This is a genomic window from Roseateles sp. (genome assembly GCF_052436255.1).
GTDB lineage: Bacteria > Pseudomonadota > Gammaproteobacteria > Burkholderiales > Burkholderiaceae_C > Pelomonas.
Window position 1 is genome coordinate 1 of sequence record NZ_JBQVNP010000024.1, and the last position, 48164, is coordinate 48164.

Annotated in this window: 51 protein-coding genes and 1 pseudogene; 12 read left to right on the forward strand and 40 right to left on the reverse strand. The window is 68.7% G+C overall.

The genetic code is table 11. From position 1 onward, the window contains the following. The 4 genes from ACT6S0_RS08075 to ACT6S0_RS08090 all read left to right on the forward strand — a co-directional run. The coding region (locus ACT6S0_RS08075; protein WP_444763382.1) for a DNA-3-methyladenine glycosylase family protein at positions 1-492 on the forward strand (492 nt) is incomplete at its 5' end. Further along, on the forward strand, positions 489-980 hold the full coding sequence (locus tag ACT6S0_RS08080) for a methylated-DNA--[protein]-cysteine S-methyltransferase (protein ID WP_444763383.1): 492 nt from the start codon (positions 489-491) through the stop codon (positions 978-980). The genes ACT6S0_RS08075 and ACT6S0_RS08080, both read left to right, overlap by 4 nt. Beyond that, positions 977-1858 carry a DMT family transporter gene (locus tag ACT6S0_RS08085; RefSeq protein WP_444763384.1) on the forward strand — a complete coding sequence of 294 codons (882 nt, stop codon included), beginning with the start codon at positions 977-979 and terminating at the stop codon, positions 1856-1858. Before ACT6S0_RS08080 ends, ACT6S0_RS08085 begins: the two co-directional genes overlap by 4 nt. Before the next feature lie 106 nt (positions 1859-1964). Then, positions 1965-3809, forward strand: coding sequence for a right-handed parallel beta-helix repeat-containing protein (locus ACT6S0_RS08090; RefSeq protein WP_444763385.1), 1845 nt, complete (start codon positions 1965-1967; stop codon positions 3807-3809). Here the strand turns inward: ACT6S0_RS08090 and phnE are convergent. From phnE to senA, 4 genes are read right to left on the reverse strand one after another with little or no spacing between them, the layout of a single operon-like run. Then, positions 3806-4594: a phosphonate ABC transporter, permease protein PhnE gene (phnE, locus tag ACT6S0_RS08095; RefSeq protein ID WP_444763386.1), complete on the reverse strand. Its 789-nt coding sequence runs from the start codon at positions 4592-4594 to the stop codon at positions 3806-3808. The genes ACT6S0_RS08090 and phnE overlap by 4 nt on opposite strands. Next, positions 4591-5433, reverse strand: coding sequence for a PhnE/PtxC family ABC transporter permease (locus ACT6S0_RS08100; protein ID WP_444763387.1), 843 nt, complete (start codon positions 5431-5433; stop codon positions 4591-4593). Before ACT6S0_RS08100 ends, phnE begins: the two co-directional genes overlap by 4 nt. Continuing rightward, on the reverse strand, positions 5424-6257 hold the full coding sequence (locus ACT6S0_RS08105; RefSeq protein WP_444763388.1) for a phosphonate ABC transporter ATP-binding protein: 834 nt from the start codon (positions 6255-6257) through the stop codon (positions 5424-5426). Before ACT6S0_RS08105 ends, ACT6S0_RS08100 begins: the two co-directional genes overlap by 10 nt. 10 nt (positions 6258-6267) lie before the next feature. Then, complete coding sequence (senA, locus tag ACT6S0_RS08110; RefSeq protein ID WP_444763389.1) at positions 6268-7437, reverse strand: selenoneine synthase SenA; 1170 nt, start codon at positions 7435-7437, stop codon at positions 6268-6270. Between senA and senB the strand changes: the two genes are divergently transcribed. Beyond that, positions 7432-8406, forward strand: coding sequence for a selenoneine biosynthesis selenosugar synthase SenB (senB, locus tag ACT6S0_RS08115; protein ID WP_444763390.1), 975 nt, complete (start codon positions 7432-7434; stop codon positions 8404-8406). The genes senA and senB overlap by 6 nt on opposite strands. Continuing rightward, positions 8403-9476 (forward strand): selenide, water dikinase SelD, encoded by a 1074-nt coding sequence (gene selD, locus ACT6S0_RS08120; protein ID WP_444763391.1) that lies wholly within the window; start codon positions 8403-8405, stop codon positions 9474-9476. Before senB ends, selD begins: the two co-directional genes overlap by 4 nt. A gap of 11 nt (positions 9477-9487) precedes the next feature. Here selD and ACT6S0_RS08125 read toward each other — a convergent pair whose 3' ends face one another. The 5 genes from ACT6S0_RS08125 to ACT6S0_RS08145 all read right to left on the reverse strand — a co-directional run bounded on the left by ACT6S0_RS08125 (position 9488) and on the right by ACT6S0_RS08145 (position 13452). After that, positions 9488-9988: a MarR family winged helix-turn-helix transcriptional regulator gene (locus ACT6S0_RS08125; RefSeq protein WP_444763392.1), complete on the reverse strand. Its 501-nt coding sequence runs from the start codon at positions 9986-9988 to the stop codon at positions 9488-9490. 7 nt (positions 9989-9995) lie between these two features. Then, complete coding sequence (locus tag ACT6S0_RS08130) at positions 9996-11135, reverse strand: YbdK family carboxylate-amine ligase (RefSeq protein ID WP_444763393.1); 1140 nt, start codon at positions 11133-11135, stop codon at positions 9996-9998. Next, positions 11135-12322, reverse strand: coding sequence for a cation:proton antiporter (locus ACT6S0_RS08135; RefSeq protein WP_444763394.1), 1188 nt, complete (start codon positions 12320-12322; stop codon positions 11135-11137). The genes ACT6S0_RS08130 and ACT6S0_RS08135 overlap by 1 nt, the downstream gene beginning before the upstream one ends. A gap of 62 nt (positions 12323-12384) precedes the next feature. After that, positions 12385-12720 (reverse strand): hypothetical protein, encoded by a 336-nt coding sequence (locus tag ACT6S0_RS08140; protein ID WP_444763395.1) that lies wholly within the window; start codon positions 12718-12720, stop codon positions 12385-12387. A gap of 99 nt (positions 12721-12819) precedes the next feature. Continuing rightward, positions 12820-13452 carry a DUF3014 domain-containing protein gene (locus ACT6S0_RS08145; RefSeq protein WP_444763396.1) on the reverse strand — a complete coding sequence of 211 codons (633 nt, stop codon included), beginning with the start codon at positions 13450-13452 and terminating at the stop codon, positions 12820-12822. 282 nt (positions 13453-13734) lie between these two features. Here ACT6S0_RS08145 and ACT6S0_RS08150 point away from each other — a divergent pair. After that, a pseudogene (locus ACT6S0_RS08150) lies at positions 13735-14184 on the forward strand (AIR synthase-related protein); the annotation flags it as partial. 4 nt (positions 14185-14188) lie between these two features. On the opposite strand, the gene ACT6S0_RS08155 reads toward ACT6S0_RS08150, so the two are convergent. The 16 genes from ACT6S0_RS08155 to ACT6S0_RS08230 form a co-directional block, all read right to left on the reverse strand. Next, a complete protein-coding gene (locus tag ACT6S0_RS08155) occupies positions 14189-15106 on the reverse strand; it encodes an alpha/beta hydrolase family protein (RefSeq protein ID WP_444763397.1) in 918 nt (305 codons plus the stop codon). A 216-nt stretch (positions 15107-15322) separates the two neighbouring features. Next, positions 15323-16804: a SulP family inorganic anion transporter gene (locus tag ACT6S0_RS08160; RefSeq protein WP_444763398.1), complete on the reverse strand. Its 1482-nt coding sequence runs from the start codon at positions 16802-16804 to the stop codon at positions 15323-15325. Positions 16805-17017: 213 nt separating this feature from the next. After that, positions 17018-18772 (reverse strand): secretin N-terminal domain-containing protein, encoded by a 1755-nt coding sequence (locus ACT6S0_RS08165; RefSeq protein WP_444763399.1) that lies wholly within the window; start codon positions 18770-18772, stop codon positions 17018-17020. Next, the gene (locus ACT6S0_RS08170) at positions 18769-19176 is read right to left on the reverse strand and encodes a hypothetical protein (protein ID WP_444763400.1); all 408 of its coding nucleotides are present in this window, start codon (positions 19174-19176) and stop codon (positions 18769-18771) included. The genes ACT6S0_RS08165 and ACT6S0_RS08170 overlap by 4 nt, the downstream gene beginning before the upstream one ends. Next, positions 19173-19895: a hypothetical protein gene (locus ACT6S0_RS08175; RefSeq protein WP_444763401.1), complete on the reverse strand. Its 723-nt coding sequence runs from the start codon at positions 19893-19895 to the stop codon at positions 19173-19175. The genes ACT6S0_RS08170 and ACT6S0_RS08175 overlap by 4 nt, the downstream gene beginning before the upstream one ends. Then, positions 19892-20569, reverse strand: coding sequence for a hypothetical protein (locus ACT6S0_RS08180; RefSeq protein ID WP_444763402.1), 678 nt, complete (start codon positions 20567-20569; stop codon positions 19892-19894). The genes ACT6S0_RS08175 and ACT6S0_RS08180 overlap by 4 nt, the downstream gene beginning before the upstream one ends. A gap of 3 nt (positions 20570-20572) precedes the next feature. Continuing rightward, a complete protein-coding gene (locus ACT6S0_RS08185; protein ID WP_444763403.1) occupies positions 20573-21562 on the reverse strand; it encodes a hypothetical protein in 990 nt (329 codons plus the stop codon). Continuing rightward, positions 21562-25185, reverse strand: coding sequence for a DUF6701 domain-containing protein (locus tag ACT6S0_RS08190; protein ID WP_444763404.1), 3624 nt, complete (start codon positions 25183-25185; stop codon positions 21562-21564). Before ACT6S0_RS08190 ends, ACT6S0_RS08185 begins: the two co-directional genes overlap by 1 nt. Next, entirely contained in the window at positions 25158-25643 is a 486-nt protein-coding gene (locus tag ACT6S0_RS08195; RefSeq protein ID WP_444763405.1) for an agglutinin biogenesis protein MshP, read from the reverse strand. The genes ACT6S0_RS08190 and ACT6S0_RS08195 overlap by 28 nt, the downstream gene beginning before the upstream one ends. After that, positions 25640-26431, reverse strand: coding sequence for a type II secretion system protein (locus ACT6S0_RS08200; RefSeq protein ID WP_444763406.1), 792 nt, complete (start codon positions 26429-26431; stop codon positions 25640-25642). Before ACT6S0_RS08200 ends, ACT6S0_RS08195 begins: the two co-directional genes overlap by 4 nt. 1 nt (position 26432) lies before the next feature. Then, entirely contained in the window at positions 26433-26993 is a 561-nt protein-coding gene (locus ACT6S0_RS08205) for a type IV pilus modification PilV family protein (protein ID WP_444763407.1), read from the reverse strand. Positions 26994-27030: 37 nt separating this feature from the next. Beyond that, positions 27031-27486, reverse strand: coding sequence for a pilus assembly FimT family protein (locus ACT6S0_RS08210; RefSeq protein ID WP_444763408.1), 456 nt, complete (start codon positions 27484-27486; stop codon positions 27031-27033). After that, positions 27486-27884, reverse strand: a complete 399-nt coding sequence (locus tag ACT6S0_RS08215) for a type II secretion system protein (RefSeq protein WP_444763409.1) — start codon at positions 27882-27884, stop codon at positions 27486-27488. Before ACT6S0_RS08215 ends, ACT6S0_RS08210 begins: the two co-directional genes overlap by 1 nt. A 149-nt stretch (positions 27885-28033) precedes the next feature. Then, positions 28034-29263 (reverse strand): type II secretion system F family protein, encoded by a 1230-nt coding sequence (locus ACT6S0_RS08220; RefSeq protein ID WP_444763410.1) that lies wholly within the window; start codon positions 29261-29263, stop codon positions 28034-28036. A 141-nt stretch (positions 29264-29404) separates the two neighbouring features. After that, the gene (locus tag ACT6S0_RS08225; RefSeq protein ID WP_444763411.1) at positions 29405-31132 is read right to left on the reverse strand and encodes a GspE/PulE family protein; all 1728 of its coding nucleotides are present in this window, start codon (positions 31130-31132) and stop codon (positions 29405-29407) included. Further along, a complete protein-coding gene (locus ACT6S0_RS08230) occupies positions 31129-33663 on the reverse strand; it encodes an ATPase, T2SS/T4P/T4SS family (RefSeq protein WP_444763412.1) in 2535 nt (844 codons plus the stop codon). The genes ACT6S0_RS08225 and ACT6S0_RS08230 overlap by 4 nt, the downstream gene beginning before the upstream one ends. Positions 33664-33800: 137 nt before the next feature. Between ACT6S0_RS08230 and pcp the strand changes: the two genes are divergently transcribed. Beyond that, on the forward strand, positions 33801-34454 hold the full coding sequence (gene pcp, locus ACT6S0_RS08235; protein WP_444763413.1) for a pyroglutamyl-peptidase I: 654 nt from the start codon (positions 33801-33803) through the stop codon (positions 34452-34454). Here the strand turns inward: pcp and ACT6S0_RS08240 are convergent, their stop codons facing one another. Next, entirely contained in the window at positions 34455-34649 is a 195-nt protein-coding gene (locus tag ACT6S0_RS08240) for a zf-HC2 domain-containing protein (protein WP_444763414.1), read from the reverse strand. Next, positions 34646-35227, reverse strand: a complete 582-nt coding sequence (locus ACT6S0_RS08245) for a sigma-70 family RNA polymerase sigma factor (protein WP_444763415.1) — start codon at positions 35225-35227, stop codon at positions 34646-34648. Before ACT6S0_RS08245 ends, ACT6S0_RS08240 begins: the two co-directional genes overlap by 4 nt. A gap of 99 nt (positions 35228-35326) precedes the next feature. On the opposite strand from ACT6S0_RS08245, the gene ACT6S0_RS08250 reads away from it, so the two are divergent. Genes ACT6S0_RS08250 through ACT6S0_RS08265 form a run of 4 tightly spaced genes read left to right on the forward strand, consistent with a single transcriptional unit; the run spans position 35327 to position 37658 of the window. Continuing rightward, positions 35327-35611, forward strand: a complete 285-nt coding sequence (locus ACT6S0_RS08250) for a BufA1 family periplasmic bufferin-type metallophore (protein WP_444763416.1) — start codon at positions 35327-35329, stop codon at positions 35609-35611. Between the two features lie 42 nt (positions 35612-35653). Further along, entirely contained in the window at positions 35654-36487 is an 834-nt protein-coding gene (bufB, locus tag ACT6S0_RS08255; protein WP_444763417.1) for an MNIO family bufferin maturase, read from the forward strand. Further along, positions 36484-37179 (forward strand): HvfC/BufC family peptide modification chaperone, encoded by a 696-nt coding sequence (locus ACT6S0_RS08260; protein ID WP_444763418.1) that lies wholly within the window; start codon positions 36484-36486, stop codon positions 37177-37179. Before bufB ends, ACT6S0_RS08260 begins: the two co-directional genes overlap by 4 nt. After that, entirely contained in the window at positions 37176-37658 is a 483-nt protein-coding gene (locus tag ACT6S0_RS08265; RefSeq protein ID WP_444763419.1) for a DoxX family protein, read from the forward strand. Before ACT6S0_RS08260 ends, ACT6S0_RS08265 begins: the two co-directional genes overlap by 4 nt. Here the strand turns inward: ACT6S0_RS08265 and tolA are convergent. The 13 genes from tolA to ACT6S0_RS08330 form a co-directional block, all read right to left on the reverse strand. Then, positions 37642-38469: a cell envelope integrity protein TolA gene (gene tolA / locus ACT6S0_RS08270; RefSeq protein WP_444763420.1), complete on the reverse strand. Its 828-nt coding sequence runs from the start codon at positions 38467-38469 to the stop codon at positions 37642-37644. The genes ACT6S0_RS08265 and tolA overlap by 17 nt on opposite strands. Continuing rightward, the gene (gene tolR / locus ACT6S0_RS08275; protein ID WP_444763421.1) at positions 38469-38903 is read right to left on the reverse strand and encodes a protein TolR; all 435 of its coding nucleotides are present in this window, start codon (positions 38901-38903) and stop codon (positions 38469-38471) included. The genes tolA and tolR overlap by 1 nt, the downstream gene beginning before the upstream one ends. Beyond that, positions 38903-39577, reverse strand: coding sequence for a protein TolQ (tolQ, locus tag ACT6S0_RS08280; RefSeq protein WP_444763422.1), 675 nt, complete (start codon positions 39575-39577; stop codon positions 38903-38905). The genes tolR and tolQ overlap by 1 nt, the downstream gene beginning before the upstream one ends. After that, positions 39574-39969, reverse strand: coding sequence for a tol-pal system-associated acyl-CoA thioesterase (gene ybgC / locus ACT6S0_RS08285; protein ID WP_444763423.1), 396 nt, complete (start codon positions 39967-39969; stop codon positions 39574-39576). Before ybgC ends, tolQ begins: the two co-directional genes overlap by 4 nt. Further along, positions 39966-41144: a pyridoxal phosphate-dependent aminotransferase gene (locus ACT6S0_RS08290; RefSeq protein ID WP_444763424.1), complete on the reverse strand. Its 1179-nt coding sequence runs from the start codon at positions 41142-41144 to the stop codon at positions 39966-39968. Before ACT6S0_RS08290 ends, ybgC begins: the two co-directional genes overlap by 4 nt. Positions 41145-41154: 10 nt before the next feature. Next, the gene (gene nusB / locus ACT6S0_RS08295) at positions 41155-41661 is read right to left on the reverse strand and encodes a transcription antitermination factor NusB (RefSeq protein WP_444763425.1); all 507 of its coding nucleotides are present in this window, start codon (positions 41659-41661) and stop codon (positions 41155-41157) included. Continuing rightward, positions 41658-42131 (reverse strand): 6,7-dimethyl-8-ribityllumazine synthase, encoded by a 474-nt coding sequence (gene ribH, locus ACT6S0_RS08300; RefSeq protein ID WP_444763426.1) that lies wholly within the window; start codon positions 42129-42131, stop codon positions 41658-41660. The genes nusB and ribH overlap by 4 nt, the downstream gene beginning before the upstream one ends. 17 nt (positions 42132-42148) lie before the next feature. Then, complete coding sequence (gene ribBA / locus ACT6S0_RS08305) at positions 42149-43246, reverse strand: bifunctional 3,4-dihydroxy-2-butanone-4-phosphate synthase/GTP cyclohydrolase II (protein ID WP_444763427.1); 1098 nt, start codon at positions 43244-43246, stop codon at positions 42149-42151. Between the two features lie 24 nt (positions 43247-43270). After that, positions 43271-44302, reverse strand: a complete 1032-nt coding sequence (gene ribD / locus ACT6S0_RS08310) for a bifunctional diaminohydroxyphosphoribosylaminopyrimidine deaminase/5-amino-6-(5-phosphoribosylamino)uracil reductase RibD (RefSeq protein WP_444763428.1) — start codon at positions 44300-44302, stop codon at positions 43271-43273. Positions 44303-44322: 20 nt separating this feature from the next. Next, positions 44323-45639, reverse strand: a complete 1317-nt coding sequence (locus ACT6S0_RS08315; protein ID WP_444763429.1) for a type IV pilus modification PilV family protein — start codon at positions 45637-45639, stop codon at positions 44323-44325. Positions 45640-45655: 16 nt separating this feature from the next. Beyond that, positions 45656-46954 (reverse strand): PilX N-terminal domain-containing pilus assembly protein, encoded by a 1299-nt coding sequence (locus ACT6S0_RS08320; RefSeq protein ID WP_444763430.1) that lies wholly within the window; start codon positions 46952-46954, stop codon positions 45656-45658. Continuing rightward, entirely contained in the window at positions 46951-47691 is a 741-nt protein-coding gene (locus ACT6S0_RS08325) for a PilW family protein (protein WP_444763431.1), read from the reverse strand. The genes ACT6S0_RS08320 and ACT6S0_RS08325 overlap by 4 nt, the downstream gene beginning before the upstream one ends. Then, positions 47685-48164, reverse strand: a 480-nt coding sequence (locus ACT6S0_RS08330) for a pilus assembly FimT family protein (RefSeq protein ID WP_444763432.1), incomplete at its 5' end; no start/stop codon positions are given. The genes ACT6S0_RS08330 and ACT6S0_RS08325, both read right to left, overlap by 7 nt.

A 48164-nucleotide genomic window follows, 5' to 3' on the forward strand; every position in this document is an offset into this window, starting at 1 on the left:
GTGCTGGGCCAGCAGATCACGGTCGCCGCCGCGCGCACGCTGGCGCGGCGCTTCGTCGAGCGCTTCGGCGAGGCGCTGCCCGAACGCGATCACCCCCCACCCGGTTGCGGCCGGCTCTTCCCGACGCACGAGCGCATTGCCACCGCGACGCGCGATGACGTCGCCGCGCTCGGCATCATCGGCCGCCGCGCCGACAGCCTCATCGCGCTGGCCCGCGCCTGGCCGACGCTGGCCTTCGCCCGCCGCGAGGGCAGCGCAGAAGCCGCGGCCGAGGCGCTGACCGCCATCCCCGGCATCGGCCCCTGGACGGCAGGCTACATGCTGATGCGGGGCTGGAGCTGGCCCGACGCCTTCCCACCCGGCGACACCGTGCTGCGCAAGGCCTTGAGCGCCGGCGCACCGCCGCTGTCGCCCAAGGCCTATCTCGAAGCCGCGGAGCGCTACCGGCCCTACCGCAGCTACGCCGTCCTGCATCTCTGGAGACATTCATGAACCACCACCACATCCGGCAGCGCCGCATCGCCACGCCCCTCGGCCCGCTGACCGCGGCACGCAGCGCCAGCGGTCTGTCCGGCCTCTGGTTCGACGGCCAGAAACACCATCCGGGTGAGCTGGGCGTGCCGCAGGACGATGGCAGCGACGCGTTGCTGGCGGCCACCGAAGCGGCGCTGACGGCCTATTTCAGCGGCAAGTCCTTTGAGCTGCCGCCGCTCGACCCGGCCGGCACGGCCTTCCAGCGCGAGGTCTGGCAGGCGCTGCTGGCCATCGCACCCGGGCAACCGGCCACCTACGGCGCGCTGGCCGGGCGGCTGGGTCGCGCCAGTGCCGCGCGGGCGCTGGGTGCGGCCGTCGGGCGCAACCCGATCTCGGTGCTGGTGCCCTGCCACCGCGTCGTCGGTGCCAATGGCTCGCTGACCGGCTATGCCGGCGGGCTGGATCGCAAGCAGGCCTTGCTCAAGCTGGAAAGCGCCAGCGCATGAAGCCCTTCGACATCGGCGAGCTGGTCCTGCTGGCCGCGCTCTGGGGCGCGTCCTTTCTGTTCATGCGCGTGAGCGTGCCGGAATTCGGGCCGGTCGTGCTGGCCGCCGTGCGCGTCGGCCTGGCCAGCCTGCTGCTGATCCCGTTGCTGGCCTCGCGCGGCCAGCTCGCCAGCCTGCGCCAGCACTGGAAGGCCATGCTGCTCGTCGGCGCATTGAACAGCGCCATCCCGTTCGTGCTGTTCTCGTTCGCGGCGCTGTCCATCACGGCCGGGCTGTCGAGCATCGTCAATGCGACCACGCCGTTGTGGACGGCACTGGTCGCCTTCGTCTGGCTGCGCCAGGGCTTGACGCGCTGGCGCGTGCTCGGCCTGGTCATCGGCTTTGCCGGCGTTGCCTTTCTGGCCTGGGACAAGGCCAGCTTCAAGCCCGGCGCGGAACACAGTGGCTTCTGGGCCATGCTGGCCTGCCTGGCGGCCACGCTGTGCTATGGGCTGGCGGCCAATGCCACCAGGCGCTATCTGACCGGCGTCGCGCCACTGGCCGTCGCCACCGGCAGCCAGGCGGCCGCGGCATTGCTGCTGGCGCTGCCGGCCGCGTGGCTTTGGCCCGTGCTGCCGCCGGGCCGGCTCGCGTGGGGCAGCGCGCTCGGGCTGGCCGTGCTGTGCACGGCGCTGGCCTACCTGATGTATTTCCGGCTCATGAGCCGCGTCGGGCCGACGAATGCCGTGTCGGTCACCTTCCTGATTCCGGTGTTTGCCATCCTGTGGGGCGCGCTCTTCCTGCAGGAGGTGATCACGGCGCAGATGGTCGTCGGCGGTGCCATCGTGTTGGTCGGCATCGCACTGGCGTTGGGCCTGGTGGGAGCGAAACCACGCTGACATCAGCGCGCTTTCAGCTGCTACGGTCGCGACCGTGATAGCGTTCGTCTCCGAGCGACTGGTAGCGCTATCTAAGCGCCCGGCGCAACAAGAGCCAGGAGACCTCATGAGCCATTCCTTTTCCCAAACTCGCACCCCGCTGCGCCGGTGGGCCGGCACCCTCGGCCTGCTGGCCGCGCAGTGGCTTGCTGCTGGCGCCATCGCCCAGCCCTCGGGCGGCCCCTACGGCCCCGTCCCGCAGCGCTATGCCGTGCCCAAGGCGGCGCAGGTCTACTTCGTCGCGCCCGACGGCAAGGCCGAAGCCCGAGGCGCATCCGCCAACCAGCCCACCACCATCGAGGCGGCCATGGCCCGCGTCGTCACCGGCGACGCCATCGTCATGCGCGGCGGCACCTACCGCACGGGCGGCCTGCAGCTCAACCAGGGCATCACCATCCAGCCCTATCTGGACGAAGTGCCGGTACTCAAGGGCACTCGCGTGGCCACCGAGTGGCAGGCCCTGCCCAACAATGTCTGGCGCACCCGGTGGTCGACGCTCTTCCCGGCGCAGCCGATGGGCTGGTGGCAGCCCGACCGTGAAGGCGCCTTGACGCCGCTGCACCGCTTCAACAACGACATGGTCTTCATTGACGGGCAGCCCCTGCAGTCCGCCGGCTGGGTGGGGGAGATGGGCAGCAAGGGCTTCTACATCGACTACGCCAAGGGCCATGTCTACATCGGCGTGAACCCGGCCGGCAAGCAAGTCGAGATCACCGCCCACGACATTGCACTGCACCGTCCCTCACGGCCGGTGCACGGCAAGGCCTCGGATCGCAAGGGCCCGACCATCCGCGGCATCACCTTCACGCAGTACGCCTACCGCGCCATCGACATCGAGGGCAAGAAGCCATCGACGCTGGTGTCAGAGGAACCGACGGACGATCCGGTCGGCCCGTCGCCCGAATCGGAACACGGCAAGGAGGTCGTCGGTACGTTGCTGGAGCACGTGACCATCAGCCATTGCTCGCGCGTGGCGGGCTATTTCCGTGGCGACAGGCTCGTCATCCGCAACTCGCTGATCAGCGACACCAGCACCGAGGGCATCTACGTCATCGGCTCGTCCGATGTACTGCTGGAGCGCAACCTCATCAAGCGCAACAACGTCGAGCGCCTGACGGGCTACTACCCGGCCGCAGTGAAGATCTTCAACCAGTCGCACCGCGTCGTCGTGCGCGACAACCTCGTCGTCGAGCAGCCTTACTCCAACGGTGTCTGGTGGGACGTCGGCAACCACGATGGCGTCTTCATCAACAACCATGTCGAAGGCACGATGGCCGGCCTGTTCTTCGAGATCTCCAAGGGCGTGACCGTCGCCGGCAACGTCTTCGTCAACAACCAGCAAGGCATCCGCGTCCTCAACAGCGCCGGCGCCAAGATCCACCACAACACCTTCGTCAATTCACCGGTGCTGATCGACCGCAACGAGCGCAGCGCCCAGGGCGACCATTTCGGCTGGCATCCGCAGACCGGGCCGGACGTCCACGAGCGCGTCGGCCATGTCTTCGAGAGCAACCTGCTGGTGGCCGATGCCGGCGTCAAGGGCCCGTTGCTGCGCTTCGAGCAGCCGCCGGTCGTTTGCGGCAAGGTCACGGCGCCGATGGCGACGCGCGTCGACGGCAATGTCTACATCCGTTCGGATAGCGGCCAGCCGCTGATCAGCTGGGCGCCGATGCCAGTTGCGGCCTGCCAGACCAGTTTCGCCAACCTCGACGAGTTCCGCCAGGCGGTGCCGGGCGTGGAGGCCAAGGGCAGGGCGCTGCTGGGTCACGAAGGCGCCGTATTCCGCAGCCCGGAGCTGCGCCGCTTCGAGCTGGCGCGAGCGCCCGAGGGCGTGCAGCCGCTGCCGGTGCCGGCCGAGGTTCGCAAGCTGCTGGGTTGGACCGGTAGCGCGCACCTGCCTGGCGCCTACTAGCGCATCAACCAGCGGCGCAGCGCAAAGCTCGCCGCATCCACCAGCGCGACCAGCACCAGCATGGCCAGCAGCACCGTGGCCGTCTTGTCCATCTGAAACAGGCCCATGTGGAAGCTGAGCAGCTGGCCCAGGCCGCCAGCGCCGACAACGCCCAGCACGGCGGCGGCGCGGATGTTGTTCTCCCAGCGGTAGAGCGCGTAGCTCATCAGCTGCGGCACCACCTGGGGCAGCGTCGCGTACAGGAACACCTGCACGCTGCCCGCACCCTGGGCCCGCAGCGCCGCCGCCGGGCCCGGCGGGGCGTTCTCCAGCGCCTCGGCGAACAACCGGCCCAGCACGCCGCTGGTGTGGATGGCCAGGGCCAGCGTGCCGGCGAAGGGCCCGAGGCCGGCGCTGATCAGCAGCAGGGCGGCCCACACCAGCTCGGGCACCGAGCGCAGCGCGTTCAGCAGCAGCCGCGTGAGGCCGCGCCCGGTGCCCTGCAGCCGGCTGGCGGGCAGCGCCATCGCGAGCGCGGCGAGCGCCGCCAGCAGTGTGCCCAGGGCCGACATGGCCAGCGTCTCCCAGGCGCCTGCAGTGACCCGGGCGACAAACGCAGGACTGAGGTCCGGCGGGATGAACTCACGCGCGAAGCGCCCCATGCTGGCCAGCGACTCGCCCGAGAAGAAGGCCCCCAGGTGCAGGTCCAGCGATGCAAAGCTGGCCACCACCAGCGCCAGCACGCTGGCCAGCAGCCAGAAGGCGCGGCGGCGCGCATCGAGAAGGGGCGGGGGCAGGCGCTTCATCCGAGGGCCCGCCGCAGCGCGGCGCTCAAGCGGTCGGCCAGGGCCACCAGCACGACGAACACCAGCAACATCGTCATCACCTCGCCGCCGGCGAACATCTTCATCGAGCTGTCCATCTGCTGGCCCAGCCCGCCCGCGCCGACAAAGCCCAGCACGACCGAGCTGCGAATGGCGCATTCCCAGCGGTAGACGGTGTAACTCGTCAGCTCCGCGGCGTTCTGCGGCAGCAGGCCGTAGGCAAAGGCCTGCAGGCGCGTCGAGCCGTTGCGCAGCAGGGCCTGCGTGACCTGGGCGTCGCCGCTCTCCAGGATCTCGGCGTAGACCTTGCCGAGCATGCCGCCGTAGGTCAGTGCAATCGCCAGCACGCCGGCCGCCGGGCCCAGGCCGACGACGCGCACGAAGACCAGCGCCCAGACCAGCTCTGGCATGCTGCGCAGCCCGATGAGCAGGGCGCGCACGACCTGGCGCACGGCATGCGGCAGCGGCGCCATGCGCCCGGTCAGCGCCGAAGCCGAGAGCGCGCGCGTCGCCAGGAACGTCAGCGGCAGGGCCAGAAGCAGGGCCAGCGTGACGCCAGCGGTAGCGATGGCGAGGGTGCGCCAGGTCTCGCGCGCCAGCAGCAGCAGGAAGTCCGCGCCCAGCGCCGGCGGAAAGAAGCTGTCGACGAAGCGGCCGGTGACGCGCAGTGCGTCCGGGTCGAGCAGCAGCCAGGGCTTGAACTCGGTGGCCACGAGCAGTGGCCACAGCAGCACGATGCCCGCGAGGCCGAGGCCGAGCCGGCCCACCCAGGCCGGGTCCCGGCGTGCAGCGCTGGCCGAGCCGGGCGCGCTCAGCGGCATTGCATGACCGCGGGCACCGCAGGCGCGGGCGGCGCGTCGATGGCGGCGGGCGACTGGCCATGCAGCTCATGCTCGTGCTGGGCATAGAGCCGGGCCAGCAGTTCGGGCGTCACGTCGGCGGCGGGCAGATCGAACGCCAGCTGACCCGCGCGCAGGCCGACGATGCGCGGGAAGTGGGCCAGCGCCGTTTCCACCTGGTGCAGCGAGGCCACCAGCGTGACGCCACGCTCGCCGGCCTCGCGCACCAGGGCGGCAACGGCGCGCTGAGCCCGGGCGGGGTCCAGCGCCGACAGGGGCTCATCCACCAGCCACAGCTCGGCCGGCGCCACCAGCGCCCGCGCCAGGCCGACGCGCTGGCGCTCGCCGCCCGACAGGCGGTCCACGCGTTCGAACAGCTTGTCGCCGAGCTCGAACACCGCGAGCGCCGCCTCGGCCGCGGGGATGTCGACCGGGTAGAACAGCGAGCGCAGCGCCGTCCAAAGGCTCCAGCCCGGCAGTCGCCCAGCCAGCACGGCCGTGACGACACGCTGGCGCGGCGGCAGCGGCGGCACCTGGGGCATCAGGATGAGGCGGCCACGCAGCCGTTGCAGGGCACTGCGCGGCAGGCCCCAGGGGTTGGCGCCGTCGACCGTCAGCCGCCCTTGTGTCGGCACGCGCGCGCAGGCCAGCACTTCCAGCAAGGTGGTCTTGCCGGCGCCCGAGGGGCCGATGACGGCGAGCTGTTCGCCTTCGGCGATCTCCAGGCTGAGGCCGGCGAGGGCATCGGCTACGTCGCGCCGGGCCGTCGCGTGGCGCGCCGACAGGTCGTGCAGGGAAAGTTTCACGGGCCGGACTCTAGCCGGCCGCACAGCTGCGAAATCCGGCGGGGATATCGCTGCGCCCGGCCGGGAAGAAGTTGCGGTAGCGCGGGTGGTGCATGCGCGGCTGCGTGAGGTGCGAGGCGCCGCGCAGCACCGGGCGGCCGTCGAACCAGGGCGCCGAATAGTCGCGGTAGGGATGGGGCGTGAAACCGGGAAAGGGCGCGAAGGCGCTGGCCGTCCACTCCCAGACCTCGCCCCAGCGGAAGGCCTCGGGCCGCGTGCCGGCGGCGCATTCCCACTCGGCCTCGGTGGGCAGGCGGCGGCCGGCCCAGCGGCACCAGGCCAGGGCTTCGGCCTGCGTCAGATGGCAGGCGGCCAGGCTGAGGTCCAGCGGCTGCCAGGCGCCGTGGCGCCACTCGAGCCAGCCGCCGCCGCCGCTGCGCAGATAGCGCGGCACCGGGGCGAGGCCGGCGTCGACCACGGGCAGGTACTCGGCCCAGCGCAGCGGCTGGGCGTCGATGCAGAAGGGCAGCAGATCGACGTCGACGCCCGGCAGCTCGTTGTCGAAGGCAAAGCCCTCGCCGTCGGCGCTGCCCAGGCGCCAGCGGCCGGCGCCGCACTGCAACGGCTCTGCCGGCGCCGGCAGCGGGCGCGGCTGCCAGCGCGCATCGTCGATGCGCACGCCCAGGCCGCGCGCCATATAGAGCGCGGCCTCGTGGTGCATGTCCTCGTGCAGCAGCGCGAGGCGGTAGAAGTAGAGCGCGTCGTCATCGTGGCCGCCCCCATGGCCGAGGTCGCGCAACAAGCCCAGCGTCTCGTCGAGCTGGCGTGCCAGGTCTTGCCGGGTCGCGGTCGCATCGGGCAGCGGCAGCCGCCAGCGGCTGTCGTGCGGCACCTGGCTGGAGTCGTAGAGGGCATCGCCCGCCGAATGCGGCCGTGGGGCCTGCGGGTCGGCGCGCTGGCCGCGAGCGCGCTCGGGGTTGCGCGCGATCCAGAATGCCTGGAACCAGCCGACATGACCCAACTCCCACAGCGGCGGGTTGATGTCGGCCCGCAGCGGCACGGCCAGGCCGGGCAGGGCGCGCTCGTAGGCGGCGAAGGTGGCCAGCGTGTCGGCCCGGCTGGCGGCCAGGGCCAGGGCCAGCGCCGCGGGGCTGCCCTGACGGGCGTCCAGCGCCGCGCGGGTTAGGCTTGCATCGTGCATCGTCTTGAATCCCTGGTCATCGTGACGCCGGCCCTGGCCCAGGCCAACAACGGCAATTGGCAGACGGCGCATCGCTGGGCGCAGCTGCTGCGGCCAGCTTATCGCGTCGCCCTGGCCCAGCACTGGCAGGGTGGCGACGAGGCGCTGTTGATTGCCCTGCATGCGCGGCGGTCGGCCGCCGCCATCGCCGCCTTTCGCGCGGCGCATCCGGCGCGGCCCATCCTGCTGGTGCTGACTGGCACCGACCTCTACCGCGACATCCAAACCGATGCCGCCGCGCAGCGCTCGCTGCAGATGGCCGACGCCCTCGTCGTGCTCAACGAGCTGGGCCTGCGCCAGTTGCCCGCGGCGCTGCGGGCCAAGGCCCATGTCGTGCTGCAGTCCTGCACCGCCCGCGCGCCGCTGCTGCGCAGCAGCCGGCAGTTGCGCGCCTTGATGGTGGGTCACCTGCGCGACGAGAAGGACCCGCAGACCTATTGGCGCGCCGCGCGCCGCCTGGCCGGGCGGCCCGACATCCGGCTCGACCACCTCGGGGCCGCGCTGGACCCGGCCCTGGGGGGTGAGGCCGAAGCGCTGGCCGCAGCCCTGCCGGCCTTCCGCTGGCTCGGTGGCCTGCCGCATGCAGCCGCGCGGCGTCGCATCCAGGCCGCACATGTGCTGGTGCATCCCAGCCGCATGGAGGGTGGCGCCCATGTCGTCATCGAGGCCATTCGCAGCGGCACGCCGGTGCTGGCCTCGCGCATCGACGGCAACCTCGGGCTGCTGGGCGCGGGCTATGAAGGCGTGTTCGAGCCTGGCGACGACGCGGCCCTGGCGGCCCTGCTGGCGCGCGCTCGGGACGATGCCGATATGCTTGCGCGCCTCAGCGCCCAGCTCAGCCCGCGCGCAGCGCTTTTCGCGCCCGAGGCCGAGCAGGCCACCCTGCGCGGCCTTGTCGCCGCGCTGCTTGCGAGACCGACGCCGCCATGACCGCCACTGCCTGCCCCGCTCCCCCCGCCGAACCCCGCCTCACGTCGCTGTCCCATGGCGGCGGCTGCGGCTGCAAGATTGCGCCCGGCGTCCTGTCCGAGATTCTCAAGGGCACGACGGCGATGCCCATCCCCGAGGAGCTGCTTGTCGGCATCGAGACCGCAGACGACGCGGCCGTCTACCAGCTCAACGACGAGCAAGCGCTGATCGCCACGACGGACTTCTTCATGCCCATCGTGGACGACCCGTTCGACTTCGGGCGCATCGCGGCGACCAACGCCATCAGCGATGTCTATGCGATGGGCGGCCGGCCCATCATGGCGCTGGCCCTCGTCGGTATGCCGATCAATGTGCTGTCCACGCAGACGATTGCGCGCGTGCTGGAAGGCGGCGCCTCGGTCTGTCGGGCGGCCGGCATTCCTATCGCGGGCGGCCACACCATCGATTCGGTCGAGGCGATCTATGGCCTGGTGGCCCTCGGCCTCATCCACCCGAAACGCGTCAAGCGCAATGCCGATGCGCGCGTGGACGATGTGCTGGTGCTGGGCAAGCCGCTCGGTGTGGGCGTCATGAGCGCGGCGCTGAAAAAGGAGCAGCTGGGCGCCGAGGGCTACGCCCGCATGATCGACACGACGACCAGGCTGAACACGCCGGGGCCGGACCTGGCCGCGCTGCCGGGCGTGCATGCCTTGACCGATGTGACCGGCTTCGGCCTGGCCGGACATGCGCTGGAGCTGGCTCGCGGTGCCAACTGCTCGGTGGAGCTGGACTGGCGCGCCGTGCCGCTGCTGGACGGCGTGCGGGAGCTGGCGCAGCGGGGTTTCGTCACCGGTGCGTCGGGGCGCAACTGGGCGGGCTACGGGCAGGACGTTGAGCTGCCGGCCGCCTTTGCCGCCGAGGACCGTGCGTTGCTGACCGACCCGCAGACCAGTGGCGGCTTGCTGGTGTCCTGCGAGGCGAGCGCGGCGGATGCCGTATTGGCCATTTTTGCATCCCATGGCTTTGCCGATGCCGCCGTGGTGGGCCGCGTGACGGCGGCTGGCAAGGCCGCACTGCAAGTGCGTGACTGAGTCAGGCCAACTCACATCTCGCCGAGCGGAATGCCGGCCCACTTCTCGTCGGCGTGCAGCACCAGGATCAGCTTGGCCAGGTCTTTGCGCAGGCGCCGCAGCGTGGGGGCGTCCAGCTCGCGCAGGGCGCCGGGCAGCACGCCCTCGAACGGCCCCGGCGTCTTGCGCAGCGCCCGAGCGCCCGCGGGCAGCAGGTGCAGCTGCACGGAGCGCCGGTCCGCGCCCTCCTTGCGTGCTTCCACCAGAGACCTTTCGACCAGCGCCTTGACGAGGTTGCTCGCCGTGGACTGGTGGATGTCCATCGCCCGCGCCAGCCCGCTGACGCCCACGCCTGGCTGTTGCTTCACGACGCTCAGTGCCCAGGCCTGGGCGCCGCCCAGGCCGGCCTTCTTCTCGACCTGCTGAAAATGCGTTTTGACGGTGTTCAGCACCTGCCGGAACTGCCGCAGCACAAGCATCGCTTCGTCGTCGTCACGGCCGGTCGGCGGGGGAGGGGAAGCGCGTGGAGGCATGCGCAAATCATAAGGACGGCAGCGGCGCCTCGTCGCGCCTGAAGCGCAGCAGCGCCGCGTCGACCATGCCCTCGGGGCTGCCGCGCTCGGCATGTTGCTGGCGCAGGTAGTTGGCGTCGCTGCCCTCATGCGTGGCGCGGTAGAGGTGATCGAGCGCCGCGCGGCTGCCCAGGCGGTCGGCATGCGGCTCAAGATGGCGCAGCGTGGCCAGGATGTCCTCGCGCAGCGACAGCGTCTGGTAGCCCTTGGGATGCACGAGGGTGCCGTCCAGGCCGAAACGGCAGGCCTGGAAGCGGTTGTAGTTGTAGACCAGGTAGTCGTCCTCGACCGGCGGCGGCTCGCTGCGTTCCAGCAGGTGGGCGCACAGGGCCTGCAGATAGCAGGCCAGCGCGGCGGCGCGCTCGACGGTCAGCGGCGTGTCGCAGACGCGCAGCTCGATGGTGCCGAACTCGGGCTTGGGGCGGATGTCCCAGTAAAAGTCCTTCATGCTCTTGACGATGCCGGTGCGCTCCATGTGGGCGAAGTAGCCCTGCTCGAAGCCCTGCCAGTCCAGCACGAAAGGCGCGCGGCCGCTCAAAGGAAAAGCAAACACTGAATTCAGCCGCGCGGAGTTGAACAGCGTGTCCTTGCCCTGCACGAAGGGCGACGACGCCGACAGCGCGATGAAATGCGGCACATAGCGGTTCAGCGAATGCAGCAGGAACATCGCGTCGTCGCCGCTGGCGCAGCCCACGTGCACGTGCTGGCCGAAGATGGTGAACTGCTTGGCCAGGTAGCCGTACAGCGCCGAGACCTCCTTGAAACGCGGCTTGGAGTAGATCTTGCGCTGGCTCCATTGCTGGAAGGGGTGGGTGCCGCCGCCGGCCACGCCGACGTTGAGCGTGTCGCCGGCGCGCACCAGCGCATCACGGATGTCCTTGAGCTGCGCGAGCAGGCCGGTGTGATCGGTCTGGATGTCGGTCGAGATCTCGATCATGCTTTCGGTGATCTCGGGCACCACGTTGCCGGGGAAGGGTGTGCGGCCCAGCAGCTCCAGCATGTCGGGGCTGGCGTCGATGAGGTCGAAGTCGCTCAGGGAGACGAGCTGCAGCTCCAGCTCGACGCCCAGCGTCAGCGCGGCGGATTTGGTGAATGCTTCGAGGGCCATCAGTGCTCCGCGGGCTCATGGGTTTCGCGCGCCCACATGAGCGCGCGCTGCGTGACGACCGGGCCGGCCAGCTCCAGCAGCAGCGTGGTGGCGGCGAGCGCGGCGAGCTGGTCGACCAGGTCGACGCCCAGATACCGCGCCTGCTCCAGCAGCAGGATGACAAAGACCGAAATCGGCGTCATGGCCAGGCCGGTCAGCATGCCCTTGCGCGGCGTGACGCCGCTGAGCCGGGCGAACGCCGTCACACCGGCCACCTTGGCCGCGGCGCGCACGGCGATGAGCGCCAGCGCCAGGCCCATGCCCTGCCACACGCGTTGCCACTCCAGCGTGCTGGCGACGAACATGAAAAGCACGACCGTCAACACATCGCCGAGGGTGCCGAAGTTGCGCTGCGTGGCGCTGAAGGCGATGCGGCGGTGGCGCGCCATCAGGCCGAAGGTCAGCGCGGCCAGTACGGGTGACAGCTTGAAGGCGTGCGCGACCGCCACCACGAGCATGACGGCGATGGCGAACGCCACCGTCGCGTCGCGGCTGACATTGCCGGTGCGCCGCAACAGCGCCGGCACGCCGATGCCGAACAGCGCGCCGAGTGCCGCGGACGCGGCCAGCAGCACACCGCTGTTCAACGAGGCCTGCAGCAGGCTGCCCGAGCTTTGGAAGGTCCACACACCCACGATCACCTTGAAGGTGAACACCGCCAGCACGCAGTTCAGGCCGGTCAGGTGCACCAGACGCTCGGTGACCTGGCCGGAGCTGCGCTGCTCGTTGATGACCCGCATGATCGAGGCCGGCGAGGTGGACATTGCCAGCGAGGCCAGCAGCAGGCCGGTCAGGGTCGGCAGCCCCCAGACGTAGGCCAGCAGCAGCACGCAGGCGAACGTCAGCCCCGATTCCAGCAGGCCACTGGCTGCCAGCCAGGGGTTGTTGCGCAGCCAGTTGAGGTTGATGCGGTATCCGAACTCGAACAGGATCAGCCCGAACGCCACGTTGGCCAGCAGCATGACCGTGCCGCCGGTATCCGCAGGCAGCAGCCCGGCCTGAGCCGGGCCGAGTGCGAAACCGACCATGCCGTACAGGCAGATGCGCGGCAGCCCCGTCCAGCGGTGCCCCAGCTCACCGACCACCCAGGCCAGCACGACGGCGATGGGCCAGCCGAGCTCCTGCAGCGCCTTCACGCCGTCAAGCATTGGGCCCCGCCCAGACGGCGATCGTCGCGGGTGAACGCCGGATCAGCTTCAGCTTGTCCATGTCAGTTGTCCTTTCGCCATTTGAAGGCTTCCGAAAATCGCATAGCGCTTTTCTGCGTCGAGTTGTGAATGAGGTGGGTCACGCCGACCAGGTTGTCGCGGTAGGCCTTGTCGAGACTGTCCAGCGCGCGGGCCAGTGGCTCGCTCGGGGCGTACCAGTAGCAGGCCTCGTCGCATGCCAGGATGCCGGCGCCGCAGAGCGCCCGCAACAGGTCCGCGACCGCGGCTTCTGGAAGGTAGAGCGCGCGCGCCACCTCCGCGGCCGTGCGCCGCAATGCGGGCTCGCGATGGAACAGCAGCATGGCCTCGAGGTGGGGCACCGAGGACACGCTGGTCAAGACAAAGCGAGTGACGTCGTCGGGAATGCTTCGTGGGGGTCTCACGCAAAGGTTGTTCGATGCAAAGGCGGGGTGGGCGGCCTGCGCCGCCGCCCCGCATCATTGAGCCGGTGTCGCCTGGACGACGAGTTCGCGCTTGAACTGCTGCAGCCTGAGCTTCACGCGGCGCTCGTTGACCGGCCCGAGGCGCAGCAGCCACTTCTGGCCCGCCGATAGCGATTCAAGCGCCGGATCGGCGAATTGATAGAGCACCCAGGGCCGAGGCGGCGCCACCGAGGGGTCGATGGGCGGCAGGCGCACTTCGAGCGGACCGTCCGGCACGGGCGTTGCCAGCAGGTGGTCAATGACCGCCAGCAGCCGGTCATTGAAGCGGCCCTTCGGATAGCCCAGTTCGACATAGGCGGCCTGCAGCAGCGGGTACATGCGTCGATACAGCTCGGCGACCTGGGCCGGGTCGACCGTCTCGGCCAGCAGCAGCAGCGGCGCATAGCGCAGCCCGTTGTCCGCATCGATATAGGTGCGCCCGTCCTGCTCGCGAACACTGAACTTACCGGTGCTCGGGTAGACCGGCCACAGGCGCGAGGACAGCTGCTTGCGGTCCATGTTGTCGACGGTCGCGACGACGCGGTTCGCGAAGCCGTCGACGCGCAGATGGTTCATCACCGCCTTGCGCCCGAGCAGCTCGACCAGGGCATTCTCCAGGCCGCTTGCCTCCAGGGGTTCGGCGGGCATCGGCTCGGGCACCGAGGCCGCCAGCGCGGGTGCGCTTGCGGCGGATGCTGCGGCAGATGCGGCGGTCGGCCCTGCCGCAGCGGAGGCCGCAGTCGGGGGTGCGGCGACGAGCCTTGAGCGCAGGCTCTCGCGTTCCTCCCGCACATACCATGCGCCAGCCAGGACCGCTGCGGCGAGCACTGCAAGTGGAACGACTCTGGACAACGGCGGCATAGGGCAGGATGGCTGTAACTACATTGGCACAAATGTACCATCGCAGCTTTTCGACAAGTCAGCGGCGCCGTGATCGACACGACGACCAGGCTGAATACGCCGGGGCCGGACCTGGCCGGGCTGCCGGGCGTGCATGCCTTGACCGATGTGACCGGCTTCGGCCTGGCCGGACATGCGCTGGAACTGGCGCGCGGCGCCGGCTGCACGGTGACGCTGGACTGGCGCACCGTGCCGCTGCTGGTGGGTGTGCGGGAACTGGCGCAGCGGGGCCTCGTCACCGGCGCGTCGGGGCGCAACTGGGCGGGCTACGGGCAGGACGTTGAGCTGCCGGCCGCCTTTGCCGCCGCAGACCGTGCGTTGCTGACCGACCCGCAGACCAGTGGCGGCTTGCTGGTGTCCTGCGACGCGAGCGCGGTGGATGCCGTGCTCGCCCTGTTCGCCGCGCACGGCTTCGACGCGGCCGGCGTGGTCGGGCGCGTCGTGGCGCGCGGCGACCGCTCCCTTCGCGTGGCGGCCTGAGCCTTCAGCGTCTCTTGAACCACGGCAGCAACGGCTCGACATAGCCGGCCGGCAGCAGGTGCCCGCCGGCAAAGCGCAGATGACGCTTGTCTGGGCCGGGCAGGGCGCCGAACAACGCCTCGTTTTGCGCAACGCTGGCATGCTCATCGGCCTCGGCGCTGACCAGCCAGACCGTCTTGCCGGCCAGGCCGGGCAGCGCGTTGCGTGGCGCCGCCATCGCGACCTTGTCGTCCAGGTGCGGCGGCACGATGGCCAGCACCGCCGCGATGCGCGCGTCCATGCCGCCCAGCAGCAGCGCCATCTGCGCGCCCATGCTGTAGCCGGCGGCGCGCACCGCGCCCAGGTCGAGTTGCGGTTGCGTGGCCACCCAGTCCAGCAGCAGGCGGTAGTCGCGCACGGTGTCCACCACCATGCGCTCGTAGGGGTCGCGGCGGCCCCACAGGTGCATGTCGACCATCAGCTTGCGCAGGCCCTGCGCGGCGATCTTGCGGTCACCGTGCAGGCGTGCATCGAGCGCCAGCACCGCATAGCCCTGTTGCAGCGCCATCTCGGTGATCAGGTGGGTGTGCTCCAGTGTCGGCTTGTCCTTGTGGACGGCCTCCCACCAGCGCGCGTGGCTGCGCCCCATGGCGTGCAGGCCAAGCAGCAGTGGATAGGGCGCGCGGGCCTGCGCCGGGTCAGCCGGGTAGAGCAGCCGCCCCGTCACCTCGCTGCCGTCGAAGCTGCGAAACCGCAATGCCAGCCCGTGCCGCCGGCCGTCGGACCAGGGCTGCACGTCGGCTTGCACTGTCACGCCGGGCGGCAGCGCATAGCGCGCCTGCATGTGCGCGGCCGTGACCGCATAGGGCCTGAGCCCGAACAGCAGCCACCACAGCGCCCCGACGACGACCGTCAGCCCGACGGCGCCGACCAATAGCCTCACCCACATCCTCTTGCTGCCCCATCTCATTCGGTCCTCGCTCATCCAAGCGGCGGCGACATGCCGCGCCTGCACGCAGCCTGCAAGACGGCTGTGAAGCCAATGTGAGTGAGTAGCGCTCGCTAGCTAGCGCAATACCAGCACGGGTACCGGGCTGAGGCGCAGGAATTGCTCTTGCCGTCGATGCAGGCGCGAACGATGGGCATGGTTGATCTCCTCTCAGTGCATCAGCTTTTCAACCGCGCCGGGCTTGTCGTGGACGGCGAAGCGGCCGACCAGCGTGGCGCTGGCCTCGTTCATGCCGCTCACCGTCACCTCGGCGCCTTCGCGGCGGAACTTCAGGACCACCTTGTCGAGCGCACTGACCGCCGTGATGTCCCAAAAGTGCGCCGTGCTCACGTCGATGTGGACACGCTCGACCGCTTCCTTGAAGTCGAAGGCGGCCATGAAGCGCTCGGCCGAGGCGAAGAACACCTGGCCGAAGACCTGGTAGCGGCGCTCGCGTCCGGCTGCATCGACGCTGCGATCAATGCGCAGCACATGGCTGACCTTGTGCGCAAAGAAGATGCCCGACAGCAGCACGCCGACGAAGACGCCCTGGGCCAGGTCATGCGTGCCGACGGTGACCGCGACGGTTGCCATCATCACGACGGAGCTGCTCGGTGGGTGCTGGCGCAACTTGAGCACCGAATGCCAGTTGAAGGTGCCGATGGACACCATGATCATCACGGCCACCAAGGCCGCCATCGGGATCATGCTCACCCAGGGCCCGAGGAAGACGACCATGACGAGCAGCAACACGCCGGCCGCGAAAGCCGACAGCCTGCCCCGTCCGCCAGACTTCACGTTGATGACCGACTGGCCGATCATGGCGCAGCCCGCCATGCCGCCCAGGAAACCGGTGGCGATGTTGGCGGCCCCCTGGCCGACGCACTCGCGGTTCTTGTTGCTGCCGGTGTCGGTCAGGTCGTCGACGATCTGGGCCGTCATCATCGATTCCAGCAAGCCAACCACGGCCAGCGTGAGCGAGTACGGCAGGATGATCTGCAGCGTCTGCAGGGTCAGCGGGATATCCGGGAACAGGAACACCGGCAGGCTGTCGGGCAACTGGCCCATGTCGCCAACGGTCCGGATGTCCAGCCCCAGCGCCAGGCTGATGCCGGTGAGCGCGACGATGGTCACCAGCGGTGATGGCACGGCCTTGGTCACACGGGGAAAGAGGTAGATGATGGCCAGGCCCAGCGCGGTCATTGCGTAGACCTGCCAGCCGACGTTGGTCAGCTCCGGCAGCTGGGCCATGAAGATCAGGATGGCCAGCGCATTGACAAAGCCCGTGATCACCGAGCGCGAGACGAAGCGCATCAGCGAGCCGAGCTTGAAGACGCCGGCGACGATCTGCAGCACGCCGGTGAGCAGCGTTGCGGCCAGCAGGTACTGCAGGCCATGGTCCTTGACCAGCGTGACCATCACCAGGGCCATGGCGCCGGTGGCAGCGGAAATCATCCCAGGGCGGCCACCGGCCACGGCGGTCACGACGGCCATGCTGAAGGAGGCGTAGAGGCCGATCTTCGGGTCGACGCCCGCAATGATGGAAAAGGCAATGGCCTCGGGAATGAGGGCCAGCGCAACGACCAGGCCGGCGAGCAGATCGCCACGGACGTTGCCCAGCCACTCGCGCTTGAGAGTGGAGAGCGAAAGCATAGGTCAAGGCAGCTCAGGGCTGCAGGGATTCAAGGCAGTGGAACAGCACGACCGCGAACGGGCCGGCTGGGGGGCGTATGGGAACGCCTGGCAGGCGCGAGGCGCCTTATGGCGGAGTGACTGAGCGGAAGCAGCCCAGCGGCAGCAGTCGCCGCAAGCACCGGTTCAAGCGCTGTGCATCGAGGCTGACCATGCGGCCGATTCTAGGTGGCCTCAGTCGGGGCGCGTCTCGCCGTCCAGGCGGATGACGCGTCTCGAACGCGTCTCGGTGTCGCTCAGAGACTCGCTGACCAGGCGGTTGTGCTGCTGCCAGTCTTCCGCGCTGCGGATGATGCTGGGCTTGATCAGCACGACCAGCTCGCGCTTGCGGCCGTTGTTGGCGCGGTTGCCGAACAGCATGGATGTCAGCGGGTTGCTGTCCGCACCGGGCAGGCCGGAGCCGCGTCGCGAGGCTTCCATCTGCATCAGGCCGCCGATGGCGACGATGTGGCCATCGGGGATGCGCACGACGGTGTCGCTTTCGTTGATGTTGGCGCTGGCCAGCGGCAGGCGGAAGTTGCCCACCGAACCCAGGTCGACCTGCTTGACCTTCTCGGTCACGCTGGACACCGACGGATGGACATGCAGCGTGATCATGTCGGCGGCGTCGATCTGCGGCGTCACGTCCAGCGCAATGCCGCTGAAGAAGGGTGTCAGCGTCAGCGTCGGGATCTGGTTGGTGGTGCCGTTCGTGCCGGTGTTGCTGGCATTGCTGCCGCTGTTGCTGCCACTGATGCCGGTGATGAAGTAGTCGTCGGTGCCGACCTTGAGCACGGCCTTCTGGTTGTTCAGCGTCGCGATGCGCGGGCTGGACAGGATCTGCGTGTCGCCATGGCTCTCGATGAAGCTCAGCAGCGCCTGGAAGCCGCCGCGTGCCAGCGCCAGGCCGAAGGTGCCCCCACCGGACGAGGGCAGGGGAATGAGGTCCGGCCAGGCGGGCTGCTGTGTGCCGGTGGACAGCACCGGCAGGCCGCGCGAATTGCTGACCAGCGGGTTGATGATGCTGCCGACGCCGCTCGGGATCGACGGGTTGACGCTGGTCTGGCCGATGGCGCCGCGGTCGCCGATGCGCGACCAGTCGATGCCGCTCTGGTAGCCCTCGCGCAGCTCGACCTCGACGATCTTGGCCTCCAGCATGACCTGGCGCTCCACGGCGATGCGCGTGGCCTTCAGCCAGGCTTCGACATGGCGCAGCTCGTCGGGCATGGCCCGCACCGCGACCGTGCCGGACTGCGGGCTGGTGATGACGGTGCGCCCCTCACCGCTGCCGACCAGCGCCTTCAGCGCGATGTTGGTCTCGCTCCAGAAGTCGTTGGAGACCTTGGTGCTCAGCTGGCTGCTCTCCTGCTGCTGCACGGTGGTCGTGCTGCCGCCGGTGGCTGTGCCGGTGGCGCCGTTCTGGCTGCCGGCTGGTGCGGCGCCCGAGCTGACGCGCACTTCGCTGCGGCCGCTGCGCTGGTGGGCCAGCGCGTTGATCGTGAAGACGCGCGTCTGCAGCGTCGGCGGGAAGACGGTGACGCGGCGGCCCTCGATGGCGTAGTCGAAGCCGTAGACATCGCGGATGGCGTCCAGCGATTCGCGCAGCGTGACGCCCTTGAGCGTGACGGACAGCTGGCCCGACACGCTGGGGTGCACCAGCATGCTGTAGCGGGTGTCGCTGACCAGGGACAGGAAGACATCGCGCGCCGGCGCGCCGTTGACGATGAGGTCAAAGCGCGGCTCGGGCTGCAGGGTGGGTGCCGGCATGGGCTGGGTCTGGGCTGCGGGTGCTGCGGCCGAGGCTGCCGGAGCGGCCGGCAGGGCCCGCTGGGCCTGCAGCTCTTCGCGCAGCGCCTGGCTGGGCTGGGCGACGCGCAGCGGCTTGTCGGCACAGCCGGCTAGCAGCACCGCGGCGCTGAGCAGCAAAAGACGGGGAACGGCGGCCTTCATGGCTTCTCCTTGGATTTCCTGGCGTCGGAGGCCGCCCGGGCCGGCGGCTCGGGGCGTTTCTCGACGTCGCCGTACAGCGGCTCGCGCCTGACCTGACCGGCCTGGCGCAGCCACACGGCTTGTTCGGTGATGCGCTCGATCCGTGCGCCGTCGAGCTGCTGGCCGACGGCGTAGCGCCGGCCGCGCTGCACGACATAGGCCCGGCCATCGGCAAAGACGACCTGCCGGACGGCCCGGTCGGCCGGCTCGGCGCCGGATGCCGCCGAAGCGGGCGAGGCAGCGGCCATCGCGCTGCGCAAGGCCGGCGGCCAGGCCGTCGGGTCGCGCGCGCCGTGACCGGCGATGTCGTCGGCGGCGTGGGCGAACGGCGCCGCCAGCAGCAGGGCGATCAGCGTCGTTCTCATGGCTGCACCTTCAGCAGATGGATGCGGGCCAGCAGCCGCGGCGTCTCGCCCGGGCCGCCGCTGCTCAGGCGCATCTCGCCCCAGCGCAACGCCGGCAGCTCGGCTTCGAGTGCCTGCACATAGCGCTGGATGTCGCGGTAGCTGCCCTGAACGTGCAGTTCCACCCCCTGCCAGCTCATGCCCGGCATGCGGGGTGGCGCGGCGCGGGATGAGCCTGGCGCCGAGGCCGCTGCCGAGGGCAGGGCGACGGGGGCGTCGTCCAGCAGCGTCAGGCGCTCCAGCACCAGGCCGGGCTGCCGCGCCAGCAGGCGCTGCAGTACGACGGACAGGCCCTCGGCCGGGTTGACGGTGCTGGCCTGGCGCAGGGCAGCGTCGAGTCGCAGGCGCTCCGCCTTGGCGGCGTCGAGCTGGGCCTGCAATTGCGCCGCCGGCGTGCTGGCGCTGATGCGGCTGGCCGCCACGAATTGCTCGCGCAACTGGCCCACCTCGGCCACCTCCTTGGCCTGCGCCTGGCTGCGCAGCTTGGCACGCGCGGCCTGGGGCGACAGCACCAGCGTGTCGAACAACAGCGCCAGCACGGCGACGAGGCTGAGGAAGAGGAAGGCGCGCTCGCGCAGGCTGAGCGCGTCGATGCGCTTGGCCTGGCGGTCCCAGCGCGCCCGCAGCGGGGCCAGTCGGCGGCGCAGCAGCGCCAGGTCGATGGTGGTCTGTGCCTTCATGGCGCGCCTTCCGTGGCGGCGCTGGCCGCCTGGGCCGGCGCGCTGACGACGCGGAAGGCCCACACCGGCAGGCGGCTGTTGGCCAGGGAGCTGTCGCTCGCCAGCAGCGGGTTGCTGCCCGCCTCGGTGCCGGGCGCGCCGAGGCGTTCGACGCGCAGTGCCGCCAGTTGCTGGCCGGCCAGCAGCGGGTGGGCGGCCAGCCGGCCCAGCCAGGGTCGCAGCACCGTGGTGTCGAGCGTGCCGCCCAGCAGCTCGACGCGCCCGGGCGCATAGCGCAGCTCGCTGAGCCAAGCGGCCTCGGGCAGGCTGCGCGCCACCAGGCTCAGCAGGTCGGAATGGCGCTGGCCCGCGGCGTCGGCACCCAGGGCCTGCAGCAGCAAGAGGCGCTCGGCATTGCCGGTCTCCAGCGGCAGCAGCTGCCGTTGCACGGTGGCGGCATCCACCGGCGCCGGCAGTGACGCGCTGGCCACCAGCAGGGACTGTCGCTCGACCGCGAGCTGGGCGAGCAGCGCCTGATGCCGGCCCTCGGCACTGCGGTCGCGTTGCTGCAGCCACAGCGCCGCCGCCAGGCCGGCCAGCAGCAGCAGGCCCGTCGCCTGCAGCAAGGTCAGCGCCGAGAAGTAGCGCTTGGGTGCCAGCAGGATGGGCGTGAGCAGGTTGATTTGCTGGGGCATTGATCAGAGCTTCTTCCGGACGTCGGTGCGCAGTGCGGCGCCCAGCAGCGGCAGGCAGGCGGCGAGCGCTTCGCCCGCCGGGCCCTCGGGCGGCGGCGCCTCGGCGGCAAAGGCGGCCAGCGCATCCAGCGCGACGGTGCGCTGGCCCAGCTCGCGCTGGATCAGCGTGGCGACCTCGGGGCCGTGCTCGGCGGTGATGACATAGAGCCGCGCCAGCGGCAGCTCGGGCCAGCTGCGCTCCCACACATCGATGGAGCGCTGCAGCTCGACGACCAGCGGCGACTCCTGCGTGCCGGGTGCATCGAAGGCGCCACCGGGCTGGTACTCGAAGCCCAGCGGCATCTCGGCGGAGGCCGCCTCGCTTTGCTCGCCGCGGGCACGGGCGAGCAGGCCGGCGTCGCCCTCGAGGCGACGCGTGTAGAACAGTTCGTCACCGGCACAGACGATCAGCAGGCAGTGGCGCGCGTCAATGAATACGGCCGCGCAGGCGCGCGCGGCCAGGTCGTCGGCGCGGGCCTGCCGGGCCAGCAGATTGCGCAGCGCCGTCTCCCAGACGTCGACGACGCTGATCTGGTCGCTGATGCCGACCGCACCCGTCGTCAGCGCCTTGATCGCGCTGTTGCGCGCGGCGATGACGAAGAGCTGGCGCTGGGCGCGCTCGACGTCGCCGCCGACATGCATCACGTCCAGCGTCAGCTCGGCCACATCGACATCCACCATCTCCTTGATCTGCCAGCGGGCGGCGGCCTTGAGTTCCTCTTGCGGCACATTGGGTGTGTCGACCTTGAGGATCTGGTAGTCGGCCGGGTCGAGCAGGGCGATGGCGTCGCCCGCGGGGACAGGTCTTGCCTCGGCGAGCAGGCCCCAGCGCAGCAGCCGCACGGGCTCGTCATCGTCAGGTGGGCCGTCGGTCAGCACGAAGGCATGCTGGCTGCCGACGCGGCGCAGCAGCAGGCGCTGGCCGCTGCGGCGGGGGGACCAGGGAAAACGCATCAGTAGTTCTCTCGCTGGAAGACGATGCCGTCGCTGCCGCGATAGAGGCCCCAGGTGGCGCGCGCGCCAGGGTCGCTGGTGGCGGCGTTGCCGCACCAGGCACCGCGCAGGGCGGCCAGGTTGGCGCCGGTCGTGGCCGGTGTTGCCGCCGTCCAGTTGCTGGCAGTCTTGAGGCAGGACTGGTCGGTCGGGCTGGCGCCAGTGCCCAAGGCGATGGCGATATCCATGCTTCCCACACGGTTGCCGCCCGGTGCCGACAGCGTGATGAAGCTGCTGCCCGCGGGGTTGACGGTGACTGTGTTGGGATTCATGACCGCGTCGGCGGCGGTGAGCGTCTTGCGGAAGTTGCCGAAGCTCAGGTTGGCTGAGGTCACGCGGGTACAGGCATCCAGGTCGTTGATCTTGAAGGTGGTGCTGCCGCTGTCCCAGTACTGGGCCATCAGCGGCAGGATCAGCCGCCGGTTGGCGGCGCTCATGCCATTCTGTAGGCGCAGCCGACCATAGCGCAGGGGGATTTGCCCGAGCAGGGCGCGGTCGGCAACGTTGGCGGGGGCATCGGTGTCGAGGTTCAAGGCCAGCATGGTGACGTTGTCACCGTCCACCGGTGCGATGCCGAACCGGGCGTTGTCGAAGGGGCCCACAGGCGCGTTGCCGCGCAGCATGTTGAGCGTGAAGCTGACATTGGCCACGCCCGCACTCCAGGTGCCGGCGCCATTGCCGACGGTGTACTGCGCCGGCTTGAACATCGTGGTGCCCGAGATGCCCGCCAGGTTGAGATTGGCCGGTGTCGAGGCGACGAGCTTGGCGAAGCTGCCGCTGTAGTTCTGCGTCGTTGCGCCGGCCGCGTTCTGGGCCGTCAGCGTAAAGGCGATGCCAATGTCTTCGCCGAGGTAGCTGTAGGTCGAGGCCGGCGTGCAGGCCAGCGCGCTGCGGTGGGTGGCCGCAAAGGCGCTGGCGACGAAGCCGGCGGGGATGAAACGCCCGATGCGGCTTTGCTGCGCGCCGCTGGCATTGAAGACGACCGCGTCCAGCGCCAGGCCGCTGGACAGGAAGTTGCCGACGACCGCCGTGGTGTTGAGCTGGAAGCTGCCGACCTCGCTGTAGGCCAGGTTGTTGACGGTGACCGTGCCGCCTGAGAAGCCGCTGATGACACCGTTGCTCAGGTTGCCCAGCACGCCGCCGCTGGCCGGTACGGGCGTTTGCGACAGCGCCAGGGGCAACAGGTTGACGCTGCTGTTGAAGCTCGCGGTGAGGCCGCCCGCGCTGACCTGGGCCAGCGTCGCTGCAGCGTCGGGCACGCCGTCGCTGCCGCTGTCGGCCGCCGCCGCCCAGCGGTAGGCGCCCACGGTGGCCGAGAAGGGCGCGCCGGCCTTGCCGAAGACGGCATCGGCCGGGTTGCCCAGGCCGGGGTTGCCGGTGCCCGCCAGTGTCAGGCCGCTGACGACGATGGCAAAAGGCCGCACGACCAGGTCGCCGATGCCGCCGCTGATCGTCGTGCTGGCATAGGTCAGGGAGTCGTCATCGAGGTTGAGCGTGTATTTGCCGATGTCGGTCGTGGTCAGGTTGAGCGTGGCCACGCCCGCCGTGAAGGCCAGGGCGAGGTTGTTGCTGGCCGGGCGGCTGGCCGGCAGGGCCAGCGCCGGGCTGGCGATGCCGGGCGCCGCCCAGGGGCCGCCGCTGTCGGTGCGCCAGAGCTTCATGTTGCGCGTGCCGCTGAAGTCCGTGGCGATGCCGCAGCTGCCGGTGGCCGGGTCCTTCTTGATGAGCGAGACCTGCAGGTCGTGCGGGCGGCCGGCAACGACGATGTTGCTGCCGGCGATCCTGCCGGCCAGGTCCTCGGTCCACACGAAGGCGTTGTCGTTGAACTGGATGGCGGCAGACGTGCTGGTCGTGCCCGGCGTGATGCTGTCCACCGCGGTGAGCCGCACGGCCTGGGCCAGGCTGTGCGTGAGCTGCAGCCGGGCCACGCCCTGGTCGGTGGCCACGAAGGTGTAGCTTGCGTTGCCACTGTTGCCGGTGCCCGGGGTCAGTGTGCCCAGGGGCGTCGGGCCGGAACCCTTGGACCAGTCGCCACGGCCGCTGGATGTGCTGAGGTTGACGGTGCCGGCATAGCCGGTCATGACGGTGTTGCAGGCGGCATCGCTGCAGGCCCGCACGATGACGGCCGTGGCCGCGCAGGTGCTGCCGGCCGTGGCGGCCGGCACCGCCTCGACATGGTCCAGCGGCGGCGGGCAGGCATGGGTGGGCGCCATGTCGGCCGTCAGCTCCAGCGCACTGATTTCGTAGTTGTAGACCCGCATCTCGTCCAGCGTGCCGTTGGCCGAGCGGTTGCTGCCATTGGTCGGGATGGCGGTGCTGCGGTTGTCGCCGATGAAGAGGCTGCCGATGCTGTTGTCCAGGCTGCCGGTCGTCGTGCCGCTGGCGGCGCCGACCTGCACGCCGTTGATGTAGATGCGCAGGCTGCTCTGCCCGCTGCCGGCGGCCAGGCGCCAGCTGACGGCAATATGCCTCCAGCTGCCCGCGGTGACCGCCTGCGCGCCGGTAACGGCCGAGAGCACGACGCCGTTGCCATCGCTGAGCGTCGCGCGCAGAGAACCATCGCTCTGGCGCACCAGGAAGAAGGGCCGGCTGGCCGATGTCGTCGCGTCCAGCAGCATGGCCGCAGAGTTGTTCCAGGCCGTGTTGGCGGCATACCAGAAGGTCACGGCGCCCGCATCGCCGAGGGCGGAATTGACGTCCAGCAGAGTGTCGATGGCCTGGCTGGCGCTGCTCGTGTCGGCGGGAATGCTCAGGCCGCGGCAGACGTAGCCGCCGGCCACCGTCGTCGCCGAGCCCACTCCCACGCCGTGGTTGCTGTTGGTGGTGCTGTCAACGACCTCGCCGACCCGGCCGCTGTAGCTGAATTCATCAAAGCGGTACTCGGCCCGGCGCGTGGGCGTGCCGTTGGGGACAAACCAGCGGATGGCGCTGCCGTTGGCGTTGTAGCCGCTGTTGTAGGAGTACTGCGTGTAATCGCTGGCGCTGACCTGCACGCCGATGGTGGCCCGCGAGCCGGTGGCATTGGCGTTTCCGTACTGGAATTTGAACTCGCCGTTTTCGTACAGGATGATCTGGAAGGTGTAGGGCGTGCTGGTGTTGTACTGGTAGACGCCGTTCCAGGAAACCACGACATAACGGTTCGGTGCGGTGCCCTTTTGCTCCCAGCTGACGCCGCCGCTGCCGGCGCGGCTGGGGTCCAGGTCGGTCCAGTAGGCCAGGATGACGTTGGTGGTGGGCCCTGCCGCACAGCCACTTCTTGCCGCGGCTGCAGCGGCGGGCAAGGTGGTGTTGGTGAAGGTTCGAAAGAAGCCCGTGTCGGTGCCGAACTGCAGGCCGCCGTTCGTCAGCACGCGCGCCGAGGTGTAGGCCGTGCCGGCGAAGGTGAACTTGAAACCCCCTGTGAAGCTGATGGTGGCCTTGTCGTCATCGCCGGGGTAGCCGGTGCAGCTGCGGTCCCAGCTGAGCGCGGTGGCAGCGCTTTCCCAGGCAAAGCTGTCGCTGCGGAAGGTGTAGCTGGACGCGGCCTTGGCCAGGCCGCACAGCAAAGCGAGGCCAATCAGCAGGAGACAGCGGGCGGTGTGCATGTCGTGATGGAGAGGGTGCGGCTGAGTTGACGCTCGGCATAGGCGGGCTGGTTGGTCCCACCGTTGGGGCAGGCGCCGGCGCTGCTGATGTTGCAGGCGGTGGCCTGCAAGACATAAAACGACAGCTGTTGGCTGCCGTCTACAGCGGTGCCGGCGCCTGGCGTGCGGGCGCAGCTGACCGTCACGGTGAAGCCCGTCAGCTGGTCGGGCAGGGCAATGCTCTTGGTGGCGAAGCAGGCCGGCTGCGGCGTGGGGCCGCGCCGGATCTGGTAGCTGCCCCATTCGAGGCCGGCCAGCGCCGCCTGGTAGGCCTTGGCTGCGGCCAGCTCGCCGGCCGAGCCGAGCTGCTGGCGCTGGCTCAGCGAGGCCAGCGCCGCGCCCATGGCGGCCAGGGCCACCAGGATGAAGAGCATGGACATCATCGTGAAGCCACGGTGCCCGCGTGCTGGGCGCGTCATGGCAAGTTGTCCACGTGGACGGCATGGTGCAGGGTCACGCTTTCGCCCTGGTCCGTCAGCGTGAGCTGGACGCTGACGAGTGCGTAGCGGGCCGCGACGGCAGCGGGGTCGTAGCCGAACCTGCAGGCCGACACCTTGCGCGCCAGCACGGCGCTGCTGCCGCCCGCGGGCGGGTCGGGTTGCGCGGCGTTGAAGCCATAGCCGGTGTAGCGGGTCAGGGTCCCGGCGCTCAGGTCGCAGCGATAGCTGACCGGCGGCTCGATGGCGTAGACGCGGAAGGGTGGCGCCTGCAGCGCATTGGGCAAGGGTGCGCCGCCGATGCCGATGCTGCTGGCATTGCCCGCCGCATTGTTGGCCGTGCGGACGTTGCCGAGCGTGTAGGCGTCGGCGTCGGGGATGCCGGCGCCGAGGTTGTACCAGGCCAGTTGCTGGCTGGCGCGGCTGAGCCTGAGCGGCGGGCCGACGATGTCGAAGCTGGCGTCTGCGGCACCGAACATCAGGGTGTCGCCCGACTCGTTCGCATAACGCGCCGCGCCGCTGACCGGGATCAGCTCCAGGCTGAGCGCGCTGGCCGACACCCGGGCGCTGTTGGGCAGGGCCAGGCTGAGGTCGCGGGCGATGCGGCGCAGGGCGGTGTCGGCCTGGTCGCCGAGCTGGGCACGCGCGGCACTGGCGAAATAGGCCGTGGTGGCCGGCACGATGAAGACCGACACGACGGTGATGACCACGCCCGTGATGGCAATGACCATCACCGACTCGATCAACGTGAAGCCGCGCTCAGCCCGCATCTCAATCCGCTGCCGTGGGGGCAAAGCGCGTTCGCCAGCCTTGCAGGCTGATGACGTCGCCGCCGGGCGCGGTGACGGTGACGGTGATCTTGAGGGCCTCGCCGCCCGCGCCGATGCTGTCTAACGCTGCCGCCGCCACGGCCACCGAGGCGCCGTAGCCACCCAGCCCGGCGACGGCCGTGTTCGTGATGTCGCGGATGCCGCTCATCGAGAAGCCGGCGTAGTCGTTGACGTTGTTGAAGGGGTTGGCGGCGTTGTAGCGGGTCTGCCCAGCCTCGGGGCCGCTGACCTCCACCGAGCTGCAGTCGCCGGTGCCGGTGGCCGTCTCGACATTGGGATCGTTGGGGTCGCACCAGGTGAAGGGCATCAGCATCACCTCGCGCAGCAGGGACTCGGCGATGGCGAGCTGCTGGCGGCGGATCATGGGGTCGGCGCTGGCGGCCGTGGCGGTGACGAAGACCTTGAGCATGGCGCTCAGGGCGATGCCGACGACGACGACGAAGAGCAGCAGCTCGATCAGGGTCAGGCCGCGCACGCGCAGCCCGCGGCGCATGGCGTACATGGGCGAAATGCTAGCCGGGCCACCCATGGTCAAAGCCTCAAGGTGTCGGGTAGATCAGGCCCGTATCCGCTTCGATGCGGTAGGCCTGGCTGTAGCTGCCATAGGCCACGGTGACGGTCATGGCAGCACCCGTGCCGGTGGCGGTCGCGCCGCTGTTGGCGCTGTTGAAGGTGACGCTGCGGCTGCCGCCCTCGGCGATGCAGGGGCTCTCGGTGGCCGGGCAGGGCAGGGTGTCGATCAGGGCGCCGCCCGCGTAGGCCCAGTTGATGCCGCTGCCGGTGATGGTGGCGACGATGGGCCGGCGCTGCTGCAGCGCCAGCCTCAGCATGGCCTGGTGGCGCGACTGGAAATCGTCGCCAAAGGTACGCAGCCGCCACAGCGTCGTGTCCACCACCTTGGGAAGGGCGAACACCGCCAGGGCGGCTGTGATCACGATGACGAGGATGAGCTCGATCAGCGTGAAGCCCGCGACGGTGCGCGGGGTCAGGAGCATCAGAGGTTGGTGCCGGTGACGGTGAAGTTGGCCGTCTTGCTGTTACCCGTCAGCACGCAGGTCGATACGGTGACGTCGGGGCCAGCGGGGCTGTCCGTCGTGACGCTGAAGCCGGTGGGCAGCGGCGCTTGGAGGGCACCGACGACGTCGGAGCACTTGGCCACCACGACGGTCTTGTTGGTCGAAGCGCTACCCGACTCACCCTTGGCCTTGCGGCTGGCGTAGTTGATCGCCGACGCCGAGCTCAGCGCACCTGCGACGCCGTTGACGGCGGCCTGCTTGGCATCTTCATCGACATCGACGAACTTGGGCAGCGCGACCGCGGCCAGCACGCCGAGGATGACGATGACCATCACCAGTTCGATCAGGGTGAAGCCAGCTTGCTGAGACTTGTTCATGGAGGTCTTCCTGCGCTCACAGCGCTCTGGTCCGGGATGCCGGCACTATCGGCCAGCCCCGCGGCCACAAGGAGTGAAAAGCGCACGGGTTGCGCGGGCGTGACGACTTGCGTGTGCTATCCGTTGCAAGCTTCACACGCCGGCCGGGGTCAACGGCCCTGCGTCGCCTGGCCCAGGTTCCACAGCGGCAGGAAAACGCCCAGCGCCAGCACCAGCACCAGCGCACCGATGATGGCCAGCAGGATGGGTTCGATGGCCGCCGACAGGCCCTTGATGGCGTAGTCGGTCTCGCGCTCGTACATCTGGGCGATCTCGGTCATCAGCGTGTCGAGCTCACCGGTCTCCTCGCCCACCGCGATCATCTGCAGCACGATGGGCGTGAACACGCCGGTGGCGGTGGCGCAGCGCGAGATGCTTTCGCCCCGCTCCACGCCGTCGCGCATCTGCTCGATGCGTGCGCCGATGTAGGCGTTGTCGACCGTCTGCGCCACCACCGTCATGGCCTGGCTGATGGGCACACCCGAGCTGCTGGCCAGCGCAAAGCTGCGCGCAAAGCGGGCCAGCGTGGCCTTGAGCACGATGTTGCCGGCAATGGGCAGGCGCAGCTTGAAGCGGTCCCAGGTGTAGCGGCCGCCCGGCGTGGCGATCCAGTTGCGCCAGGCCAGCGCAGACCCGATGCCGGCGGCGAGCACCAGCGGCCACCACTTCACCGTCCAGGTCGAGAAGCCAAGCAGGATGCGCGTCATCAGCGGCAGCTCGGTCTTGAAGTGGGCGAAGACGTCGGCGAACTTCGGCAGCACGAAGAGGTTGATGACGACCAGCGCGATGCCCATGGCCAGCATGACCATGATGGGATAGCGCAGCGCCTGCTTGATGCGGGCGCGGATGTCGATCTCGAACTCGAGGTGCTCGGCCAGGCGCTGGAACACCTCGGTCAGCTTGCCCGTCAGCTCGCCGACGCGGGTCATGGCGATGAAGAAGGGGCTGAAGACGGTGGGGTGGCGGGCGAAGGCGGTGGCCAGCTCGCGGCCCTGGTCGAGGCTGGCGCGCACGTCCTGCAGCAGGCTGACGATGGCGGGGTGGGTGGTCGACGCCTCCAGGCCGGCCAGCGAGCGCAGGATGGGCACGCCGGCCTTCTGCAGGGTGTACATCTGGCGCGTCAGCACCAGGGTGTCGTCCATGGTGATGGACCTGGCGAGCAGGGCTTCCAGCCAGTTGCTGCCGCCAGCGACGCTGACGGCCTCGGTCGTGGCCTCGATGCTGACCGGCACGACGCCGCCCGACATCAACTGGGCTGCGACGGCGTCGCTGCTGGCGGCATCGACGATGCCTTCGACCAGTTCGCCGCGGCCGTTGCGGCCCTTGAAGGCGAAGTTCACGTCAGCAGTCCACGGTGGTGCCTCGTGGCACTTGAATTGCAACCACAGAGGCACAGAGGCACGGAGAAGAAGGACTCATGGATCTCCTCTGTGTCTCCGTGCCTCTGGGGTTGCATTGGCATTTGCGCGAAGTCGCACCGGCTATTCAGCCACCACGCTGATCCGCACGGCTTCGGCCAGCGAGGTCTTGCCCTCGCGCACCAGGGCCAGGCTGCGGTCGGCGAGCGTCTTGCCCTTGAGCGCACGGCGGGCCGCGGTCAGGAAGGCGCCGGCATCGCTGCGCTGGATGGCCAGGGCCATGTCGGGGTCCAGCTCCAGCATCTCGTACACGCCGCGCCGGCCCTGCGAGCCCGTGCCGTTGCACTCGGCGCAGCCGCGGCCCTTGACGCTTTTCACAGGCTCCGTCTCGCCACTCTGGGCCTGCACCTCGTTGATCCAGGCCTGCTCCTGCGGCGAGGCCAGGTGTGGTTCGGCGCAGTGCTTGCACACGCCGCGCAGCAGGCGCTGGGCCAGCACGGCCTGCAGCGAGGTGGCCACCATGAAGGGCGGCGCGCCCATGTCGAGCAGGCGGAAGGGCGTGGAGACGGTGTCCTTGGTGTGCAGGGTGCTCAGCAGCAGGTGGCCGGTGATGGCGGCGCGCAGGCCGATCTCGGCGGTCTCGGCGTCACGCATTTCGCCGACCAGGATGACGTCGGGGTCCTGGCGCAGCGCGGCGCGCAGCACACGGGCGAAGTCCAGCTCGATCTTGTCGTTGACCTGCACCTGGGTCAGCCCCGGCAGGCGGTACTCGACCGGGTCTTCCACCGTGATGATCTTCTGCTGCTCGGCGTCGATCTCGGCCAGCGCGGCATAGAGCGTGGAGGTCTTGCCCGAGCCGGTCGGGCCGGTCACGAGGATCATGCCGGAGTCGCGGCCGAGCAGCTCGCGGAAGCGCTTGAGCATGTCGTCGGGCATGCCGATGTCGCCCAGCCGCCGCAGCGCCGAGCCCTGGCCCAGCAGGCGCATGACGACGGATTCGCCGTACTGGCTGGGCATGGTGGAAAGACGCACGTCCAGTGTGCGGTCCGACAGGCGCAGCGTGAAGCGGCCGTCCTGGGGCAGGCGCTTCTCGGAAATGTCCAGGCCGGCCATCAGCTTCAGGCGTTGGGCCAGGGCCGGCGCAATGCGCTTGTCGGCCTGCGTCAGCGTTTGCAGGATGCCGTCGACGCGGTTGCGGATCAGCAGCTCGCCTTCCTGGGGCTCGATGTGCACGTCCGACGCGCCGGCGCGCGTGGCGTCCTCGAACACGCTCTGCAGCAGGCGCACGACCGGTGCGCCTTCCTGGCCGACGCTGGCCTGCAGGGCGCCGAAGTCGACGGCGTCGCCGATGTCCTTCTCGAGCGCCTTGGCCAGACCGGAGATCTCGTCGCTGCGACGGTAATGCTTGTCGAAGACCGCAGGCAGCTGGCTCTCGGCAACGACCGCCATGGCCAGCCGGCGCTTGAGGATCTTGGCCAGCTCGTCAAAGCCGAACAGGTCCAGCGGGTCGGCCATGGCCACCAGCAGCGTGTCGCCGCGCTCCTCCAGCACCAGGGCGCGGAAGCGCCGCGCGGGGGTCTCGGGCAGCAGGCGCACCAGCTCGGTCTTGAGCGGAAAGGTCTTGAGGTTGACGAAGGGCGCGCGCAGCTGGCGGGCCAGCACGTGGGCGAGCGCCTCCTCGGTGATGAGGTTGGCCTCGATGAGAAGGCGGCCCAGCTTCTTGCCGGTGGCGCGCTGCAGCTCCAGCGCCTGCTTGAGCTGCTCGGCCGAGATGAGCTGCTGCTCGACGAGGACGTCGCCCAGACGCAGCTTGGGGCGGGGGGCGGCGGCGGCAGTGTCGGCTTCGGTCATGCGTTACTTGTGGCGTGGACTTCGGCGATGGTGGTCAGGCCCTGCAGCACCTTGACGATGCCGTCCTGGCGCAGCGAACGCATGCCCTCGGCCAGCGCGGCGTGCTGCAGTTCCTCGGCGCGGGCACCGGTCTGGATCATGCGGCGGATGTTCTTGGACACGCTGAGCAACTCGTGCAGGCCGGCGCGACCCTTGAAGCCGCTGTTGCCGCAGGCGGGGCAGCCGGGGCTGGTGAACTTCATCAGTCGCCCCTGGCGGCCGTGATTCTTGATCCAGTCGGCCATCAGCGCGAGCTTGGAAGGGCGCACATCGGCCGGGAAAACGTGCAGATAGTCATCCAGGAGCTCACCGAGTTCGGGCTCGGTCAGGGGCTCGGCCGTCTGGCAGGCGCTGCAAGACCGGCGCACCAGGCGCTGGGCCAGCACGGCCAGCAGCGAGTCGGCGAAGTTGAACGGGTCCATGCCCATGTCGAGCAGGCGCGTGATGGTCTCGGGCGCACTGTTGGTGTGCAGCGTGGACAGCACCAGGTGGCCGGTGAGCGACGCCTCGACGGCGATCTCTGCCGTCTCCTGGTCGCGGATTTCGCCGACCTTGATGACGTGGGGGTCGGCACGCAGGAAGGCGCGCAGGGCCTTGGCGAAGGTCCACTCGATCTTGGGATTCACCTGCACCTGGCGCAGGCCGGCCTGGGTGATTTCCACCGGGTCCTCGGCCGTCCAGATCTTGCGCTCGGGCGTGTTGATGTGGCTCAGCGCCGAGTGCAGCGTCGTCGTCTTGCCCGAGCCGGTGGGGCCCACGCACAGCACCATGCCGTAGGGCCGGGCCACCGCCGCCTGCAGCCCGGCGAGATTGGCCGGCGACAGGCCGATGCGCTCCAGTGGCATGGGCTTGCTGCTGGCCAGCAGGCGCATGACGACGTCTTCCAGGCCGTTGCTGGTTGGGATGGTGGCCACGCGCAACTCCAGCTTGTGCTGGGCCGAGTACTTGGCGAAGTTGATCTTGCCGTCCTGAGGCTTGCGGCGCTCGGAGATGTCGAGGTCGCACATGATCTTGATGCGCGCGATCATGGCGTTGCGGTAGGTGTGGGGCAGCTCCAGGTAGGGCTGCAGCACGCCGTCGCGGCGGAAGCGGATCTTGAGCTTGTCGCGGCCCGGGTAGGTCTCGATGTGGATGTCGGACACGCCCTGGCCGTGCGCCTCGATGATCATGGAATTGATCAGGCGCACCAGCGAGTTGTCGCTCTGCTCGATGGCGGCGTCTTCGTCCTTGGTCGCTCGCTCGCTGCTGTCGCGCTCCAGGCTTTCGATGAGCTTGTTGGAGCTGTCCAGCGCGAAGTCGGGCGTGAAGTCGGGCAGGGGGTCGGGCGTGCCGCGCGGCAGCGACTCGGCGCCGTAGCGGTCGAAGGCCAGTGGGATGGCGAACTGCAGCGTGCCGAGCTTGGTCAGCGTCGGCACGACCTTGAGCTGGGTGATGAACTCGACCTCGTCGAGGGCGTCGCGCCGCGTCGGGTCTTCCATGGCGACGACCAGGCGGCCGTCACGCAGCACCAGCGGCAGCACTTCCAGCCGCTTGGCCACCGCATGCGGCAGCTTGCGCACCGCGTCGGGCTCGATGGCGAAGTTCTCGACGTCGACGACCGGATAGCCCATCTTGCGTGCCAGCGCCGACTGCAGCTGGGCGCGGCTGATGACGTTCCTGCGCACCAGCAGTTCACCCAGCGGTACTGAGCGGTCGTCGCGCTGCTGCACCAGGGCCTGCTCCAGCTGCTCGGCCGAGACCAGTTCCAGCGCCAGCAGCGCCTCGCCGATGCGCACCATGGGCATCTTGGCCTGCTGCTCGATGGCCAGCAGCAGTTGCTCGGCAGTGACGATGTGCTGGTTGACGAGGATGTCGCCGACGCGGCGCTGGCGCAGGTCCGTCTGCTCGGCCGCGGCGGCGTTGAGCTGCTCGGGTGTGACGAGGGCGTCCTTGAGCAGCATGTCGCCCAGGCGCTCGCCGATCTCGAAATGCGTCAGCACCTCGCGCGGCACGAAGACCCGGCGCACCGAGTCGTCACTGTCGGACAGCGGCGGGAACAGGAAGAGGCCGAGGTGGTCGTGATGGTGACCGATGGTCACGCCCTTGAGTTCGTCACCGCCGTTGAAGACGATGCGGAAGTCGCTGCGCGGGCGCTGGTCGACGCTGAGGACGGAGTTGACGTCGCTGGCGTCGCGCGGCGGCACGCTCACCACACGCTGCAGCTTGATGGCGCGGAACTGGCTGAACTTCAGCGGCATGCTGTTGCGCGCCGGCGGCACATTGATCCGCACCATGCGGTCGCCAGCATCCATCTGCAGCAGCTGGCCGACGCTGCGGCTGTTGTTCAGGCCGAGGATCTCGCAGGCCTCGGCCGCACGTTGAACCTGCGGCTGGGGGTAGGCGGCATAGGGCGGGCAGGGCCACAGGAAGCCCGAGGCCGGCGCCCCCGTGGCGGCGGCGGGTGAGTCGGCATCGCCGTGGGGCCAGGGCAGGGGCTGAGACGGGTCGGTCATGGGCTGGCGCTGTATGAGTGCAGACGATTATGGAGGGCGGCGGCGGGCCGGCTGCCCTGGAAAAACACGGTGCGAACGCGGCTGATGGGCGGCACCCTCTTGTAGCGAGCCCGGGCCAGGTTGAGGAGAATGGCGCGATGAACATCCTGCTCACCGGCTTCGAGCCCTTCGGCGGCGAAGCCATCAATCCCTCCTGGGAGGTGGCGCGCTCGCTGCACGGCCAGGTCATCGCCGACGCCGTCGTGCATGCGCGCTGCCTGCCGACGACATTCGGCGGGGCGCCCGAAGCACTGGCCGAAGCGCTTGCCGTGCTGAAGCCCGATCTCGTCATCGCCCTCGGCCAGGCGATCGGCCGCGCGGAGATTTCCATCGAACGCGTGGCGGTCAACCTCATCGATGCCCGCATCGCCGACAACGCCGGCGAGCGTCCGCACGACATGCCGGTGCGGGCCGACGCCCCGGCGGCCTACTTCTCGACACTACCGGTCAAGGCCATGCGCAACGCGCTGCGGGCGGCCGGCCACCCTGCGGGGCTGTCGCTGACGGCGGGCGCTTTCGTGTGCAATCAGTTGTTCTTCGAGCTGCAGCACCGGCTGGCCGGCCGCGGATTGAGGAGCGGTTTCATCCATTTGCCCGCGCTGCCCGAGCAGGCGGCTCGCGCCCAGAGTGCATTGCCCAGCATGGGCCTGGCCGCGCAGATCGACGCGGTCAGGCTGGCGGCGGCAGTTGCGCTGCAGGGCGATGAATCGCTTGCCTTGGCCGGTCCGGATGAAGGCGCGCCCGTCGCCTGATCACTCTTGGGTGTATTGCCGCCAGCGCCTGCTGGCCTGACGCATCAGCGCCACCTGGCGGGCAAACCGCCGGCAGTTGGTGCAGACACGCTGGTGCAGGCGCGCCGACAGCCGCTCGGCCAGTGGCATGGGGCGATCCTCAGCCTGCAGCGTGATGTGCGTGGCTTCCCGGCAGGTCATCATCAATTTGATCAAGTCACGCCTCCAGCGGCCGCGCCGCCGAACCATCCCAGCTGCAGGCATTCCCGAAGTCTGAGCCGGGCCCGATGCAGCATGACCCAGAGATTGGTCGGCGTGATCGACAGTTCCTTACAGATCTCGTCGGACTCCAGTTCCAGCCACTCCCTCATCATGAAGAGCCGGCCCTGCTGGCCCGGCAGCTTGTCGACACAGGCTTCCAGCACCAGCATGAAGTCGACCTGGCGCAGCGCATCCTCCGGGTTGCCCCAGTCGTGCTGCCCCTCGCGCCAGTGGCCGTTGCTCGAGAACAGCAGGTCTTCAAGGTCCTCGTCGTCGTCACTGCTGGCCGCCGTCGACATCTCGCGACTGTTCTTGCGGATCTGGTCGATGAGCTTGTGCCTGAGGATGCCGATGAGCCAGGTCTTGAGCTGGCTGTTGCCCGCGAAGGCCTGCGGCTTTTCCAGGGCGGCGAGCAGTGTGTCGGAGACCGCGTCCTCCGCCCAGGCCGGGTTGCGCAGCTGCAGGCGCGCGTACTTCAGCAGCGCCGGGCGCAGGGCCTCGATCTGGTGGCAATAGTCCGGTGATGCGGTCATGGCGGCGCGGAGTGTAAGGAGTCGGGCGCGTCTTGCGACTTCGTTGCTGCCGCCGCATGATCGGCAGCCCTTGCCCCCCAACCTTATGGAGAACTGTTCATGAAGAATCAAGCCCTCGTGTCCTCGGCCCTGGCCGCTGCCCTGTCCCTTGGCCTCGTCGCCCACGCGCAAGCCCAGGACAAGGCCGCCAAGGAGAAGTGCTACGGCATCGCCAAGGCCGGCCAGAACGACTGCGGCAGCCTCAGCGGCAGCCATTCCTGCGCCGGTCAGGCCAAGACGGACAACAGCGCCGACGAATGGAAGTATGTCGCCAAGGGCAGCTGCAAGAGCGCCGGCGGCATGACGGCCGACGAGGCCAAGGCCAAGGCCAAGGCGAAGAAGTAAGCCTTGCCCGCTGACTTTTCAGCGCTGGCGTCAGCCGGGCCGATGTCCTCGGTTGGCATCGGCTGGCGCCAGCCGCATTACGAGGCGCTGCTCGCGCAGCGCCCCGACCTCGACTTCATCGAGGTCCATGCCGAGAACTTCTTTGCCGACGGCGGCGCGACGCTGGCCGTGCTGGATGCTGGTCGCAGCGCCTATCGCGTCAGCCTGCACGGCGTAGGCCTGGCACTCGGCTCGGCCGCCGGGCTGGACGAGTGGCATCTGGACCGCCTCGCGCGACTGGTCTCCCGCGTGCAGCCCGACTGGGTGTCCGACCATGCCTGCTTCGCACGCGTGGGCTCGGGCCTGCATGCGGCCGACCTGCTGCCCATTCCTTTCAATGACGAGGCGCTGGCCTTGATGGTGCGCCATGTCGACGCCGTCCAGCAGCGCCTGGGCCGGTGCATGCTGGTCGAGAACATCAGCGCCTACGTCGGCTGGGCGGGTCTGGGCGGCGATGTGCTGGCCGAACCCGAGTTCTTCAACGAACTGACGCGGCGCAGCGGCTGCGGCCTGCTGCTGGACGTCAACAACCTGTTCGTCAACGCGCGCAACGCCGGCCGCTCGCCCGACGAGGCGGCGCGCGAGGCGATGCGCTGGATCGATGCCATCCGCCCCGGCAGCGTCGGAGAGATCCACCTTGCCGGGCATTGCGAATTGGACGACGGCCTGGTCATCGATGACCACGGCAGTGGCGTGCGCGACGCGGTCTGGCGGGTCTACGCCCACGCTGTTGAGCGCCTGGGCGCATTGCCGACGCTGATTGAATGGGACACCAGCCTGCCCGAGCTGGACGTGCTGCTCGCCGAAGCGGAGCGGGCGAGGGCGCTTCAGCGATGAAGGCCGAACAGCAGGCCTTCGTCGATGCGCTGCTGGGCCGGTGTGAAGCGCCGGCGGCGCTGACCGGCGCCGAGCGTGGGCTGCCGGCCTATCGCAACAATCTTCGTGCGCTGTCGGCGCAGGCCTTGGGCGTGCCCTTCACGCGCTTGCGCGAGGCGCTCGGCGACGGCGAGTTCGCCACCCTGGCCTGGAGCTTCTGGCGCGCCCACCCGCCCGAGCGTGGTGACCTGGCGCAATGGGGCGGCGCGCTTGAATCCTTCTTGACCGACAGGGCCGGCGAAGACTCCGGCCTGCCGGATCTGGCCCGCCTGGACTGGGCGCTGCACCAGGCCGAGCGCGCAGCCGATGCCGAGCTGGCCGTCGACTCGCTGGCCCTGCTGGGCACGACGCCGCCCGAAGCGCTCTGGTTGCAGTTGCGACCCGGCTTGGCCGTGGTCCGGCAGCAGGACGGCGCCGCACTCGTGTGGCGTCAGGGCTGGCGCGGTGAATCGCAGCGCCTGTCGGCTGGCGAGACGCGCTTCATGCGTGCGTTGCTGGCCGATGTGAATTTGGCCGAGGCCCTGGCCAGCGCCGAAGTGAAAGGTTCTGCGCCCGAACCCGACTTCGACTTCGGCGCCTGGCTTCAAGCCGCGCTGCAGAAGGCCTGGCTTCATGGGGTCAGGTCTGCACCCCCATCCAGGACGACGTCATGAACGCATTGATTTCCGCCCCGCTGCGCGCCTTCACCGACCCCGGCCTTCAGCCGACCCGGCTGCCGGCACCGCTCGACGGCGTCGTCAGCCATCTGCAGTCGCTGGCGTTGCTGGGCGCGAGGCTTTACGTGGCGCAGGTCTTCTTCCTGTCGGGCCTGACCAAGCTGCGCGACTGGTCGTCGACGCTGGCCCTGTTCAACGACATCTACCAGGTGCCGCTGCTGCCGCCGGCCCTGGCCGCCTACCTGGGCACGGCCGGCGAACTGGTGCTGCCGGTGCTGCTGGTGCTGGGCCTGGCCGGGCGATTTGCCGGCGCGGGCCTGTTCGTCGTCAACCTGATGGCGGTGCTGTCACTGATGCCCGACGACTTGACGCCGGCCGCCGTGGCTCAGCATCAGCTGTGGGGCGTGCTGGCCCTGGCCGTCGCGCTCTGGGGCGCGGGCCGCTGGTCCGTGGACCGCTTTATTCGCGTGGCCTGAAGGTCAGGATCAGCACCGGCGGCACGCGGCCGTCGACATCGCGCGGCAGGGTCTCGGCCTTGTCGATGGCCCGCAGCACTGCGCGGTCCCATTCGCCGTCGCCACTGGGCTTGAGCAGCCGGGTACCGAGAATGCGGCCGTCGGGGCCGAGGGTGACCTGCACTTCCGCCGTCGGATTGGCGGCGCCTTCTTCGGCATAGATGATGAGGGGCCGGATCTTGCCTTTGATGCGGCCGGCGTAACCGGATGACGGTGCCGAGTTCTGCGCTGCGGCGCCGGTCGAACCCGGCGTGCCGCCGGCCATGCCATGGATGCGGCGCAGGTTCTCCTGCCGCAGGGCCTCGCGGCGGGCGTCGGCTTCCTTGGCGGCCTTGGCCTTCTTGCGGTCCTGCTCTTCCTTGTCTGCCTTCTCCCTTGCGGCCTTGTCCTTGGCCGCTTTGTCTTTGGCGGCCTTGTCACGCTCGCGCTTCTCGGCCTCCTCCCGGGCCTTGTCTTCCTTGAGCTTCTTGGCCTTGGCGATGGCGATTTCAGCCTCGCGCTGTTCGGCGGCGGCTTCTTCTGCGGCTCGCTGCTGGGCGAGCATGTCAGGCTTCGGCGGCTCAGGTTCGGGTTCGGGTGGCGCTTCCTCGCGCGGTGCGGCCACCTGCGGCACGGCCGACCAAAGCTCGGCCTCGAAGGCGGGCGAAGCATCGCTGCGCCAGTTCAGCCCGTAGGTCAACGCCAGGATCAGCAGGCCGTGCGCGCACAACGCAAACACAATGCCCCGGCCCAGGCCGGCGGTCTCGGGGGGACGCAGGGCAGCCGTGGTCATCAGTTGGATGGCGCGCCGCTCTTCACGGCCAGGCCGACCCGCTGGATGCCGGCGCGCTGCAGCGTGTCCATGACTTGCACGACCGCCTCGTACTTGACGTTCTTGTCGGCGGAGATGACGACCGGGTTGTTGGCGTCCTTGCCCTGCGCCTTCTTGACGCGCTCGGCCAGCCGGTTGGCCGGAATCGATTCAGGTTCCAGTTGGTCGACCTTGATCTTCAGCTTCTCGTCGGTGCCGACGATGATCTGGATGACATGCTCGGGCTGCTGGCGGCTCTTCCCCACACTGGGCAGGTCCACCATGCCGGTCGTGATCAGCGGCGCACTGACCATGAAGATGATCAGCAGCACCAGCATGACGTCGATGAACGGGACCATGTTGATCTCGTTCATGGTGCGGCGCCGGCGGCCGCCGCGGGCGGAGACTGAAGCCATCAGTGTTGCGTCGCGTTGCGTTGCAGGATGTTGGAGAACTCTTCGATGAAGGTCTCCAGCGTGATCGCGCTGCGGTCGATCTGGCGGGCAAAGCGGTTGTAGGCCAGCACGGCCGGGATGGCCGCGAACAGGCCGATGGCCGTGGCGACCAGGGCCTCGGCGATGCCAGGCGCGACGGTGGCCAGCGTCACCTGCGTCAGGTTGGACAGGCCGACGAAGGCATGCATGATTCCCCAGATGGTGCCGAACAGCCCCACGTAAGGCGAGACCGAACCGACCGAGGCGAGGAAGGACAGGTTGTGCTCCATGGCATCCAGCTCACGATGGAAGCTGGCGCGCATCGCGCGGCGGGCGGCGTCCAGCAAGGCGCCCTGGTCGGTCACGCGCTTCTCGCGCAGCTTCATGAACTCGCGCATGCCGGACGCAAAGATGCGCTCCAGCGGGGCGGCGTCGGCGCGGTTGCCGACGGACTGGTAGAGGTCGTTCAGGTTCTTGCCGCTCCAGAATTCGGCCTCGAAGGCGTCGTTGCGGCGCTTGATCTGGCCCAGGCCGATGAGCTTGCCGAAGATGACGCTCCAGCTCGCCAGCGACACGAGCAACAGGCCCGCGATGACGAGCTGCACGGCCAGGCTGGCATGCAGGATCAGGGAGACGATGGAGAGGTCTTGGTTCATGCGGTGATCGCTGCGACAACGGAGTCGGGCAGGCGTTGGGGTTTGAGGTCGCTGGCGCGCACGCAGCCGATGCGGATCTCGCCCTCGGCCAGCAACGTGTCACCGCGCAGCGCGCGCTGGCGCACGACGAGGCTGGCGCGGCCGGCGGGCTCGGGCTCGACGGTGATGCTGAGCAGGTCGTCCAGCCGCGCTGGCGAGAGGTAGCGCATGTTGGTCGCGGCGACGACGAAGACGAGGCCGGTGTCCTCGCGCAGTTGATGCTGCTCGACGCCGGCCGCGCGCAGCCACTCGGTGCGGGCGCGCTCGAAGAATTTCAGGTAGTTGGCATAGAAGACGATGCCACCGGCGTCGGTGTCCTCCCAATACACGCGGACTGCGAACTGGAAGCTCATGCCAGGACCTTTCCAAGGCGCGCCACTGCTTCCTGCAGGTCTTCCATCGACGAGGCGAAGGACAGGCGCATCCAGCGCTGCGGGTCGGCCAGGCCGAAATCGCGGCCTGGTGTCAGCGCCACCTGGGCGCTTTGCAGCAGCTCGTGGGCGAAGGTCCAGCTGTTGGCATGGTGGCGGCTGATGTCCATCCAGGCATAGAAGGCACCGTCCGGCGGCACGGGCACGGTCAGGCCCAGGTCGTTGAGGGCGGCCACGATGTAGTCGCGGCGCTCGCGCAGGACCGCGCGGCGGCGTTCGAACTCGGCGATGGACGCGGGTTCGAAGGCGGCCAGCGCTGCCATCTGCGCCAGCGTGGACGGGCAGATGTAGAGGTTCTGCGCCAGGCGCTCGATGGCCGGCACGAGGGTAGGGGGCAGGACCAGCCAGCCCAGTCGCCAGCCGGTCATGCCGAAGTACTTGGAGAAGCTGTTGACCGAGACGATGTCGTCGCCGAGCGCAAGCGCCGTGTGGCTGAAATGTGCTTCGTAGCTCAGCGGCAGATAGATCTCGTCGACGACGGTGACGCCACCGCGTTCCCGCACGACGCCAGCGATGTCGGCCAGCACCTCCGGCGCGATGGATGTGCCGGTGGGGTTGCTCGGCGAGGCCAGCAGCACGCCGCGTGTCGCCGGTGTCCAGGCCTCGCGCACCTGGTTCGCACCGAGCTGGAAGCGCTCGGCAGCACCGGTGGGCAGCAGGCGTGGTGTCGCGTCCGCCGCCGTCACGAAGTGGCGGTTGCAGGGGTAGCAGGGATCGGGCATCAGCACCTCGTCGCCGCGCTCGAAGAGGGCGAGGCAGGCAAGCTGCAGGCCGGCCGAGGCGCCGGCCGTGATGGCGATGCGATCAACTGCGATGGCCAGGCCGAAGCGCTGGGCGTACCAACGCGAGATCGCCTCGCGCAGGGCGGGCAGGCCTAGGGCGTCGGTGTAGGGCGTTGGGCCTTGCGCGACGCGTGCCACCGCCTCTCGCACCGCGGGGGCGGCGCCGAAGTCGGGTTCACCGACGTTCAGCCGGATCATGCGACGACCACCCTGGGCCGGATCGCAGAGCGGCCCGGCCGCCATCTGGCCGGCGGCCTTGGCCAGCTCCATCACATAGAAAGGCTCGATGCGGTCGAGCCGGGAGGCGAGTTTCACGGCTCGGAGATCAGCGCTTAGCAGCGACCTCGTTGGGGCGCAGATCGCCCGCAGCGCGGTCCAGCACGCCGTTGACGTATTTGTGCCCGTCGGTGCCGCCAAAGGACTTGGCCAGCTCGACGGCTTCGTTGATGGCGACGCGGTAAGGGATGTCGACGCAGTGCTTGAGCTCGTAGGCGCCGATCATCAGGATGGCGTGCTCGATGGGCGAGAGTTCGGTCGTCTTGCGGTCGACGTGGCGCGACAGGATGGCATCGAGGTCGGAAGCTTCGTTGACACAGCCTGACAGCAACGCGTCGTAGTGCTTGACGTCGAGCTTGGCGTAGCCGTCCTGCTCCCGGCCCAGCGCCGTGATGGCGCCAAGGTCCTCGCCGGTCAGCAGCCACTGGTAGAGGCCCTGCACGGCGGCCTCACGTGAACGGCGGCGGGCAGACTTGACGGGCGCGCGCCTGGCGCCGGCGGCATTTCCAGTCTTTGCAGCCGTCTTGGTGGCGGTCTTGGCGGGGGTGGCGTTCACTCGATCTCTTTCAACAGATTGGCCATTTCAACGGCGACACGCGCGGCGTCGCGGCCCTTGGGCTCGACGCGGGCCCAGGCCTGCGCCTCGTTCTCGACGGTCAGGATGGCGTTGGCGATGGGAATGCCATGGTCCAGCCCGACGCGGGTCACGGCCGAGCCGCTTTCGTTGGCGACCAGCTCGAAGTGATAGGTCTCGCCGCGGATGATGCAGCCCAGCGCGATGAGGGCGTCGTAGTCATCGCTTTCGCCCAGCACCTGCAGGGCCAGCGGCACTTCGAGCGCACCGGGCACGGTGACGTGTCGGATGGCCTCGGCCGGCACGCCCAGCACCGACAGCTCGGCCACGCAGGCGCTGGCCAGGGCCGACGTGATGGAGTCGTTGAAGCGCGCCTGCACGATGGCGATGCTGAGCTCGCTGCCGTCGAGTACGCCCTCGGCGCTGGGCAGGCCTTGTTCGGAATCTTGCATTGCGTGCCTCTTTGGATTCAACAAACGGGAGGGGCGACGAAGCCCGTCACCTCGAGACCATAGCCGGTCATGCTGGGCATGCGGCGCGGGCTGCCGAGCAGCTTCATGCGATGTACGCCCAGGGCTTTGAGAATCTGGGCGCCGACGCCGTAGGTGCGCAGGTCCATCGCGCCCTTGGGCGCCGGTGCGGGTTCGCAGGACTGCACGCGTGCGAGCACGCTGGCGGCGTCCTCGCCGCAGTTCAGCAGCACGGCCACGCCGGAGGGGCTGGCCTGAATGGCTGCGAGCGCGGCGGGCAGGGCCCAGGAATGACCGCAGGGGCCGGCTTCCAGCAGGTCCATGACCGACAGCGGCTCGTGGACGCGAACCAGCACTTCGTCGTCCGGCGTCCACTGGCCATGGCTGAGGGCCAGATGCGCGGCGCCGGTGCGGTCGGTGAAAACCTGGCAGTCGAACTCGCCCTGGGCCGTGTTCAAGCGGCGTTCGGTGATGCGGGTGATCAGGCTTTCGTGGCGGCTGCGGTACTCGATGAGGTCGGCGATGGTGCCGATCTTGAGGCCATGTTCGGCGGCAAATACTTCCAGGTCCGGCAGCCGCGCCATGCTGCCGTCGTCCTTCATGATTTCGCAGATGACCGAGGTGCTGGACAGGCCGGCCATGCGAGACAGGTCGCAGCCGGCTTCGGTATGGCCGGCGCGCATCAGCACGCCGCCGTCCTGGGCCTGCAGCGGGAAGATGTGGCCGGGCTGTACCAGGTCGCTGGCCTTGGCATCGGCGGCCACGGCGGCCTGCACCGTGCGGGCGCGGTCGGCCGCTGAGATGCCGGTGGTGACGCCGGTGGCGGCCTCGATGGAGACCGTGAAGGCGGTGCCGTGCTGGGTGCCGTTGCGGCGTGTCATCGGCGGCAGCTGCAGGCGCTCGCAGTGCTCGCGCGTGAGGGTCAGGCAGATCAGGCCGCGGCCGTGCTTGGCCATGAAGTTGATGGCCTCCGGGGTCACGAGGTCGGCGGCAAGGACGAGATCGCCCTCGTTCTCACGATCTTCCTCGTCGATCAGGATGACCATGCGACCTGCGGCCAGCTCGGCCACCAGCTCGGGAATGGGGGAGATGGGCATAGCCGGCGATTGTAGGTGGCGACCCTAGGTTGGCCGCAGGCGAAGACGCAGATCCTGACCAATGGCTTGGGCTTCGATCAAGCGCCAGCGGCGCGCATCCTCGAGCCGCGCCAGCGCTGCGAGCGCCGCGAGCGGGCGACCTTCGCCGATCAGCATGGGCGCCTGGTAGATCAGCAGCTCGTCGACGAGGCCGGCTTCGAGAAAGGCGCCAGACAACGTCGGCCCGGCTTCGACATGCAGTTCGTTGATGCCCTGGGCGCCGAGTTCGGCGAGCAGCGCGGCCAGATCGGCGCGGCCGGGGCCGATGACACGGGCTTCACCGGGCGCTTGCAGGATGCGCGCCTGGGCTGGCATCCGGCCCTGTGGATCCAGCACGATGCGCAAAGGCTGTCGGGCAGTCACCGCCAGCCGCACATCCAGGCGCGGGTCGTCGGCCAGCACGGTGCCTATGCCCGTCAGGATGGCGCCGGCGCGCTTGCGCCAGGCATGGCCATCGGCGCGCGCGGCCTCGCCGGTGATCCACTGGCTGCGTCCGTCGGGCATGGCAGTGCGGCCATCGAGTGAGATTGCCGACTTCAGTCTCACGAAGGGCCGGCCGCGTTGCATGCGTGAGAAGAAGCCGATGTTGAGTTCGCGTGCTGCTTCAGCGGTCGCTGGATCGGCGAGTTCGACCTGGATGCCAGCGGCTGCCAGGCGAGCCAGGCCTTGGCCGGCGACCTGCGGGTTGGGGTCTTTGACGGCCGATATCACGCGGCCGATGCCGGCATTGATCAGGGCGTCGCAGCAGGGCGGCGTGCGGCCGTGATGAGAGCAGGGTTCGAGCGTGACGATCGCCGTTGCGCGGCGGACGTCGTGACCGCGAGCCGCGGCATCCCGCAGGGCCATGACTTCCGCATGCGCCAGGCCAGCCGCCTGGGTATGGCCGGCACCGAGTTCATTGCCGTTCGCGTCAACGATGACGCAGCCGACGCGAGGGTTGGGATCGCTGAGCCCGATGGCCTGTTCGGCCAATGATAGCGCGCGGCGCAACGCCGCCGCGATTGCAGGCGAATTCATGCCGGCAGTCTAGCGAGTGGTCAGGGCTGCAGCTGAACGGTCGAGTAGTCGGCGAACACGCCGGTATACAAATTGACTGCGGGGGCGGTGGGGCAGCTCACATCGCCTTTGACGACCAGGAAGTTCTGGCGGGGCAACGAGCCCGTGACGTTGGCGTAAGTCGCGGGATGCTCGTAGTTGTCCCACACCAACCGGTCATCGACAAAGGGGTTGCCATTGCCGTTGTAGTCGGCGCTGTACCGGCAAACGCGATAGTCGCTGGCCGTCGTTCCGATGTTCAAGCCGGTGATTTGCAGGCTGCCCGACCATGTAGGCACAGGGGCGGCAGCCGGAAAAACAACGCAGCTGTAATTGACGAAGGGCTGCGTGACGGGGGACGTGCTGGGGGCGTCGTCAAAGCATTGGTAGGACGACGATGCAGGCGCCGGCACGGTGACCGGGTCCATGATCACGTTGCCGTTTGCATCCTTGACAACAGCACCGTGGGCGTCCACCCGGGGGACGGTGTAGACGCCGCCCGTGAGAATCATGTCCAGGGGCAGAGCGGTCGCTTCAGGGGCACTGGCATTGGCCGGGTTGCTGGTGGAAAAGTTGATGGTGCCGCTCACCAGAAAACCCAGGGCGCTGGTGCAGCCGGCGGCGGCGACGTTGCTCAACGTCAAAGCTGTCGCCGGTGCGATGGAACAAAGCTGCGTGACAAAGCCCGTGACGTTGCTGAACACCCAGACATTGTTGGCAAGTGCGCTGGGTCGGAATGCACTGGTCTTGTTGCCCAGATCAGCCGCGCCCGCCGGAATAGCCGGGTGCCTGTCCTGCGGCTGACGAATGCCGCCGGGCGGCGGGGCGATGCTGAGCGCGCCGGAAAATGCAGGTTCGACCCGCGCCACGAGCGTGGAGAGGTCGAGGGATTGCGATCCGTCTGTCGATTTCGCAGCTCGGTCTTTCCAGGTGACCGTGACCTGAACCGACCTTGCGGCAATCTCGCCGCCGGCGGTCAACTCGCTGACGCTGCGGGTAATCGCGAACGTGGTGTTGGAGTCAGCCAGCGTTCTTCCCCAGGCGTTCGAGACGACGTCGTTTTCGTAGTCAAACTCTGCGGGGTTGGCCGGGTTCGGTTTCTCCAGCGTATAAAAAGAGCGCATCTGCGCCAGGTCGGCCTGGGCGAGCCGTACGGCTTCGCTGCGCTGCTTTGCGACGTCCGCACTGCGGCGCAGGTTACCCATCAGCGTGACCAGAGCGACCATGCCGAAAGACATGACCATCAGCGCGACGAGCGCCTCGATCAATGTCACGCCACGCTGGCGGGAGCGACGAATCAGAAAGACGGCGGGCATCATGGCTGCGGTCCGGTCGTCATTGGACGTTGTCGTCGGTCCAGCCGCCGGGCACGCGGACAAAGCTGCCGACGCGGTTACGCAACTGGTCGGCGATAGCCGGCTGATAGACGATGTCCATGACCCCAGCGGTGGTGACATTGCCTTCGGCCAACAGCATGCCGACGATCATCGAACCGCCGCTCGCGTTGCTCCAATGGACATGCCTGCCGGCCACGAGCATTCCATTCAACCGAAAGGCTCCACTCAGCGTGATGTCACGCCCGGCGATGATGACCACCGGATCCGAGACGCTGCCCAGGGTTTGGCTGCTCTGAATGGTCATGTCGCCATTGACCCAGATGATCCGCTTGCCTGCGGCATAGGCCGCTGCGAGCGTCGCCGCGCAATCCCCACTGCAGGTCACTTGCCGCAACGACGGATGCTGCAAGTAGCGCGCCCTGGTGGCGCCCATGAACATCTTGAAGACGTCCGGAGAGTCTCGAAGGGTGTCGTCCCCCGCAATGCGAGCCTGGCTTGGTGACGTTCCAGGCACGCTGCTGAGCCGGCTCTCGTTGAATCCCGTGACAGTGCCTCCGATGGCATAAAGCGAGCCCGCCGAACGCGGGTCGGTGTTGTGCAAGCCGAGTCCCGTACCGGTCACCGTGACGTCGCCCTTCACGACCAGCGGCGCCGCTGGCGGCGAACGCACGGCACTGACGAGCGCTACTAGCGCCTCATGCACGATCGCGCCCTGCGCTGCCCTGCTATTCAGTTCTCCGCCCGCGCAGGTCGAGACGACGCTTTGCGTACACCCGAGGCTTTTCAGCAGCACGGTGCCGGCACCGGACGGCAAAGCAGCATCATTGAGCGGCTGGATGCGGATGCCGAAGCTGGGCGTGACCGCTGTTCCGGCTGCTGGTGCGGGAGCGGCCCAGGCACCGAGCGCCGGACAGCGACAAGTCCAGCCATTCCCGTTTCGTGTGCAATCCACCAGCGTCGAAGCGACAAAGGCGCCGCTCTGCCTGATGGCGCGATCCGCTACCGACAAGCTCAGGTAGCGGTCAATGAACCGCGTGCCACCCGTGGGAACTGGCTCGCAACTGCCATTGATGGCCTCACCGTTCAATTGTGCAATGCCCCACTCCAGGCCGGCCTCCGCAGCCTCCTGGGCAACGCTGGCCCGGAAATAGCTGCTCGAAATGCGCTGCTCGAACATCATGGTGCGATTGGCGTAGGCGGCCAGCATTGCCATCACCAGAAACAGAACCATGACAACGACGAGCGTTGCTGCGCCGTGCTGAGGCGCGAGGATTCGTGGCCGGGAAATCGCGCTCATGGCGGACAGGCCCCGGTCAGTGCGTCGGCTCGAATCCGCTCGACGCCGCTCAACGTTCTGATGATATTGGGGTCGTGGTTGGCCTGACCCCTGATCGTGAACGATACGCGCCGCACAATCTGCTGCGGCGGCGGCGGACAGGCCGCGCCGGCACATGGATTGTCACAGAACCCATTCAAATCCGACGCTTGCGACGTGATGTCGATATCGAAACCAATGATCTTGACGGATTCAGGATCGGTGATGGGTTGCCAGTTATCCACTCCATTCGCGACTCCAAGCTTCAAATATAGAACATTATTTCCCTTGTTCCATTTGATGCCGAATTGTTCATTGTCGAATGGCGTGTCTTTGAAATTCTTGGCGACGCGAGAATAGCTGTAGCTTAGTTCGCGGCTGTATGTGGTGTCGCTTCTGACAGCGCTGGCATACGGGCTGGCGCTCGCCGCCCGCGCCGGCACTTCAAAAGGCGTACCCACGCCAGAGGCCGGCTGCCAAACGGCATATTGCGCGAACCCACGGTAACCCGCCCGCCGGATATCCTGCTGCAGGATGTCAGCGGCCGTGCGCAAGTCCTGCTGGACCTGGACTTCGAGCATCAGCCGGCGGTGCTCATTGATCTGATTGACAGCCACCATGGAGGCACCCGCAGCAACGATCAGGCCGATTGTGATGCCCACCATCAGCTCGACGAGGCTGAGGCCGCGCTGATTTCGGCGGTGAATCGAGTTCAGCATGTCGGAAATCCCCCGACCCGCCCAACTGGCGAACATGTCTTGGCGAGGCCAGCATCATTGATGCTGACTACCAGCTGTGCGCCAGTCCGCTTGCCAGTTACGGTGAGCGTGACATCCCTCTCTGATTGAACGCGATTCTTGCGAATAAAGGAAAAGGCTTGGTTCAAACCCGACCATGCTGACGCCGTGGCCTTGAATGTCACGCCTTTATCGTTGGGCAACTGGTAAAGACGCAACAACCTGGCGCTGCCGTTTGTGGGGCAGATTTGCGCTGGCGGGTTGAAGCACTTGCATCGATCAACGAGTGCATGGGTGACAAGTGCAGCACAACTCATCCGCTTGTTAGGGTCGTCTTCGACATGCACAGTCACACCGGCACCAATCACGTTAGCTTCCGATTTGGCAAAGGCGATCAAGTTACTCAATTCACCGGCCGCAGCAATCACACGGCGACGTTCCATAAAGTCGGATAG

Coding starts and splice junctions, on each gene's coding strand:
- ACT6S0_RS08080 (WP_444763383.1), top strand. CDS start 489: ATGAACCACCACCACATCCGGCAGCGCCGCATCGCCACGCCCCTCGGC.
- ACT6S0_RS08085 (WP_444763384.1), top strand. CDS start 977: ATGAAGCCCTTCGACATCGGCGAGCTGGTCCTGCTGGCCGCGCTCTGG.
- ACT6S0_RS08090 (WP_444763385.1), top strand. CDS start 1,965: ATGAGCCATTCCTTTTCCCAAACTCGCACCCCGCTGCGCCGGTGGGCC.
- phnE (WP_444763386.1), bottom strand. CDS start 4,594: ATGAAGCGCCTGCCCCCGCCCCTTCTCGATGCGCGCCGCCGCGCCTTC.
- ACT6S0_RS08100 (WP_444763387.1), bottom strand. CDS start 5,433: ATGCCGCTGAGCGCGCCCGGCTCGGCCAGCGCTGCACGCCGGGACCCG.
- senA (WP_444763389.1), bottom strand. CDS start 7,437: ATGCACGATGCAAGCCTAACCCGCGCGGCGCTGGACGCCCGTCAGGGC.
- selD (WP_444763391.1), top strand. CDS start 8,403: ATGACCGCCACTGCCTGCCCCGCTCCCCCCGCCGAACCCCGCCTCACG.
- ACT6S0_RS08125 (WP_444763392.1), bottom strand. CDS start 9,988: ATGCCTCCACGCGCTTCCCCTCCCCCGCCGACCGGCCGTGACGACGAC.
- ACT6S0_RS08130 (WP_444763393.1), bottom strand. CDS start 11,135: ATGGCCCTCGAAGCATTCACCAAATCCGCCGCGCTGACGCTGGGCGTC.
- ACT6S0_RS08135 (WP_444763394.1), bottom strand. CDS start 12,322: ATGCTTGACGGCGTGAAGGCGCTGCAGGAGCTCGGCTGGCCCATCGCC.
- ACT6S0_RS08145 (WP_444763396.1), bottom strand. CDS start 13,452: ATGCCCGCCGAACCCCTGGAGGCAAGCGGCCTGGAGAATGCCCTGGTC.
- ACT6S0_RS08160 (WP_444763398.1), bottom strand. CDS start 16,804: ATGCTTTCGCTCTCCACTCTCAAGCGCGAGTGGCTGGGCAACGTCCGT.
- ACT6S0_RS08165 (WP_444763399.1), bottom strand. CDS start 18,772: ATGAAGGCCGCCGTTCCCCGTCTTTTGCTGCTCAGCGCCGCGGTGCTG.
- ACT6S0_RS08170 (WP_444763400.1), bottom strand. CDS start 19,176: ATGAGAACGACGCTGATCGCCCTGCTGCTGGCGGCGCCGTTCGCCCAC.
- ACT6S0_RS08175 (WP_444763401.1), bottom strand. CDS start 19,895: ATGAAGGCACAGACCACCATCGACCTGGCGCTGCTGCGCCGCCGACTG.
- ACT6S0_RS08180 (WP_444763402.1), bottom strand. CDS start 20,569: ATGCCCCAGCAAATCAACCTGCTCACGCCCATCCTGCTGGCACCCAAG.
- ACT6S0_RS08185 (WP_444763403.1), bottom strand. CDS start 21,562: ATGCGTTTTCCCTGGTCCCCCCGCCGCAGCGGCCAGCGCCTGCTGCTG.
- ACT6S0_RS08190 (WP_444763404.1), bottom strand. CDS start 25,185: ATGCACACCGCCCGCTGTCTCCTGCTGATTGGCCTCGCTTTGCTGTGC.
- ACT6S0_RS08195 (WP_444763405.1), bottom strand. CDS start 25,643: ATGACGCGCCCAGCACGCGGGCACCGTGGCTTCACGATGATGTCCATG.
- ACT6S0_RS08200 (WP_444763406.1), bottom strand. CDS start 26,431: ATGCGGGCTGAGCGCGGCTTCACGTTGATCGAGTCGGTGATGGTCATT.
- ACT6S0_RS08205 (WP_444763407.1), bottom strand. CDS start 26,993: ATGTACGCCATGCGCCGCGGGCTGCGCGTGCGCGGCCTGACCCTGATC.
- ACT6S0_RS08210 (WP_444763408.1), bottom strand. CDS start 27,486: ATGCTCCTGACCCCGCGCACCGTCGCGGGCTTCACGCTGATCGAGCTC.
- ACT6S0_RS08215 (WP_444763409.1), bottom strand. CDS start 27,884: ATGAACAAGTCTCAGCAAGCTGGCTTCACCCTGATCGAACTGGTGATG.
- ACT6S0_RS08225 (WP_444763411.1), bottom strand. CDS start 31,132: ATGACCGAAGCCGACACTGCCGCCGCCGCCCCCCGCCCCAAGCTGCGT.
- ACT6S0_RS08230 (WP_444763412.1), bottom strand. CDS start 33,663: ATGACCGACCCGTCTCAGCCCCTGCCCTGGCCCCACGGCGATGCCGAC.
- pcp (WP_444763413.1), top strand. CDS start 33,801: ATGAACATCCTGCTCACCGGCTTCGAGCCCTTCGGCGGCGAAGCCATC.
- ACT6S0_RS08245 (WP_444763415.1), bottom strand. CDS start 35,227: ATGACCGCATCACCGGACTATTGCCACCAGATCGAGGCCCTGCGCCCG.
- ACT6S0_RS08250 (WP_444763416.1), top strand. CDS start 35,327: ATGAAGAATCAAGCCCTCGTGTCCTCGGCCCTGGCCGCTGCCCTGTCC.
- bufB (WP_444763417.1), top strand. CDS start 35,654: ATGTCCTCGGTTGGCATCGGCTGGCGCCAGCCGCATTACGAGGCGCTG.
- ACT6S0_RS08260 (WP_444763418.1), top strand. CDS start 36,484: ATGAAGGCCGAACAGCAGGCCTTCGTCGATGCGCTGCTGGGCCGGTGT.
- ACT6S0_RS08265 (WP_444763419.1), top strand. CDS start 37,176: ATGAACGCATTGATTTCCGCCCCGCTGCGCGCCTTCACCGACCCCGGC.
- tolA (WP_444763420.1), bottom strand. CDS start 38,469: ATGACCACGGCTGCCCTGCGTCCCCCCGAGACCGCCGGCCTGGGCCGG.
- tolR (WP_444763421.1), bottom strand. CDS start 38,903: ATGGCTTCAGTCTCCGCCCGCGGCGGCCGCCGGCGCCGCACCATGAAC.
- tolQ (WP_444763422.1), bottom strand. CDS start 39,577: ATGAACCAAGACCTCTCCATCGTCTCCCTGATCCTGCATGCCAGCCTG.
- ybgC (WP_444763423.1), bottom strand. CDS start 39,969: ATGAGCTTCCAGTTCGCAGTCCGCGTGTATTGGGAGGACACCGACGCC.
- ribH (WP_444763426.1), bottom strand. CDS start 42,131: ATGCAAGATTCCGAACAAGGCCTGCCCAGCGCCGAGGGCGTACTCGAC.
- ribBA (WP_444763427.1), bottom strand. CDS start 43,246: ATGCCCATCTCCCCCATTCCCGAGCTGGTGGCCGAGCTGGCCGCAGGT.
- ribD (WP_444763428.1), bottom strand. CDS start 44,302: ATGAATTCGCCTGCAATCGCGGCGGCGTTGCGCCGCGCGCTATCATTG.
- ACT6S0_RS08315 (WP_444763429.1), bottom strand. CDS start 45,639: ATGATGCCCGCCGTCTTTCTGATTCGTCGCTCCCGCCAGCGTGGCGTG.
- ACT6S0_RS08320 (WP_444763430.1), bottom strand. CDS start 46,954: ATGAGCGCGATTTCCCGGCCACGAATCCTCGCGCCTCAGCACGGCGCA.
- ACT6S0_RS08325 (WP_444763431.1), bottom strand. CDS start 47,691: ATGCTGAACTCGATTCACCGCCGAAATCAGCGCGGCCTCAGCCTCGTC.